The organism is Bacteroides sp. 51 (assembly GCF_010500965.1).
Lineage (GTDB): Bacteria > Bacteroidota > Bacteroidia > Bacteroidales > Bacteroidaceae > Bacteroides.
The window spans coordinates 173,015-230,685 of sequence record NZ_QVMI01000006.1 but is presented as its reverse complement, the minus strand read 5'-3'; the positions used below and the strand labels follow the sequence as shown (position 1 = coordinate 230,685).

The window sequence follows — 57,671 nt, the reverse complement described above, 5'->3', positions numbered from 1 at the left end:
ACGGGCCGTACATGGGCTACAAACTGCATTTCTGTTAGATTGGTACTTTGTCGACCAAACCCTTATTACTTCATCATGTTATTTTCCACGTATAGATACTCCCGGGTCCATTCTTACCCAAACAGTAACAAGCGATCCCGTCGGCCCCTGGAAAGAGATTATGCAAGGATTAACCATTGCCATTACTACCGCAAAAAAGTATGTATATATACAGACTCCATACTTCCTGCCCTCTGAAACGATATTGGCCGCCCTGCAATCAGCAGCATTAGCTGGAATAGATGTGCGATTAATGATTCCGTCACGTTGCGACAACAGAATTACACAATGGGGATCGCGTTCTTACCTGAAAGATGTGCTCAATGCCGGCGTCAAAGTCTACTTCTACAAAAAGGGATTTCTACATTCCAAAATTATGGTATCGGATGATATGCTGTCGACCGTGGGCTCTACAAATATTGACTTCCGTAGTTTTGAACACAATTTTGAGGTGAATGCTTTTATCTATGATATAGAAACAGCACTTAACCTCAAAGAAGTTTTCTTGCAGGATCAACGCGATAGTGCGCAAATATCAATGAAGAAGTGGCAGGCCCGCCCGCTATATCAAAAAGCGATTGAATCTGTTGTGCGGTTACTGGCACCTTTATTATAGCGCAGCTAAACCTGGCTGCCTCGCCTCGGGGCCGAAGAAGGAGAAGTTCACGCTACCATACACTCGTTTTTCAAGGAAATGAGGGTGTGAATCAAAGTTATTCCCTTTTCCATGTTCAAGAACAAGAATACCATCTTCTTTCAGCATATTCCGTTTAAAGATCAGGTCGGGGATAGTTTCCAAGCCTGTCAACTCATAAGGAGGATCGGCAAAAATAAAGTCAAACTGTTCTCGCCCTCCACTCCTGATATATTTAAAAACATCTCCGCAGATAGGGAAACATTTATCAGTTTCAAGTTCTTTCAGTACCTTGACGATGAAAGCGTAATGCGCCCGTTCCTTCTCCACGCTAATTACTTTACTGCATCCACGGGAAACGAGTTCCACGCTAATACTTCCCGTACCGGCAAACAAATCCAAAGCTATGGGTTCTTCCTCGAAATCAAGATAATTGTTACAAAGAACATTAAAAAGGTTTTCCTTGGCAAAATCAGTTGTCGGACGAGCCTTAAAGCTACGTGGCACTTCGAATCGCCTTCTTTTATATATACCGCTAATGATACGCATAATGTTATTAAGAAATAAGTTCGGGAATCAAACTAAGTGTGGAGATATGCTGAACAAAACGACGCATCTCTTCTATGAGTTTCCCGGCATTCTCACCATCACCCATGATATACAATTCATCAACCAACTGATTCATCGCAAATTGTTTCCAGGCATAGAGCAGATAGTATGCACGGTCAGAGTCGTTCTTACAATCGTAAGCATTCAACAACATCAAATGCCCACGTTCATAAACATACACTTCCATATATTCTTTACGCAAGTACACATACATTTTCTTATCACTACCTAACCGGCTTTTCACTGCAAAATGTTCGGCCAGGGAAGTTATTGAAGAGTAATATTGTATCTGAGTATATCGTTCCTGCAAGAAGTCATAAAGGCTCCTGTCCAAGGCGTAGAGTATTACAGTTCCATTTTTGGATAAAATATCATGTAGAATAACTTCGTTTTCCTTAAGAGAAAAGTTATAATAGAAGTAAGTGTTAACCTGATCCTCAGCAAATAGTTCCAGAGGAATAAGCGTAAATCGTTTACTCACTAACGATACATTTACCTGCTTATAGGTATAGCTTAAAAAATCCAATTCTTTAAATGCCTGCTTTATATTAGCAGTAATAGATAGCCCTGCTTCTATATCTCTTTGCCTGGTAAGAACAAAACAATCACGAATCGGATTATAAATAGAAAAAGAAAATCCATCCGTACTAAGACGGATGGATAATATGTATTGTTCCGATTTGTTAAAGTCAATTTTATCTGTAATTGCTTTTTCGGGCATATATGCTTTTATTCCCAGTTACCGGCGTTATTATTAGGAATTTCGATAGATCCCATCATCAAACCAGGATATTTACCCAATTTTGTTTGTACGTCGATAATGTTAACAATTTCTTGTTTATCAAGACCATTCAGATAAACTGTATAAGGAGTTTTTGCTTCCAACAGATAGATAGGTGCACCAGACTTAGTTGTGTCACTCTTAGTTGCCATTTCGAATTGTTTTCCGTTTCCAAATGGAACATATCTCAGAGAGTCTGCATTAAAGCCTTTGGGGAAGATAGTATCAATTACAGCAACCCACATGGTATCACGCTTGAAGTTTTCAAGACCATTCTTCTTAACTTCATCCCATTTACCTGTTTTCTTTGCTTTATTTATGATAGCCATCGCCTTTCTTTCAGTCAACCCATCTTCCAATTGCTTGTCCGACAATACACCTTCTTTTGCTACGAAAGGAATCTTAGCATTTTTCACAAAGTCAATCAAGGTATCGAAACTAGCAGTATATTTTTGCTGGTGCAGCATACGATATTCCTGTTGTGCTTTACGAATATCGATCAGACGGGCAACAACAGCTCTGTCTCTGATTTTCTTCTCATTGTCAAAGTTAATAGGACCCATGATACTTGCATAGCAAATGTACACCAATGCACAAGCGCAAAGACCCAATACGATATTAATTACTGTTTTCATGATAATATAGTTTTTTTATGTTGTAAATTCGTAGCGGCAAAAATAAAATAAATAAATCTAATAAGCGAGCGTAAAGAGAACTTTTTTCTCCTACAACAATGATAAATAACTATTTAGCGCAGCAAATTAAGGAAATTTTCCCTTATGTTCCTACTTTTGAGCAGGAAAAAGCAATAAATTCTTTATCTGCATTCCTCCTGGATCGCTCAAATGATGCGGCTTTTATACTTCGCGGGTATGCAGGAACAGGTAAAACATCACTAATTGGTGCCCTGGTTAAAACAATGGATAAACTTGGGCAGAAGGTCATTCTTTTAGCTCCTACGGGACGGGCTGCAAAAGTATTTTCAACTTATGCAGATCATTCGGCATTTACGATTCATAAAAAGATATACAGACAGCGTTCTTTCTCGAACGAAACCGATAACTTTACCATAAATGACAATCTCAACACACATACGTTATTTATTGTAGACGAGGCATCAATGATTGCCAATGATGGTATTTCGGGTACCATGTTCGGAACAGGGCGTTTGCTGGACGACCTGATCCAGTTCGTTTATTCCGGAACCGGTTGCCGGTTGCTCCTTATGGGAGACACAGCCCAGCTTCCTCCCGTCGGAGAACCCGAAGGCCCAGCACTTTCTGCCGAGGCGATCAAAAGCTACGGGTTAAATGTAGAAGATATGACACTTACACAAGTTGTCCGCCAGGAAGAGAGTTCCGGAATTCTATGGAATGCCACCCAGTTAAGGCAATTAATTACATTGGATGATCCTTGCGCATCCTTACCTAAAGTGAAAGTAACAGGATTTACTGACATACAAGCCGTACCTGGTGCGGAACTGATCGACACGATAAATGATTGCTATAGTCGCGATGGAATGGAGGAGTCTATCATTATCTGCCGATCCAACAAACGGGCCAATATGTATAACAATGGCATACGAAACACTATACTGGACAGGGAGGAAGAACTTAATTCGGGTGACATACTGATGGTGGCCAAAAACAACTATTTTTGGACAGAAAGAATTAAGGAAATTGACTTCATTGCCAATGGTGATATTGCGATTGTCCGCCGGGTGAGACGTACAAAAGAATTATACGGATTCCGTTTTGCAGAGGTTCTACTCACTTTACCGGATTATGATGATTTCGAGTTGGAAGTAACTCTACTTCTGGACACATTGCATAGCGACTCTCCCGCCCTGCCCAAACAAGATAATGACCGTTTGTTTTACAGTGTACTGGAAGATTATGCAGACATATCCAATAAGCGCGACCGGATGAAGAAGATGAAGGCTGATCCTTATTATAATGCGCTACAGGTGAAGTATGCTTATGCTATCACCTGCCATAAAGCACAAGGCGGACAGTGGAAAAATGTATTCATTGATCAGGGATACATGAAGGATGAGTATCTGACTCCCGATTATTTACGCTGGCTTTATACTGCCTTCACCCGTGCTACGGGGCAACTTTATCTGGTAAATTATCCGCAAGAACAGATTCTTTGATTTGCGTTGGGCAAACTGATTTTTGCGTTGAACTTTTACCCCAAAAGTCCAACGCAAACCAACAAAAAGTCCAACGCAAAAATCAATTTGCGTTGGACTTTCTATGAAGAACCGTTGGACTTATTTATAATTTCGCCAACTCTATTACTTTATCAATCGCTGCATTCAAGCCATCGGCATTCTTGCCTCCCGCAGTAGCAAAGTGAGCCTGACCACCACCGCCACCTTGAATCAGTTTAGCAGCTTCGCGCACCAGTTGCCCTGCATTCATGCCATTAGCTACCAAGTTATCACTAACCATGACAGTCAGCAATGGCTTAGTAGCATCCACAGTACCGGCTACAAAGAAGAGGTCATCGGTTATTTCACCACGTAGTTGGAAAGCGATGTTCTTCACCGATTCGGCAGGCATAGGGCCATAATACTTAATTACTTTAATGCCATTGACTTCTTGTATATTCTTAAGCAACTTATCTTTAAGTAAAGCCTGCTTTTCTTTCATAAAGTCTTCCACCTGCTTTCTCAATCCGGCATTTTCTTCCAGATATTTACGCATAGCAACAACCAGGTCGGGTGTATTATTGAAGAGTGCACGCAAATCAGACAAGGTATCTTGTACCGCATCCATCATTTCCTCTACCTTTACACCTGTAATCGCCTCAATACGGCGAACACCTGCTGCTATGGAACTTTCGGAAATAATCTTCATCATACCGATATTACCGGTAGCTTCAACATGGGTACCTCCACAGAACTCGATTGAATCGCCAAACTGTATTACACGTACTTCATCGCCATATTTCTCGCCAAACAAAGCGATAGCGCCTAATTCCTTTGCCTGAGCGATTGGAATATTCCGGTATTCAGTCTGAGTTATGTTTGCACGTATCTTCTCATTTACCAGATGCTCTACCTTACGAATCTCTTCATCCGTCATCTTCTGAAAGTGTGAAAAGTCGAAACGCAATCCTTCTGATGTTACCAACGAGCCTTTCTGTTCTACATGCATACCCAACACTTCACGTAAAGCCTCATCCAACAAGTGAGTTGCCGAGTGATTGGCAGCAGTGGCAGCACGTTTTGCGAAATCTACCTGAGCTAGCATCATAAATTCCGGATGCAAAGGCAACTTGGTTGTTATATGTACAATCAGGTTGTTTTCTTTCTTAGTATCAAGTACGCTGATTTGTTCATCTTCAGTAATCAACCATCCGGTATCACCCACCTGACCACCACTTTCGGCATAAAACGGTGTTTGGTCCAACACGATCTGATAGAATGCTTTATTCTTTTGTTTAACTTCACGATAACGGAGAATAGATACATCAGCAGATGTATCATCGTAACCAACAAACTCTGAGTTACCTTCTTTCAGTACTACCCAGTCGCCGGTTTCAACAGCAGCAGCATTGCGGGCACGTTCTTTTTGCTTCTGCATCTCTACGTCAAATTCCTTCTGGTCAACAGTCATATTGTTCTCACGCAGAATAAGTTCCGTCAAATCGAGCGGGAAACCAAATGTATCATAAAGTGTAAATGCATCTTTACCGCTGACAACAGTCCTACCGGCTTCTTTAGCATCAGCCATAGTTTTGTCTAACAGACGGATACCCGTTTCAAGAGTATGAAGAAAAGCATCTTCCTCTTCCTTTATTACCTTTTCGATCAACGTTTTCTGTGCAACCAATTCAGGATATGCATCTCCCATACTTTCGATCAGTACAGGAATAAGTTTGTACATAAACGCCTGTTTCTGTTCCAGGAAGGTATATCCGTAACGTACAGCACGGCGAAGGATACGACGAATCACATAACCGGCTTTTGCATTAGAAGGCAATTGTCCATCGGTTATAGAGAAGGCAATGGTGCGGATATGGTCGGAAATAACACGCATAGCAATGTCTTTTTGCTCATCCTTTCCATATTCGGCACCTGTCAACTTACCGATTTCCTTGATGATAGGCTGGAAAACATCTGTGTCATAGTTGGAAATTTTACCCTGCATAGCCATACAAAGACGTTCGAATCCCATACCTGTATCAATAACTTTGGCAGGCAGACCTTCGAGTGATCCGTCAGCTTTGCGATTGTACTGCATGAATACAAGGTTCCAGATCTCAATAACCTGCGGGTGGCTTTCATTAACTAATGTCAAACCATCAACAGCAGCACGTTCAGCATCACTACGCAAGTCAATATGTATTTCGGAACATGGACCGCAAGGACCGGTATCTCCCATTTCCCAGAAGTTATCTTTTCTGTTTCCATTAACAATACAGCCAGCCGGTAAGAATTGAGCCCAAAGGCCGGCGGCTTCATTGTCACGTTCCAATCCTTCGGCGGGACTTCCTTCAAATACAGTGGCATACAAACGGTTTGGGTCCAGTTTCAATACATCAACCAGATATTCCCACGCCCATTCAATAGCCTCTTTCTTGAAGTAATCGCCAAACGACCAGTTACCCAACATTTCAAACATCGTGTGGTGGTAGGTATCGTGCCCTACTTCTTCCAGGTCATTATGTTTCCCGCTTACGCGCAAACATTTCTGAGAATCCGCAACTCTTTTATATTTGGCAGGCTGATTGCCCAGAATTATATCTTTAAACTGATTCATCCCCGCATTGGTAAACATCAGGGTTGGATCATCCTTTATCACCATTGGAGCCGAAGGTACTATTTTGTGTTCCTTTGACTCAAAGAAACCCTTAAACGATTCTCTAATCTCTTTTGCAGTCATATTGTGTCATTAATTATAAGTTTCAAGTACATGCTTCAGATGTTAAAGTCTCAAATTAAAGTATTCAGATTACAGGTTCGTACAACGTTTTCTCCATTATCCAACTAAGTGAGCAGAAGGCCGCTTTTCACTTAAAAACTTATAACTTAAAACTTAAACAGCTTAAAACTTTTCAAAAGTTGCGCAAAGATAGCTTGTTTTTATTACTTTTGCCCTATGATTATGCCAATTTTCTTCACTTATGCGTAAAGTCTATTATATCTATAATCCTCAGACACAGACCTACGACAGGATATATCCCACGATCCGGCAACGTGTGATGAGCTATCTCCGTCGCCTCTTTATTGGTATGGGGTTAGGCGCAGGGTGTTTCATCATTCTATTGATCATATTCGGCTCTCCCTCCGAGAAAGAACTCCGCAAGGAAAACAGCCAGTTGCTGGCACAATATAATGTATTGTCGCGCCGTCTGGACGAATCTTTAGGAGTCCTTCAGGATATTCAACAACGTGATGATAACCTATACAGGGTAATCTTCCAGGCTGAACCTATTTCAACTGCTATACGTAAAGCCGGATATGGAGGAACAAATCGTTACGCCCAATTGATGAACCTGGCTAATGCCGACCTGGTAATCAGCAATACACAGAAACTAGACTTACTTGATAAGCAATTATATATTCAATCCCGATCATTCGATGATGTAATTGAACTGTGCAAAAGCCGGGAAGAAATGTTAAGATGTATCCCAGCCATTCAGCCGGTATCAAATAAGAATCTACGCCAAACAGCTTCCGGATATGGAGTACGTATTGACCCGATCTATAAAACACAGAAATTCCATGCCGGAATGGACTTCTCTGCTCCTACCGGAACGGATGTTTATACCACCGGAGATGGCGTGGTTGTTAAAGCCGGATGGGAAACCGGATACGGAAACACAATCCGTATAGATCACGGATTTGGCTATGTCACCGTTTACGCTCACCTACATAAAATACATACTCAACCAGGTAAGAAAGTTATGCGTGGCGAAGTGATAGGGGCAGTAGGTAATACCGGAAAAAGTACAGGACCTCACCTACATTATGAGGTTCATGTAAAAGGCCAGCACGTTAATCCGATCAACTATTACTTTATGGATTTGAGTGCTGAAGATTATGATGAAATGATTCACATTGCCGCTAACCACGGTAAAGTATTTGACTAATGGAGGAGGAATATTATGGCTTATAATCCGAACAAGAATTTCAAATTATACTACTCCATCGGTGAAGTAGCCCAGATGTTTGATGTTAAAGAGTCTCTCTTGAGATTCTGGGAGAAGGAGTTTCCACAAATTGCACCAAAGAAAGCAGGTCGCGGCATCCGTCAATACCGGAAAGAAGATGTGGAAGCCATTAAACTCATTTACCATCTGGTCAAAGAAAAAGGAATGACCTTATCGGGAGCACGTCAACGGCTTATGGATAACAAAGAAGGTACCACCCGCAATTTTGAAGTAGTCACCCGGCTAAAAGAAATCAGAGAGGAACTCCTTGCCATCAGGAAAGAGTTGGATCGCGCTCCTACCAGCAAAGAGCTCACGCAAGACTTTTTTGACTAAGCAGCATCTTGCCGCCTGTTACTCTTCGACGCGGTTTACAGTTTTTACATTAGGAATCTTCAGCAACTTAGTGATCACTCGTTTCACATCATCTACATCATGAACATATAACTGTATCTTTCCTTCGAAGATCCCATCATTGGTTTCAACATTCAGTTTACGGATATTTACGTTCAATTGACGGGAAATCACTTGTGTTACGTCGTTCATTATTCCCACACTATCAATTCCACGGATATATAAGTTTACCAGGAAGGATAATGAAGATTTATGAGTATCCCATTTGGTAGCGATAATCCGGTTTCCATAGCTGGTTTTCAGTTTTACAGCTACCGGACATTGACGTTTATGAATAATAACTTTCTCATCTTCATCCATATACCCCAACACATCATCACCAGGAATCGGCGAACAGCAAGTGGCTATAATATAGTTTTTTTGTATAGCATCCTCTGTAATCTTAAGTACTTTCTTAGGATTTATCTTTTCTTTAGCTGCTGTTTCCTGGGGTTCATCTGTTTTAGCACTTTTGGTATTGCCAAATGAGAAGGTAAGGAACTTCTTCCAGTTTGAATTCTGCTTTCCTTTTATTGCATTCTTATCCTCATCACCCAATGTAATTGCACCCTTACCTACTTCTGCCAGAAGCTCCTCTTTGGTACGAATATTATGTAAACTCAGAAGTCTATCATAATTAACTGATTCCGGACGTATATCTTCTTTAAGAAGAAATTCATTCAAGGTAGTTTCGCCTTTCTTCTGGGCTGATTTTTGCTCTTTCTTCAGAATCGCAGATATCTTTGCCCGTGCTTTAGCGGTGGTAGCAAACACTAACCACTGCGGTTGAACACGTTGGGATTTTGATGTTAAAATTTCCACCTGATCACCACTTTGCAACTTATGGCTTAATGGGACTAATTTATGATTTACCTTAGCGCCAATACAATGACTTCCAATATCCGTATGCAATGAAAAAGCGAAATCCAATGCCGTAGCATGTTGTGGCATTGTTTTAATCTCTCCTTTCGGAGTAAACACAAATATCTCAGATGCAAACAGGTTTAGTTTGATTGTATCCAGGAAGTCAATGGCATCAGGTTGCGGATCATCAAGAATTTCTTTAATTGTACGGAGCCATTTTTCCAACTCACCTTCATCTTCGCCACCGCCACCTTCTTTGTATTTCCAATGTGCTGCGAACCCTTGTTCGGCTACATCATTCATCCGGTTACTACGAATCTGTACCTCAATCCACTGACCGTTAGGCCCCATCAGAGTTACATGCAGAGCCTGATATCCATTTGCTTTCGGATGGCTTACCCAGTCGCGCAGGCGATCGGGATGGGGTTTATAGAGTTTGGATATGGAAACATAGATGTCAAAACAATCATTGAGTTCTTCATCCGCATTACGTGGTTCGAAGATTATACGTACAGCCAACAAGTCATATATTTCATCAAAAGGAACATGCTTGGTCTGCATCTTATTCCAAATAGAATATATGGATTTAATACGTGCCAGAAGACGATATTTCAACCCCATTTTATCTAACTGAACACGAATAGGAGCGGTAAATTGTTGAAAGACTTCATCACGTTCTGCCGCTGTTGCCTGCAACTTTTTCTCTATCTGCTCATATTCCTCCGGATGTTCGTATTTAAAGCTGAGGTTCTCAAGTTCCGTCTTTATTTTATGCAAGCCGAGGCGATTCGCCAAAGGAGCATAAATATAAAGGGTTTCGCCTGCAATTTTTAATTGCTTTGCCGGGAGAAGAGAACCTAATGTTCTCATATTATGTAAACGATCGGCAATCTTAATCAAGATTACACGGATATCACTCGACATGGTAAGCAGAAGCTTCTTGAAGTTCTCTGCTTGTGCAGAAGCCTTATCGCCAAAGATACCACCCGATATTTTAGTCAGTCCATCAACGATTTGTGCAATCTTAGGGCCAAACAGGTTTTCAATATCTTCCACAGTGTAGTCCGTATCCTCTACTACATCATGCAGTAAAGCCGAACAAATAGAAGTAGAGCCTAACCCTATCTCATTGCACACAATCTTGGCTACTGCCAACGGATGCATAATATACGGCTCACCAGACCGGCGTTTGATTCCTTTATGTGCCTGATTGGCAAAGTTGAACGCCTTTGTAATGATCTCGACCCGTTTTCTATGTTTTGTTGCCAGATAGTCGTTCAAAAGTTCCTGAAAGGTTTGGTCAATCAGTTCCTCATCCGACATATCTTTATGATTCGTTTCTTTCATAATTATTTCTTAGGAGTCAGAAACTAGAAGTTAGTAGTAAGGTTTTATCTTTACCCATGCGGCATTGTATCTTACCTTACTACTAACTTCTAGCTTCTGACTCCTATTTATAAATTTTCAGACTCTTACCTGCAGTAATATTATTATTTCTCAGGTTATTCCACTTTTTAATATCGTTCACTTTCACCCGATACTTCCCTGCAATCGTAGATAAAGACTCACCGCTTCTAATCTTATGATAAACAAGCTTGCCCGATCCGACACTAGCGGTTCCTTTTCTGGAAGCAGTAGATGTCTCATTCTTGATTTCCACTTGCTTACGGTTAGTGAAAAGAGTTTCAGCACGATAGGCATAAATCGAATCTTGATTTTCGATAAACGTACAGATCTGATTCAGTGGCAAACGCAGGGTATAAGGTTTAATATCTCCTGGGATTACATTCTTCTTATATTGTGGGTTCAAGCTTTTGATTTGCTCAATATCAATATTACAAAGGGCAGCTATTTGATCAAAATGCAGGTTACGGGTAATTTGAAGTGTATCCGTATCGGCTGGGATACGGGTTTCCATCGGACAGATATTATGGTCACAATAATATCTCATCACATAGTTGGCTGCGATAAACGAAGGAACATAGCCACGGGTTTCCCTGGGCAGATAGTGATAGATTGCCCAATAATCTTTTTCACCATTCGCACGGCGGATGGCTTTGTTTACATTACCCGGTCCACAGTTATATGCTGCAATAACCAGGTTCCAATCGCCATATATACTATATAGTTCTTTCAGATATCTGGCTGCCGCCCAAGTTGCTTTGATCGGATCACGTCTTTCGTCGACCAGACTATTTGATTCTAATCCGTATATTTTACCTGTTCCGATCATAAATTGCCAAAGCCCGGATGCTCCTGCACGGGATACAGCAGAAGGATTCAAAGCCGATTCAATGATAGGAAGATATTTCAGTTCAATAGGAAGGCCATAAGCATCAAGTGCTTCTTCGAAAATAGGAATGTAGAAGTTAGATGCGCTTAACATAAAGGAAACCTGGTTGCGCAAGCGTCCTGTATACAGGTCGATAAAACGACGCACAACTTCGTTGTATGGCATTTCCATTACTGCCGGAATGCGGGATAAGCGATCCATAACTACGGCGTCACTAAATGTAGGGTTTACTTCGGATGTGCTGCAATCGTCACTATTATAGCGCACAACATAATTGCGTGCTTTCCAATCACTCAACAAACTATCCATCGGATAGGTAAGGCTTGTTGGTATATCTATAACTTCATGACGTTCTTTTCCATCTTCATAATAAGTAACTTCTACTGTTTGTGCTTTTGCCTGTGTAAAAGCAATCAGAGAGAATAAAAATACAATCAGGCCGTGTTTCCTTAGGTTGTTCATATAATCTGTTGTTTTTTAAAAGGTAAAACTGCACTGTAGCCCTACAGCATTATTTTTACTGCCAAAGATATTACTACGCTGGTTGTTTAAAACAGTAGGTTCTACACGCATACTCAAATCCGGAGTAATATCAAAGTTTGATAATTCCGCATCCACATAAGCATCAATTATAGACAAGAGATAAACTCCGATAAACGCAAAAACACTAATATCACGATAACGACGATAATAGTCCTTATTTCTTTTCAGGAGAGACTCCAGGTTATTTATTCTCTCTGGATTTCTAACAATATCTAAAAAGCTATTGGTATTAGGGTCATCGTCCATGTAATCTATATAAGCTTTCGAATAATCTTTAAACATTTTATTATTCCAGGACAATGCATAGGCACAACCGGCAAACCCTCCATACACAATGGGAAGTTTCCAGTATTTACGGTTATATATTTGGCCGGCACCGGGAAAAACCACTGCAAGCCATGTAGCTTTAACAGGATTAGGCACCCAAACCTTTTTGGGAATCTCAGGAGCTGCAACTATACTATCGGCAGACAGCAGGGTTATCTGCGGGTTGGTAATGGAGTCCAACCTGGCCATATTCTCTCTATTAATCAGAGCAACACTATCTGCTACGAGCGAGTCGGGTACATGGTGGACTGGAATTTCCATCAATAAAGAATCCAGCGAGGTTGTATCTATAGAATCTGCCGGAACAGGAACCATAACTTTTGCCGGAATAGTATCTACTATGAGCGAATCGATTGGGTTCTGAGCATACATATCAATCCCTGCCACCTGTAAAAAACAGAGAAGCAGGGCAATATACAGTTTATATGTCTGTTTCAATTTTATCATTTATTCTTAAGCGAATCAAATATCTCCATGATCCGTTCCAGTTCTTCCTCGTTATTAAATGGAATGCTTATCTTTCCTTTTCCTTTATCGGAACAGGTTAACTGTACCTTTGTACTAAAGAACCCGGATAGATGTTGTTTCAACATATCGAATTCTTCGGGTAACTTAGATTTCTTCGGGGCGATTTTCTTTCCGCCGCTTTTTACCGCTTCGCCCTCTCCAAGAGACTTTACGATTTCCTCCACTTTACGTACGGAATATCCATGTTGCTGAATTTCCTCAAACACTTTCACCTGAAGTTTCGGATCGCCTAAAGAGATCAGTGCCCGGGCATGCCCCATGTCGATTTCTTTATTTTGAAGTGCCATCTGTATAGGTGCAGGAAGTTTAAGTAAGCGCAGATAGTTAGCGATTGTAGTACGCTTCTTACCTATACGTTCGCTCAGACGTTCCTGAGTCAGGTTATATTGTTCGATAAGCTGCTGATAGGCCAATGCGATTTCGACAGAGTTAAGGTCTTCGCGTTGGATATTCTCAATCAGCGCCATTTCCATTACATTCTCATCGTCAGCAGTACGGATGTAAGCTGGTATATGCGTTTTACCCGCTCTGATCGACGCACGGTAACGGCGTTCACCAGCTATAATCTGATATTCATCGTCCGAAAGCTTGCGTAGGGTGATCGGTTGGATAATGCCGATCTCAGTTATAGAGTCCGAAAGCTCCTGTAAAGCTGTTTCGTCAAACTCACGACGTGGCTGGTTGGGGTTAACGGATATTTTCGATAGTTCGATTTCATTAATAGAAGAAGAACCTTCTGTCTTTACATCGTCCATCGAAAGTAGAGCGTCAAGTCCTCTACCCAATGCATTTCTACGTTGTGCCATATATCTTTTAGTTATTGTCTTTGAATTAATTCTTTAGCAAGCGCCAGGTAATTTTTAGAACCGGCAGAATCTGCATCATACAGAATCGTAGGAATACCATAACTTGGTGCTTCACTGAGCTTTACATTACGTTGAATTACGGTCTGGAATACGAGTTCCTGGAAATGCTTCTTTACCTCATCATAAATCTGGTTGGCCTGGCGAAGACGGGAATCGTACATCGTCAGCAAGAACCCTTCAATTTCCAGTTTCGGATTCAACTTGGATTTAATGATCTTAATGGTATTCAATAGTTTACTAATTCCTTCAAGGGCAAAATATTCTGCCTGTACGGGAATGATCACCGAATCGGCTGCTGTCAGGGCATTTACTGTAATTAAGCCTAATGAAGGCGAGCAGTCGATCAGGATATAATCGTATTCGTTTTTCAACGGTTCAAGCACTTTCTTCAAAATAGTCTCACGGTTTGGCAGGTTGAGCATTTCAATTTCGGCTCCTACCAGGTTGATGTGAGATGAGATGATCTTCAGAGATTCGATCTCTGTGTCATGGATGGCGTTCTTTACGTCTGCTCCGTCTATGATACATTCATAGATTGTGCAGTCGGCTTGTTTAATGTCTACTCCCAGTCCGGAAGAGGCATTAGCTTGAGGGTCTGCATCTACTACCAGCACTTTCTTCTCCATTGTGGCAAGTGATGCAGCCAGATTGATTGTAGTCGTCGTTTTTCCTACGCCACCTTTCTGATTGGCTAAAGCAATAATCTTTCCCATATTATTATGTGTCTATTAATTTTGCGACGAAATAAGTGATAAATCCTCAGAGCACCTACAAAAATGGGAATTCTTAACGAAATCTGTTGATAAGTCTCTCATTTTGTTAATAACTACCAATCATCTTCTCTGTTAGTCATTTTAGTTCGCCCTCGCTGCAAAGCGTGCAAATATACTGAATTCCAATGAATATTTCTTTCTTTTTTCAGGTCACTTGCGGAAGATTAAGATTTATAAACGTCCTGTTCATGGTTTAATGCGTCTGTATTGAATGATAAGCCCACCCATTTTGAACTATAATCAGACACAGATTTGCTCTAAACGGGTTATTTTTGCAGCGAGGGGGTGAGGCACCCCGGCCGGATGGCGCAAGCGCCCATATATCTAAAAAGCAAATTATGATAAACCGAAAAGTTAATGGAAGTATCGCTATTGCAATTATCTTCTTTTCCATTCTCCTGCAAGCGTGTACGGGAAAGAGCATAACCGAATCTAATACGAATGTATTTGTAGTGAACAATCCGAATCACGAGGTAAGTCCGCTGACAGGAATGACACGCCGGCATTGGATGGATGCGGCTACATATCTGCTGGACGGTGCATTTAGTTATATTGACTCTCTGGATTCTCCGATGAAGTTTCCGAAGCAGTTGGATAAGGTGTATCCTAAGAATGACGGGCAAATACCTACCGAGAAGCTGGAAGGGCTTTGCCGTACCTTATTTGTGGCTGCACCGCTTTTAAGAGAGAACCCCGATCTGGAATTGAATGGAATTAAAGTTGCCGATTATTATCGTCATCAGATATTGAATTTGATCAATCCTGAGAGTCCGGGTTTTATTAAACATCGTCCGGAGAATGGCGGACCCAGCCAGAACCTGGTTGAGTTTGGCGCATTGGCTATTTCATTATCTATTATACCCGAAGTGATCTGGGAGCCTTTTACACAAGAACAGAAAGATGCGTTGGCTGCAACGATGATTAGTTACGGCGATGGGCCAACAGTTGATTCAAACTGGAAGTTCTTTAATATTTTCGTCCTGAGTTTCTTTAAGGATCAGGGGTATACGATAAATGAAGAATTGCTTATTAAATATGTAACAGAAGCATTGGCTTTCTATCGCGGACAAGGATGGTATAACGATAGCCCGGCTTATGATTATTACAGTATGTGGGCATTCCAGATGTATGGCCCGGTGTGGGCGCAACTCTATGGAAATAAGTATTACCCGGAATATGCCAGGCAGTTTATGAGTAACTTACGCGATCTGGCAGATAATTATCCGTATATGTTTAACAAGGAAGGACAGATGAACATGTGGGGACGGAGCATTTGCTACCGTTTCGGATCGGTAGTACCCTTCGCGATGTTGGGCTTTCTTGAAGATTCAAGCATAAATTATGGTTGGATGCGCCGGATAGCATCAAGTACGATGCTACAGTTCCTTAAGAATCCGGATTTCTTAGAAGATAATGTGCCTTCGTTAGGCTTTTATGGTCCATTTGCTCCTGCTGTACAGATTTATAGTTGCCGGGGAAGTGTCTATTGGGCGGGTAAGGTATTTATGGCACTACTTTTACCGGAGGATAATGTATTCTGGACGGCAAAAGAGAATAATGGCGCCTGGGAGGAAGAGTTAAAACCGGGAAACGTTTATAATAAGTTTCAGGAGGGTTCCAACCTGCTGATTACGGATTATCCGAATTGTGGCGGAGCAGAAATGCGTTCGTGGTGCCATGAAACGGTTGCAGGAGATTGGCAGTTGTTCCGCAGTACGGAGAATTATAATAAGTTGGCTTATCATACGGAGTTTCCCTGGATGGCGGATGGACAAAATGGCGAGATTTCCATGAATTATGGGGTATTGAATGGGAAGAAGGAATGGGAGGTGCTTCGACTTTATACATTCAGGAGTTTTGAGGATGGAGTATATCGCCGGGATGCTGTACTGGAAACGAATACGGAAATTACCTTTAAGTTGGCTGATATCCCTTTGCCTAGCGGTGTTCTGCGGGTAGACAAAATGATTACTCCGGTAGAGACTGATGTACGCTTAGGCCATTATTCGCTTCCACAGGTTAATGATATGATTACTGAAACTAATATAAAAGTGAATGGAACAGAGGCCAGGATTATAAATAATGGTGCATATCAATTGGCGATGATTCCATTACAGGGCTGGGGAGGCATGGAAACTGTACGTCCAGCAGGGTTGCACCCGGTTAGTGATATTTGTGCCGTAACTATGGCGACGGATAGGATTCCTGTGGGTGAAAGGGTGTATGTCACTTTACAACTTTGGAAGAAAGGGAATGAAGTGTTTACGGCAGAAGAGCTGAATCCGGTAAAATCGGTGGAGGTAATTGAGAATGGAGATGTCGTAGAAGTGGTGTTACAGGACGGGGAAAAGAAAAGGGTAGTGTTTTAAAGAAGAAACACCACATGATGTAGGGGCAGGCCTTGTGTCTGCCCTTGACGCTGAATAGTGAAACATTAATGATACACCTGCGGCGTGAGGACAGACACAAGGTCTGCCCCTACAACATGTGGATCTAAAGTTTATTTCAAACTAATCACAAACCCGCCACCTTTAGCCATATCTACTTGAAGTTTTGTGGCACTTGTCACTGTTATATCCTCACAGATGTATTGTGTAGGTTCCTCACTGGATTGAGGAGCATCCTTTATTATTGTAGCCTGATACTCCACTCCCGGCGATAGAAAGTCAAAATCTACTTCGATTGTTCTTGCATCCCAGTTGGTCATTCCGCCTACATACCATTTATCTCCTTTCCGTTTTGCCATTAGGGCATATTCACCGACTTTGGCATCAAGGGCTTTGGTATCATCGAAGGTAACGGGTACTTCCGACAGGAATTTCATAATATCGGGATACTTGCGGTACTCCATCGGAGAGTCGCAAAGCATGGCGAAGTATTGGTCATAGATGACATACATGGCCAGTTCATGGCAACGGGTTCCCTGGGTTGAGGGCAATCCCGGATCGACGGGTTTAAACGCTTCCTGGGTAGCATTGCGCATGGAACCTGGTGTGTAGTCGAGTGCCCCACCCAACATCCGGGTAAATGGGAAGATTAAATGATGTTTAGGATTAGCCGTAAAGTCCCACTTCGAGCACTCGGCGCCACGCACAGCTTCATAGTTAAGTATATTGGGATAAGCACGCTGCATACCTGTGGGTTTGCTACAGCCATGGAAGTTGATCATTAATTCGTATTTTGCTGCCTTTTCGGCAATCATTTCGTACCAATCCATGGTGAGTTGATCGTCGCGGTCAAAGAAGTCGACTTTTAGTCCCACGGCTCCCCATTCATGTATCATATTCATGTATTTATCCACTGTTTCTTCGGTCAGCGCCATAGCGACACACCAAAGGAATACATCTACGTTTTTGGACTTCCCGTAACGGATAATTTCTTGTACATCGACTTTAGGGTTTATTTTAGACAGATCGAAGATGTCCGACCATCCGGCATCAATCATCAGGTATTCCATTTGGGTTTCGGCGGCAAAATCGATATAGAATTTGTATAGGGCGGTATTGCGATTGCCCATACCGGAAGGGATATTTGCCCCGGGCAGCATGGCATCGTGCCACCACTCCCAAACGGCTTTGCCGGGTTTGATCCATGAGGTATTTTGAATGCGTTGCGGTTCGGAGAGTTTGTAGATGATCTCGTTGGTCAGGAGGGTTTTATCATCATCGGTAAGGATGAATACGCGCCAGGGGTAGTTCCGTTTGCCTTCGGTTTTGGCGATATAGTCCCGGGTGCGTTGAACAACGGAAACAAATCCCCAGCTACCCAGGGCTGTACTGTCGGGGTATTGTGCGTAGGCGCTATGGAATCCGGCATCGCCTTTAACCAGATACATGCCGGGATAACTGAGTACATCGGCCTCGGCCACAACCAGCTTTGTGTTATCGGGATAGGAGAAAAGTACAGGGGTAATGGCTTTTTTGTCTTTGTCAATAGCGGATACGGTTTCGTATTCGGCATAGGCCAACTCCCATGATGTCCAGTTGTTGGTTTCGGGGTATTGTGCGGCGGGATTGCCGGTTAGGTTTACTTGCATCAGTTCATTTTCAACGATGACTTCGCCTTCCAGATCGGTTACAAAGCGATAGGCTAAGCCTTCGTTGTATGCTCTAAGGATTAAAGAGTAGCCGTCCTCAAAGGTGAGGATAGTTTCGTTGTAGTGATCTTGCAGGGTAGCGAACTTACCATACAATGGGGTGATGGTTTCATTGACGGTGTTCTTTTGTATCTTCTTTATTTTAGGGGATACGCCTAGGGTTTGTCCGGTAAGGTTCATACAAATAAAAGAGGGCTGCACTATTTCTTTTCCTTTGTAGGAAACACTGTACAGCAAGGAGTCTTGCAGTTGTACCGTCATTTGTAGTTGAGAGTCGGGAGAGGTGATTTGTACTTCGCGTTCCGCAGGATTACAAGATGTTAGAAAAACAAGGCATAGGCTAAAGGCGCCTATCAGGAGTTTTGAGAAGTAAGACATTGGAGTTAACATGATATTTTATTTGGAGTTAGTTAGTGCTACAAAAGTAGGCTAACATCCGGTTATAAAAGATAGATAAAACAACCGAAAGCATGTAAAATATCACTGGCAGGCGGCAAGGTGCCGCTGCCAGGTTTCTATGCAGATCAATAGAGAATGTTACCTATTCTTCATGCTCATGTCCCTCACCATCATGGCTTAATACAATATTGCGGGCTACGTACGATTCATTTCCTGCCAGGTCCGTGCAGTACACCATCAGGTGGTAATTTCCGGGAGTTGCTCCTTCGGGGATTTCGATTTCGTGCTGATGGATCTTAGCGTTCTTCTGATCGGCTACGCTCCAGGATTTCTGGAATTGGAAGGGTGTAGTACCGTCTTCTGCCCGGGTATGTTCATGACCATCAAAGTTGTTGTGTATCTCTACTTTATAGGATGATAGCATTTCATCATCTGATAGTTCCATGTCCAGGCAAATGGTGCTTCCGATGAGCAGCTTTGCACTTTCGGCGGGTTTATTGAGTTGGATTACGGGTGGAGTTGTATCGCCATCATCATCGCTACAAGCTGTAAAAACGGATAGGATGGTTATTAAACTTAGGACAAATAAGAACTGAATATTGCTTTTTGTTTTCATTTTAATGGAGTATTAAAGGGTATTTTTATTAATAATTGTATGTTCCGGCCGGGTTCCGGGATTTCGACTTTCCGGTAGAAACTTAGGTGATTATAGTATTTGGTATCGAATAAATTGCGCAAAGAGAGGGTGATATCTACGTTCAACCCACCTAGGGGCAGGTTGAGGCTGCCGCCTAAGTTAACAAGGTTAGCACCGTCAGTAACACTTTCATTCTTAGCCACTCTTGTTTGTTTGGCGATGCTTTGCAATTCGGCAAATACCTGCGACTTCTTTCCTTTCCACGTTAATGTATTGCGCATGGATGCCGGAGGCGAAAAGGCTAACGGCGTACTTTCGTCCTGGTTGTGGGTATAGACATATTCGCCCATAAACGCATAGTTGAAATGGTTAAGGAAATCGACATCAAATGAGAGTTCGGCTCCCGCGAAGATGGCCTCGGCTCCGGTGTACCGGTAGATTTGTCCGGCATGTGGAAGTACGGACCACTCTCCGGTTGGTTTTAGGTAGATGTAGTTATTGAACCAACTAAAGAAGGTGGTGGCGGATAGGGAGAAGCCTTTTGTATCATATATATAGGATGCATCCAACTGCCAACCGCGCTCGGAGGAGAGCGATGGGTCGCCCTGTTCGTGCCGGAAGGTTCCATGATGTACACCGTTGGCAGCCAGTTCGTTGGCTCCGGGCAGGCGGAAACTGTGCCCGATGTTGGCTTTCACCCAATGAGCACCTGCGGGATTCCACGATATGCCCAGCGAACCGGAAAAGTCGCCAAAGTCACGATCTACGGGATAGCTTCGCCATTTATACTGCTGGATCAGTTCATCATCGTATCCCATACCTTGCAGATAGGTTTCGAGGTAAGGGTCGGTATACGCCGAGATGTCGACCGAGCCCAGATCGTAACGCAGTCCGCCACTAACGGATAGTTGCGGGGACGGACGCCAGGTGGACAGGGCAAAGAAGCCGGTGGTGAACCTGTCGTAACGGGGCAGCAGGAAAGAATAGCCCGCTATACGGTTTTGTTGGAACTGCATGTCCCATCCGGCGGTATGCTCCCAGGTGGTGGAGGGAATGAACCTCAGTTTCATGGAAGAGCTGAAGGTGTTTAATGCGAAATCAAGTTCCTCATCGGGGTTGTGCTCCGGCGGGGATTGCGTGCCGTAATGGGTATGGAATTTGCTCCATTCTTCGCGGTGGTTATTCTGGTAGCCCAGGTCCCAGGAGCCAATGAGGTTGTGCCAGGAGTATTGTTGCCTGGTGGTTACCTTCAAATGGTTCACTTTGCTGTAAGGGAATTCTACGTTCCGGTGGTCGCCATCGTCCTGCACGCGCGAGATATCGGGAATGCCGTGTGCTCCCGGGAAGAATCCGGTCTTCTGGTATGCGTTACTGATGGCATAGTTGGAGTAGTATTTCCCCTTCCGGTACTCGGTGTAGAGGCTGACGTTCCTCTCCCACCCGGCGGTGTTCTTTAGTCGCCGGCCGTATACGGGTATGCGTTGGGTAAGATAAACGATGGTATCCGCCGGGATGCGGTAATCTCCGAAGTGTTGCTCGGAGTAGCGCACCTTTGTGTACCAGTTGTCTTTCTTTATGCCTAGCATAAGCGAGGCGCCCAGGCTATTGTTTACGGTTTTGCCCAACAGGGAGACTTCGCCAAAGAACTGGTTCCCGGCGGGTGCGGGTGGAGAGGTGATTTCGATCACTCCGCCCATCGCATCGCTCCCGTAAAGGAGGGATGAGGGACCTTTGCGAACGGTGACACGTTCGATGTTAAAGGCGTCTATTTCGAGTCCATGGTCGCTTCCCCATTGCTGTCCCTCTTGTTTGATTCCGTTTTCGGTGACAGCAATACGGTTGAAGCCCATGCCCCGGATCATCGGTTTGGAGAATCCGGAACCGATATCCATAGAACGCACTCCGGGAATATACTCTAGGGCTTGTATGAGATTGCCAGTGAAATGTTCGGTGAGGAAGTCTTTCTCGGCGACTTCGACCGACAGGACGGAGTTACGGTTACTCGCTTTTTTATACGAATCGGCGGTAACCGTCACACTTTCCAGCGTAACCGTCCGGATGGAATCGGCTTGCTGGCCTGCAACGGGCAATACAAATACAAACAAGAGCATAACCGGAAGTATTCGGGTATGCATGTTGATAGTTGTTTAAAGATAAATAAGATGGTGGTACTTATGCCACCCGCATGGAACCAACGGTCAGCGCCAGCTAAACCCGGGAGTGGCACCTTGCCACCGGGGGTGCCCGTAGGTGATGGGAAGAGGTTGCCATAGCATACCCCTTTTCCTGGTACAGGATATAATCAGGATGATAATAAATGGTTGGTGAAGTATCGAGAGATAGCTTCTCGGTTTCTATAAATGTGGAAAAGGTGAAGTGGCAAAGGAAACAAGTGTTACAGTCATGACCGGGAGCATGGTGATGGTTTTCGGAATGTGAACAAGTCTCGCCCAACCCCTCACTTTCATAGATGTGAATGGTTTTGGCTACGTACGGAATGGCAAACACCACCGACAGTAACCAGGCAAGCGTAATTCTATGTATCCGGTTTCTTTTCACACTAACTTTGCACTAAAGTCCGGCACAAAGGTAAGCGTTTAGTCTGTAAAAAAAGATGAGATTGTCTTAAAAGTTCTTTCAGACCATCTCATCTTTTGGCAGCAATTCGTTTTATTTAGCCAGGTAACCACCGTCGACCGTGAAGTAACTGCCATTACAGAACGATGCTTTATCGCTACTGAGCCACAACACAAGGTCTACAATTTCTTCTACTTTCCCCAAGCGTCCCATCGGATGCTTTTTTACCAGGAAATCGTAACACTCCCTGTCGGCCATAAGTCCATGCGTCAGGTTGGTTTCCACGAATCCCGGACAAACAGCATTGGCGCGGATACCCAGGCGACCGTATTCAATCGCCACGTTCTTCGTCAGCCCGATAACGCCATGTTTAGCAGCAACATAGGCGCAAGAGCCACCGAAACCGACTTGCCCCAAGATGGAAGCCGTGTTTACAATAGCGCCGCCACCGGTTTTAAGCATCTCCGGAATCTGATAACGCATGCCGTAAAATACACTCGACAGATTGATATCAATCACCTTGTCCCATGCGTCAATAGGGTATTCGCCGACGGGAGCATTAGCGCCTCCGATACCGGCGTTGTTAAAAGCAATGTCCAGTTTTCCATACTTCCTTACGGCTTCTTTTACCAGATTCTCGTTGTCTTCCGGCTTGCCGACATCGGCTCTTACGAAAATGGCATCGCCACCAGCTTTTTAATCAGCTCTACGGTTTCCTCACCGCTCTTCTCTGAAATATCCGACACTACTACTTTTGCGCCTTCTTTGGCATACAATTCTGACATCGCCCGTCCAAATCCCGAACCGCCACCGGTAACGATGGCCACTTTTTCATTTAATAATTTCATGGTCATAAAGTTTAAGTTATTATGTTGGTTAATAAAGTCATCAATCTATGGGGTGTACTATAAGTTTAACACTTCAAAGAAGTATTTTGTTCCTAAAAGACAGCCTGTTAACACCACAAGGTATGTAAAACAAACATCCCAGGCACAACAATCCGAAAAAGCAAAAAGAAAGCAAAAAGAAGGAATCTGAGTTAAAAGAGATAGAATACAGCAAATACACTAACACACAACTTTTCTAAAACGATGCAAATAGCATGTTAAACCCTTCGAAAAACAGCCAATCAGTCCGGTTGCCGGTTGTATTTTGGGTAAATGAAACTTTCTCGTGAGGCAAATGCAGGTAGCATTTGGAGAAAATGCTACCGGCATCTGATCAATGACACATCAGCATACAAGAAAAAGGTGTATTTGGGCATCAATTTAAACCAATTCTCCCCGCGAAATCCGCTTTATTGTTGTTCTAATTAACCAGACTGCAAGAAAAAACATAAAAAGTCAGACTGACTCAATATTACAATATCACTCAAAAGGGAGACACAAAGAAAGAAGATCAGCAAAAACAAGAGCAATCTAACCACCAAAGCACAAAATCCCGATCAATCCAACCAACACAGATGTCCATCGTTTCCGTTTAAACCCATCACCCCTATACCCGCTGGTAAATATCATAAAAGAGAAGATTGGGATTAACATTTTGTCAAAACGTCAATCCCAATCTCTGTACTAATAAGACGAGCCGATAGCCGGACTCGAACCGGCGACCTACACGTTACGAATGTGTTGCTCTACCAACTGAGCTATATCGGCAATAAAGTGATGCAAATTTATAGTTTTATTTGTTTTCCAACAAAAAGATGAAGCAAAAAATATAGAGATACAGAAAACCCCGGACGCTGCCGGGGTTACGCCTATCAACAGTAAAAACTTCTACAAAATTACTGTTAACTATCTCGGTATGCTTTTCAACAACCAAAGTACCTTTTATGTTCCCCTTCACCGGCAAATTAAATCAAATCCTTCTTTTCACACTCCGGTTAAACCATAATTTAGTAGATTTGTTCTATTAATGGAAATAAATACCAGACAACCGCAGATAAATGTTCTATATTGAATTACTTGTAGTACTTGCCGCCATCTTCGTAGGAGCACGGATGAGGGGCGTAGGATTGGGCCTGATGGGAGGTCTTGGCCTCCTAGTCCTGACCTTTGTATTTGACGAGCGCCCCACCTCTCCGCCCATTGAGGTAATGCTCATTATCTTATCCGTAGTCTCTGCCGCCGCCTGTTTGCAAGCCTCCGGCGGACTGGATTACCTGGTATCACTTGCCGAAAGAATACTGCGCAAGAACCCCAAAAGATTAAACTACCTGGCGCCTCTTGTGTGCTACGTCTTTACGTTGGTGGCAGGAACCGGACATGTGGCTTATTCCGTTTTACCCATTATATCCGAACTGGCACAGAAGACCGGCATTCGTCCCGAACGACCGCTAAGTGTTTCCGTCATTGCCTCACAGCAAGCCATTACAGCCAGTCCGATCTCGGCAGCAACCGTAGCACTGTTGGCGATGTTAGCCCCTCAGAATATTGATCTGCTCGATATCCTGGCAATTTGTATACCCGCCACTTTGGTTGGAGTACTTGTTGCCGCCTTTGTTTCAAACTTCGTAGGGAAAGAATTATCCGTAGACCCGGCTTATCTTGAAAAGCTAAAAGACCCGGAGTTTGTTGCGGAACTAAATAGATCGGTCAGTAAAACAGAAGATATTCCAGCCTCTGCCAAGCGTTCGGTCTGGTTCTTCTTAGGGGCTGTGGTACTTATTATTCTTTTCGGATCAATAAAGAGCCTTCGTCCTTCATGGAATGGTGAGGCGCTTGATATGACTATCATTATTGAGATACTTATGCTCTCGGCTGCCGCACTGATTCTGATCGTAGGGAAAGTACGCGATACTTCTTTGGTTGCTAAAGGGAGCATCTTTCGGGCAGGTATGGAAGCAGTTATTGCTATTTTCGGAATAGCCTGGATGGGAGACACGTTTATACAAGGCAACTATGCCTTTATGGAAAGCAATATCCAGGCAATGGTTACTAACCACGCATGGACATTTGCCTTTGCTTTATTCGTTCTGTCGATTTTGTTATTCAGTCAGGCCGCAACGGTCAGGGCGCTTATGCCTTTGGGAATTAGCCTCGGCATTCCAGCCGCATCACTGATTGCGATGTTCCCAGCGGTGAATGGATATTTCTTTCTACCGAATTATCCGACGGTTATTGCTGCCATCGGGTTTGATAAAACTGGTTCAACACATATTGGAAAATATCTGTTGAACCATAGTTTTATGCTGCCAGGGCTTATTGCATGTATAGTTGCCGTGGCCGTTGGATTCTTACTTTCGTCGGTTATTTTATAACTTCACCATCTTATACTTTGTGGTAAACGAAACCTCTTCCGAATTATCCGATTCAAACTTAAAGCGGAGCTCTTTCTTCTCGCCCGGATCAAGTTCAAAGTGACGATCTGTGCCTGCTTTCCGGCCATTCACATACATACCCACCTTTCCGGTGTCGGTAATGGTTCCTGCGTTTATGACTTCTAGTACAGCTGTTTTAGTCTTAGAGATCGGATCTTCATTAACACTTACAACCTTCAGATTAAAGTCAGAGCTAAAGTTCATTGTATAATTCAGCGTACCCACCAGCCCTTTGGTATTATCCGGATAGTTCAAACTATCTTTAATACGATCTTTGGCTACATAAGAAGGACTTGTACCACCCACCATGATCTTAAACTCTCCGGCTTCCACTACCCTATCCATGCGGTCGTTCAATAAAGACAACTGATAAGGAGTAAGCGTAAAGTTCACCGTCTTTGTTTCGCCCGGTTGCAAATGGATGCGTTCAAAGTCTTTCAACTCAACAACGCGGGTTTTCACACTGCCATACATATCGGTAACATACAATTGAGCCACCTCATCACCAGCGCGTGAACCTACATTCTTTACCGCTGCCGATACATTTACACAACCGTTCTGTTGCTGACTGATCTTCAAATCAGAGTATTCAAACGATGTATAACTTAACCCATAACCGAAATAGTACAACGGATAATACTCCATATCCGAGTACTCATATCGTCTTCCGGAAGTTTTAAAGTTATAATACAAAGGCACCTGCCCTACATGCTGTGGGAAAGTCATCGGCAATCTGCCGGCAGGATTATAATCGCCAAATAAGACATCGGCTGTTGCATAACCACCTTCCTGACCCGGCAACCAGTTCACCATAATGGCCTGGCAATGCTCCGCAGCATAACTAAGATTGAATGGACGACCCACCTGCAAGATCAGAACAACGGGCTTTCCAGTTGCACAAACAGCCTCCAACAGTCGTTGCTGATCTCCCGGAAGGACAAGGGTGGCCAGGTCATGGTTTTCGCCCGATGTTTTCGTTACATTGGTAATGGATTCGCTGCTTGTGCAGTCGCCCAACACCAATACAGCTACATCTGCCTGTTTAGCAGCCTTTACGGCTTTCTCTATCTGGGTATTTTCGTTGCTAAAGAACTCGCATCCTTTTTCGTAAACCACTTTAGTGGTTGAGCCTATGGCAGCGTTTATACCCGTAAGCACGGATTTCAACTGGCCATCCAGTGGCTTTCCGGTATAGTCGCCCGGTTGAAGGTCGTCTGCTCCGGGACCGATCACTGCGATAGATTTCAGGCTCTTGGATAAAGGAAGGATATTGTTTTTGTTCTCCAACAGAACGATAGACTCTTGTGCTGCACGACGGGCAACTTCTTTATGCGGATCGCTGTTCCAGCCGGGATATTGCTTCTTCCAATCCAATGAGCGCGAAGGATTCTCTTCAAATAATCCCTTCCGGAACATAACACGAAGAAGCGTGCGACAGGTAAAGTCAAGATCTTCCATACTAATCTGTCCGTTAACGGCGGCTTCAATAACTGCTTTATCATTATATGTATCTCCACAGTTCGTGGCTATTCCTGCCGCAAGTGCCTGACGGGCGGCTTCGATTTTATTGAGAGCTGTATAATGTTTCTTGGCAGTCAGGTTTCCAATTGCACCGCAATCGCTGACGATATAACCATCAAATCCCCACTCATCGCGTAGAATATCTTTTAGTAACTCGGTACTTTTGGCTACGGGTACACCCTGATAGTCAGAGTAAGCCATCATAATAGATTCATATTTATGCTTACGGAAGATGTCGCGGAAAGGTACCAAATGCACTTCACGCCATTCCCGTTCAGAGAGTCCGATATCATGCGAGTCACGACCTCCCAATGGAGCGCCGTGTCCGCCAAAATGTTTCGGAGTAGTCATTAACCCCTGGTCCTGATAGCCTTTCACCCATGCACCACCGATTTCACTTACCAAAACGGGATCTTCGCCATACGTTTCCTCGCAACGTCCCCAGCGTGGGTCTTGCGCTACATCAAGCACAGGTGACCAAGCCTGGATAGCGTGTGCGCTCTTCGTTTCATCGCCAATCACGCCTGCCACTTCCTCAACCAGTTTGCGGTTCCATGTAGCTCCCAGACCAATGGACTGAGGGAAGATCGTTGCCCCGCTACCGTAAGAGAAACCATGAATGGCTTCTACCTTTTTAATATCGGGTATGCCCAGGTGAGGAATACCGGGAATTCCCCAGCCTTCGCGTAACAGTTCCATCTTTTCGGCCGTTGTCATCACCGCCAGCAGCAGGTCGATACGTTCTTCTACCGGGCGACTGGCATTCATCCAGGGCTTGTCTTTCGCAGTGCCCGAGGCGGAACTTGTATTGATAGATTGATCGTAGCCTACGCTGACTTCATTTATTATAATAGGTGTATTGCCGGCTTTATCTGCAAACTGAATCCGGAGGTGTGCTCCGTATTTAGGTTTAAACGACAGAACAAGGGTCTTATCGCCACTTACCGTGTAGTTTACCGGATCACCCAGGTTCATGGGGTCATACGTTATATAAAGGCGGATTACCTTCTGAATATTCTCCGAAGCGAGTCCTTTCCCCTGGATTTGTACTTCATTCACATCACCCGGGGCTGCCAGAACATACATCAGGTGCTGCTGATTTTCCATGTCTTTAGTGGTGAGTTGCCAGCCCGTCTTCACATTATTATCGAATGTTGAAGAGGCTTTATCGCCATTAACCGAGGCGGTGACTGAAGTAAAGTCCTGGGCACAGATACCAATGGGTATCATCAGCCACGCCAGAAAGATCAAACTGATTTTTAACTTTTTCATGTTTATTGATTTAATAATTAATTATGGAGTTATCATAGTTTCTTGCTCAAATATCAATTTGAATGCAAATAAATAGCGCCACAATTAATTTAATGTTGAATTATCACTTAATTTCAAATAAATGACGCAAATCTTTCCATAATTAAGCGATTATTTACTCATTTATTAATGCTGTTCACTTTATTTTGTGATTTATTCAAAGCTTAAATTAATATTCAATGAAAACAAACCTTTTTATTATTCTGTCTTTTGTTTTTTCCCTGTCTTTTTATCAGCCTTGTCGGGGGCAGGAGAAATATGCTTTCCGGAATACGAGTCTATCCGTTGATGAACGGGTAACGGATTTGGTATCGCGCCTCACCCTGGAAGAAAAAGTATTGCAGATGTTGAACGATGCTCCGGCCATCGACCGCCTGGGCATTCCCTCCTATAACTGGTGGAATGAGTGTCTGCATGGCATCGGTCGTACAGAGTATAAGGTAACTGTCTTTCCGCAAGCTATCGGAATGGCTGCTGCCTGGGACGATGTTACGTTCAAACAGGTAGCCGCTGCCATCTCGGACGAAGGGCGGGCGATCTACAACGATGCTTCTTCCAAAGGAAACAGAGCTATTTACCACGGCCTGACCTTCTGGACGCCCAATATCAACATCTTCCGTGATCCTCGCTGGGGCCGCGGGCAGGAAACGTATGGTGAAGACCCTTACCTGACGGGAACACTGGGCAAAGCTTTTGTGGAAGGATTGCAGGGCGATGACCCGATGTACCTGAAAGCGTCTGCCTGTGCCAAACACTTTGCCGTTCATAGTGGTCCGGAGAATACGCGCCATACATTCAATACGAAGGTAAGTGACTACGATCTTTGGGATACCTACCTCCCGGCTTTCCGCGACCTGATTGTAGATGCCAACGTATCGGGAGTGATGTGTGCTTACAATGCATTCGGGGGTGAGCCTTGCTGTGGAAACACCTTGTTAATGCAGGATATCCTACGTAATAAATGGAATTTCACCGGATACGTGACCTCGGATTGTGGTGCCATAGACGATTTCTACAGGCAGCACAAGACTCATCTTGATGCAGCACATGCCTCGGCCGATGCCGTATATCATGGTACAGATATTGATTGCGGACAAAATGCGTATAAAGGATTGGTAGAAGCCGTAAAGAAAGGGTTAATCACTGAAGATCAGATTGATGTTTCGCTTAGCCGTTTGTTCAAGATACGTTTCCGCCTGGGTTTATTTGATCCGGCAGAGCAGGTGAAGTACTCACAGATTCCGCTTTCCGTACTTGAGTGTGATGCCCACAAGGAGCTTTCACTGAAAATGGCCCGCCAGTCTATCGTGCTTCTTAAGAATAGCAACCAGTTGTTACCGTTAAAGAAGAATCTGAAGAAGATTGCGGTAATCGGCCCGAACGCGGATAATAAGGAAGCGGTATTGGGTAATTACAATGGTTTCCCCAGTGAAATCGTTACTCCGCTGCAAGCTATCAAGCAAAAGGTTGGCAAGAAAACGGAGGTAATCTATACCAGAGGAATTGACCCAGTAGGGAATGTCAATAACGACTCTATTGCCCTGCTTGTTAATAGCCTGAAAAACGTGGATGTGGTGGTTATGGTAGGCGGTATCTCTCCTCAACTGGAGGGCGAAGAAATGCCTGTCCGTATAGAGGGTTTCAACAGTGGCGACCGTACGTCTATTGCTTTGCCACGCATACAAACGGAATTAATGAAGGCATTACACAAAGAAAACATCCCGGTGGTGTTTGTAATGATGACGGGTAGCGCCCTGGGCATTGCGTGGGAAGCGGAGAATCTTCCGGCTATTCTTAATGCCTGGTATGGCGGACAGGATGCCGGAACAGCTATTGCCGATGTGTTGTTTGGCGATTATAATCCTTCGGGACGCCTTCCGGTTACTTTCTATAAGAGCGACAAGGATTTGCCTTCATTTAATGATTTCGATATGGACAACCGTACGTATCGTTATTTCAAGGGTGAAGTGACTTATCCGTTCGGATACGGACTGAGTTATGCTGATTTCGGTTATTCATCCATTACCATGAAGGATAAGCTTGCCATGGGAGAGAAACTGAGAATTGAAGTCGATGTAACCAATCAAAGCAAAAAAGCGGGCGAGGAAGTGGTGCAGGTGTATGTTTCGTATCAGGATGCCGCCTACAAGGCACCGTTGTATAGCCTGAAATCCTTTAAACGTGTTCAACTGAAAGCAGGCGAAACAAGTAAAGTGACTTTTGAGCTTACTCCGGAACAACTTAGCCAGACGGATATCTATGGGAATAGTATTCAGTATCCGGGCAAAGTGAAGATATATGTGGGTGGCAGTTCCCCGGCGAAAACAACAGCCGTTGCAGCACCGATTGTGAGTAAAGAAATCAATATTCAATAAGCAGTAACGTACCACAATACCGTAGGGGCGGTTCGCGAACCGCCCACATACAAAGAACTATTTTTTAAACCATTACCGGGCGGTTCGCGAACCGCCCCTACATTAGAATCATGAAAAAACTCTATTCCTTATTTATCTTACTACTTTTTACCCTTGCGCCCTCACAGGCACAAGAACTATTCAGAGATCCGAAAGCCTCGCAACATGACCGCATCATGGACTTGCTGTCGCGCCTTACCATCGAAGAAAAGATCAGTTTATTGCGTGCCACCTCTCCGGGCATTCCGCGTTTGGAGATTGATAAATACTATCATGGCAACGAAGCGCTCCACGGCGTGGTGCGTCCCGGACGCTTCACGGTCTTCCCGCAAGCCATTGGTTTAGGCAGTATGTGGAACCCGGAACTTCACCGCCAAGTGGCTTCGGCTATTTCCGATGAAGCCCGCGCGCGGTGGAACGAGCTTGAACAAGGCAAACTGCAAACTTTCCGCTTTACGGATTTGCTTACCTTCTGGTCGCCTACCGTAAATATGTCGCGCGATCCGCGTTGGGGACGCACACCCGAGACTTACGGTGAAGACCCTTACTTGAGCGGCGTACTGGGTACATCTTTCGTCAAAGGTTTGCAGGGCGATGACGACCGCTACCTGAAGATCGTGGCTACACCCAAGCATTTTGCCGCCAATAACGAAGAGCACAACCGCTTCGTCTGCAATCCGCAGATCTCCGAAAGACAGTTGCGCGAATACTACTTCCCCGCTTTCGAGATGTGTGTAAAGGAGGGAAAAGCTGCTTCTATCATGTCGGCTTATAACGCCATAAACAATGTGCCTTGTACGGCAAACCCCTGGTTGCTGACCAAAGTGCTTCGTCAGGATTGGGGATTCAACGGATATGTGGTTTCCGATTGTGGTGGTCCCAGTCTGCTGGTGTCGGCCATGAAATACGTGAAAACCAAAGAAGCCGCCGCTACTCTATCCATCAAAGCCGGACTCGACCTGGAATGTGGTGACGATGTATATATGGAACCGCTGTTGAACGCTTATAACCAGTATATGGTATCCAAAGCAGATATCGACTCGGCTGCTTACCGTGTGATCCGTGCCCGCATGCATCTGGGATTGTTCGATGACCCATCGTTGAATCCTTACAGTAAGATTCCAGCCAGTGTTATCGGTTCGGAGAAGCATAAAGAACTGGCTCTGGAATCGGCCCGGCAGAGCATCGTGCTCTTGAAGAACAGCAAAAACACGCTGCCCATCAATACAAAGAAAGTAAGATCAATTGCCGTTGTGGGCATCAATGCGGCCAACTCGGAGTTCGGAGATTATAGCGGCGCACCCGTCAACGAGCCGATATCTGTATTGCAGGGTATCCGCAACCGGGTGGGTAATGAAGTAAAGATTGTACACGCACCGTGGAAATCGGCCAAAGACGGCATGGAGCTGATACAGGGCGATAACTTCCCCGAAGGATTAAAAGCGGAGTATTTCGATAATATGGAACTGAAAGGCACGCCTAAAGTGCGCCGTGAAGAGTGGATCAACTTTGAGCCTGCCAATCAGGCGCCCGACCCATTCCTGCCGGGTTCGCCTTTATCCATCCGCTGGACGGGCAAACTACGCCCCACGGTTACAGGAGATTATACGTTTAATTTCAGTTACGATGACGGTTGCCGTTTCAGCCTGGATGGTAAGTTATTGATTGATAAGTGGCGTAGCGGAGGTATCTCTATGGACACTGTGTCTGTTTACCTGGAAGCCGGAAAAGATTACGATCTGAAAGCGGAATATTATGACGACAGGGACTATGCTCTTGCCCGTTTGCAGTGGCGTGTGCCCAGCGTAGCCAAGAAAGAGCGCATCGACCTGTATGGTGAGGCCGGAAACGCTGCCCGTGAGTGCGATATGGTGGTAGCCGTATTGGGCATCAACAAAACCATCGAACGCGAAGGTAAGGACCGTAACGATATCTTCCTGCCCGAGGATCAACAGGAGTTTATTGAAGAGATTTACAAGGTGAACCCCAATACGGTGGTTGTACTCGTTGCCGGAAGTTCGCTGGCCATCAACTGGATGGACGAGCACCTGCCTGCCATCGTCAACGCCTGGTATCCGGGTGAGCAGGGCGGTACAGCCGTAGCCGAAGTGCTCTTTGGCGATTATAACCCGGCAGGGCGGTTACCGCTGACGTACTACAATTCGCTGGATGAGCTTCCTCCATTCGATGATTATGATATTACGAAAGGCCGTACGTATCAGTACTTTACCGGAAAACCGTTGTATCCGTTTGGCTATGGATTGAGTTTTACTTCATTCAAGTATAGCAAGCCGGAGGTTAAAGACCTGGGAGAAGAGGTGGAGGTTTCGTTCTACGTCAGGAATGCCGGAAAGTATGATGGTGATGAAGTGGCACAGGTATATGTGAAACTGCCCGATGTAGGCGTGGTTACTCCGATAAAGGAACTGAAAGGGTTCGAGAGAAGTACCATCCGCAAGGGAGAGAATAAGCTTATCCGTATCAAGATCAGGAAGGAGCTATTGAGATACTGGGATGTTGAAACCAGCCAATTCATTACGCCCGAAGGGAACTATACGTTTATGATCGGAGCCTCATCGGATGATATCCGGTTGACGGTTACGAAGAAAATATAATACATATTATCAACCCCCGCAAAGACCATTTTGCGTTTGCTGCAAACATCAACTTGCGTTTGCGGCAAACGTAAGTCGGTCTTTGCAGCAAACGCAAGTTGATGTTTGCAGCAAACGCAAAACGCCCCTCTCAGGAAGCCTGTAGGGGCGTTTTTTTGTATAAGAAAAATATTATGAGCACTTAAAGCCAATAAAACAGACAGGAAATAATTTTTACATGTCGTTTATAGAGACGCACGCCGTGCGTCTTTGATAATGGTGTCACGATGCCGCACAGAGTCTTGATATTTATTCAGCTCCGTTATTCTCCGCTCTGTTTTCCTCCGCCGACAATTGAACAACTGCCTGTGTATAAACACCTTTTCCGGTATTATTCAGCAGCGTATTGTTGCGGATAGTCACCCCTTGGCAACTATCCATTCGCTTTTCAATCGCTATTCCGTGGCGGTCATTCCCTTCCGCGCGATTGCCGACAAGGATAATATCGGCACTTTCCGCACAGCGGATGCCCGAGCGTTTATTGCGCGCCATTTCGCAAGCCTCCACCGTCAGACCTTGACAGAATGTAGCATCAATGCCGTTGCCCCACGGCGAGGTATCAAAACGGCTCTTCCAAAGCGTACAGTCCGCCACGTACGAAAGGAGCAAATTGTGGTGGAATCCTTCTCCCGGCACTACGCTACCGCCATTGTCGCTAAAATCGCATTGGCTGATCCGGATATCCGATGCGCCGACAACCATCACCCCATTCTTGGTGAAGTTCTGCACCGTAAGCTGTTCGAACCTGATGTTTCTTATCGCATTGTCTTCCGACCAGAAGACAATACCCTCCCGGCTTGGAGCGCTCATATAAGAACGGGTACGGCGATCGTGATTCGGATCTCCATTTTCGACAGTATTCACTGCACCTTCGATCAGCAAATCACGGATTACGACATCTTCCAGACTATCCGTTCCGTTGATGATGGTTGTTGCATGCAGTCCGCCGGCAAGATGCAAAATCGTCTCTCGCCCCTCGCCCGCCAAAGTCATGCCACTGTATAGCTTCAACGGTTCTTGCAGCGTATGTACTCCCGCTCTCAGGACAATCCATTTTCCAGTACCTTTATGGGCATCTACTGCCTTCTGAATGGATTCGCCGGGCCGGACAAGAACAGCATCTTCGGGAGCTTCGGCGTATTTTCCGTTCAATGCGCCGGCTTCGGTTGGCATTAAAAACCTCTCCGGATCAAGTTCTTTCATTGCATCCGTATCAGCGTTCGATGCGCCGGACCTTACGCCAGTCAGAAATCCGACAGACGACTTCGAACGCGTATGCTTCATGATCGCCTCTTCGGTATAAGGTAACGTGATGCCCCGGGTTTGCTTGTAATGGGAATAAATGGACTCATAGATGTCCCGGAATCTGTCATTATCGCGGGTGGTATACACTCCGAACAGGTCGATGTGGCCTCCCAACATGAAACGGGCGGTATATTCAAAGCCTCTGGCCAGACGGTCGTCGGCCACCCGATAAAAATCCAATCCCTGGGTAAAGGCGATCTGCGCAGCTTTGGCAAACTCACCGATGCCCAGTTGTACGTGCCCCCAGTCGCGGGTGGTTTCCTGGCACTGTCCACCGGGGTAAAGGTACTTCGTTATCCCGGAGTTTCTTTCTCCCCAATAGAACCGTTCTACCGCACGGTTGAAGATTTCATGGTTATCTACAAAAACACCGATACACATCATGGTGTTGATCATTGAAGCGTCCCAATTGCCATTGGCTTCGGTAAAGAAATCTTCTATCGTGGGATAAAAGACGGTCAGCACCATCCGGGTGAACTGCTCCATGTCGTTGGGCGCCCAATCGGATTCGGTGTATTTCAGTATCTCTGCCGCATTGAGATAATGGTAGCCGAACAACCCGACGTTTAGTTTGGCGTTGTTTGCATCAAAACTACGTAGCTTGTAGCTCCAGGCATTCAGTATTTCTATGGCCTTGCCGGCATAGGCTTTATCTCGGGTGATATACCACATCAGGGCATGGTTGTAGGCAGCTTCGGCACTTTGCGAGAACTCCCGTCCACCGATGCTGTTTGCACCATAAGGGCCAACAGAGATGCGGTCGAAAGCCTGCGGAACAAAGTCTAACGAGGTTTCTTGCTGTAGGTTTTCATAGGCGGACTTCCAGGGTTGGGCATCTGCTTGTATCATTTGGCACATATAATCGAGGTCCTGCTGGTTCTGTGCCATACCGGGATGAATAAAGGAAGCAGTAGGTTTCTGTGAGCATGCGCAAAGCAGGCAACACACAATAATTGAAGCAATGATAGTTTTCTTTTTCATGATTGATTTATGATTGGTTTACTGTAGGGGCGGTTCGCGAACCGCCCGAAAATGGTTTTCTATGCATTCCTGTGTATTGGGCGGTTCGCGAACCGCCCAATACAAATTTAACGGATCGACCAATCGCCTTTGATACTTAGATTCTTATCCTTTACCCGGATAATCACCGGGTAACAAGGTTGAACGGGACGTCTCTCCGTTCCGGTTTTGGTTACAATATCGGGATTCGTTGGCGGAACACCAGGCGCATTTCCTGTAAATACCTCGAATGAAGAAACACCATCTACTTGCAGTGTAATCCTCTCGGTCGATGTGGTTATAATTACCTGCCGACTCGCCGTGCTCCGCCGTACGTTCTTAATTTGCTGGTAAGCAATAGATTCGTTCAAAGTCGCATCGGTAAAAGCACCGCTGATGTTCGGTTTCTCCGTAAGCAAAAGGAGATAATCGTAAGTATGCACAGAGTCGGAAACACAATAAAACTCATCCGTCAGTTTGCTGTCTTTAAAATGCAGCTTTCTTGTCATCTCCACTCCCGGATATGCCTTATCCGAAAACGCTTCAATGGACTGAGAATCGAAGTTCGTGATTTGTCCCATAGCCGGCCGCTGGTCTTTAAAATCAACCGTAACAGTGTTGTGCGAAAGCGTACGTTTATACCAGTTCAGGTAATCGGGTATTCCATAAGCACAGGTTCCAAAATCGGTCAAGGTTTCCTTTTCACCGTTATGAATGGAGATGGAAAGCTTATCCGGATGCCCGTGCCCACCACCAGACGGGCCGTATTTCAGCATAACGGTTTTGTTCCCGCTTCGCAACACCCCATAGCCGGTATGACCGAAAAGATAACTCTCCGTTTCTTTCAACGTTTTATTATGATCAACAGTGGTGTTGGTCAATAATGCTTCGGGCGAAAGGCGATCTTCAATCTGATAACACGCCTGTAAGGTTTGCAACATCACCGGATTCCGGTAATAAGCATAGGCCATTTCATATAGTTTGATTTGCGTAGGCAATGAAACACCATACCAGCCATCATTATGGGAAGGGAAAGTCAGGTCGTTGTATGTGCTTTTTACAGGAGCAAGAAACATCATTTCCAGCTGCTTGTCGAAGAGGTTATGGTTCATAGAGCGAACGGCATATGCGGTGAGGATCATGGCCCGCAAAGGATAGAAGTGATAGTTGGCCGAGCCTTCGTTCCACCAGCCATCGCGGTTGACGTGGGTTTTCATCATATGCCGATAGCCTACTCTAGGGTGGTTGATGGCTATATTTACGATGCTGTCGTTGTTCAACGCAACCCCTATGGCGGCCAGTCCGCTGTTGTTCCATACCTGCCAGTTACCACCACCGCCTCTTTTCAGCAAGAGGTTGGCACCTTCCCAAAGAAGGCCGGTTTCTACTTTCTCTACTTCTTTCTTTTTAAGCATTGGCTTCACGATAGAGTACATCCGGCAGACATCGCTAAACCAAACAGCCTCATCAAGACTTTGGGCAAACATCTTAGCGCTGTAGTTGGCTGGTTCAGGCGTATTTCTCCCTTTATCATGCACCTTGTAGTTTGGATATTTACCAGCATAATCGAGCAACATGTCTTTCATGTATTTAGCGTACTTCTGCTCGCCCGTAGCTAGGTAGATGTAGAGGCAATCGTTCATGAATTGCAGGTTTTTATTGTGTGCAACGGTGATCCACGACCAATTGATACGCTCCGTGCTCCAGGTTTTGTCACAGTGAGAACAGTATTGTGCATCGGGCTTGTTCCAGTCGAATTCAAAGAATACGTTGTGAACCGGACAGAAATAATCATGCAGATGTCCGGCTTCTTCTTTAGGAACGGATAAAGGGTGCTTTAAGCGTTCATCGACTTGTGCCTTTAATTGGAAGACAATTTCTTGCCCCCAAGGGGTTTGAGCGGATGATTTGATGTTTGCCTGTTCTTCTTCTGAGAAGAAGTAGGTGCCCTGCTTCTGTGCGTATGCACAAGGGAAGGCAAGGAAAAGGCATAGAATTAAAAGGAGATGTTTTTTTGTTTTCATGGTTTTATTTAAGGGGTTATGAGGTTTTTTGTAGGGTTTTGATGTAAATAGTCCTGCCGCGGGCGGTTCGCAAACCGCCCCTACAAAATCCCCCAATTGCCTGAATAATAAGCCTTATTCAGTTTCTCAAGAGATTTCTTGTCTTTGTTTCTCTGGAAAAGGTATTCCAGGTCTTTATACAAATACAGTTGCAACCAATACCCTTTATGGTACCTTTCGCGGATAGATGAAGCCTGTTTCAACTTGGCATACCAACTTGTATTTAGCTTATACCGTTCGGCAATTTTACAGGCTTGCATAGCATTATCCCACATATCATTTGTCTGCTTCTCCATCAGATCCGTAAAGTCCTTGTATTTGAAGTTGGAGATGTCGATGATTTCACAACGATCATCCAAGCCAAGCTTCTTCAAATCAATGACAGTTTCAAATACCTGGTCGCCATCCAGATCATATTCTATATAATCAAAGAAACCGTTCTCGTCTTTATCAGTGTATTTAACCGTACCGAATCTAGTTGGATTATAGTCAAGACCAAACCAAAGCCTGTCCCAGCCCTGGTAGAAATCTGTGTTCTGATCTATTCGCCAGCATCCCCATTCGGCACCATACAAATGCAATCTTCCATCAAACTTACCGACATAAAGTTTACCGCCGCCGGAGTTATCCAAATCCCACTCGCCACGGTCGCCTGCCGCATCGGACTGTTTGTGGTTATCGACTCCACCGCCTTTCCAGCCCACTTGGAATGGATCGAGCGGATCATAAAGCTCCACGCGCTCCCAACGATTGCAATCGTCGTCTTCGTCATAAACAAAATAAACCTGATTCCATTCGCCTCTATTGAAGATCAAATCCCATGCGCTGTCATGATCGGGATATATCAACTCCGTCATTTGACGGAAGCGGGGGTCGACAAAGAAAGAATCTGTTTCGGGCAACCGGGGGTTATTGAACTTATGCACCTGATCTTTATAATTAAAACCCTTACCACGGAAGGATATCGTAAAGTCAAAGTCGAACTCCTCGCCCGGACGGTTATCATTATCCATATCGACCGCTATCGAAACCCAGTCGACATTACCGGTAAGCTGTTGGTTTACATAACTATTAGAAGGAGCATTCGGATCTACTTTCTTAGGAGAATCGACCAGGCGGATGGCCATTTCGGATAGCCCGTCACCATCTTCATCATAAAAGAGGAATGGGTTCTCCCAATTGTATCTCACATCTTCCATGTTATAGGTTGCAGCATGTATCTTCAGAAAAGCCGACTGGCCGCTGTAATCCATGTAGAAATCGCAGATACCCGATTTATCCCAGCTTTTGATTTGCATACTGTTCCAGTCGATATAATTAAAGATATCGTCTTTATCCGTATCAAGAACAATCATATAATGCCCGTTGGGCCACACTTCATCTGCCTTTTTCACGGGGTATTCGGCTACAATCTGCATATCGGCTTTACCATCGCCATCGGTGTCGATCCAGTCGATAATAAGGTCACCATGTCCGCCGTATATACCGTCACGGTTTCTGTCGATCAGCAGGCAATCGTTTTTGGTATCACCTTCCAGGTCGTCCCAAGTCATATTGCCATCATCGTCGAGCCAGAGAACAGGAATACTGTCGCGGGTAATGGAATAAATGGCATCGGGGCTGCCATCGCCATTTAGATCAACTAATTTGGGTTTAAAGTCTACCGGCGGAGGTGGTAATCTGAAGGATACGATCCTCAGCTTATTGTTCCAATAGTCTTTGTCTTTCTGTGCCTTGATATGAGGAAAAGCAAACAGTAATAATAATAACAGTATAAGGGTATTTTTCATTTTGGTCTATTTAGTTGTTCTTTGAGGTTGCTGCACACTCAGCGGCATCTCCTTACGAAGCATCTTCCCAGCCTGACCTACCAACCACAAATAATGGTCTGTTCCCAATTCTGTGTCTATGGGCAGGAAGTAACTTTGGCCTATAGGAACCCTTTTAGCACATTTAAAGATCGCCGTACCTTCGTCTATTTCATCAAACATCGCTACATAGATCATCCCTGCTCCGGCTTGGATAGCTCCCGACAATTGCTTCCACAGAAAGTTACCTTTATTACGGCCTATCTGTGTAGTATGCATGCCTTTCAGGTTCTTCCATGTAAAACCGGGGAAAGCCAAAGGTGCATAATCTACCTTTTCTTTTTTAGCCCATTTCAGATCTTCCTTGATTTGTTCGTGGTAACGGTCGTAGTTTGTTTCATTGTAACGTCCTACAAACCAAGGCATGATGATGTCGCATCGCCGGATCAACTCATGTAGTTTAGCGTCAGGAGTTGTGTCACCACTTAGTGTTCGCCAATGTGTAGGCACACCCAGCATAACACTAAAACCTTTCGACTTTAAGCCTGAGATAATAGTCTCAACCTCATTCAGACCATAATTTCTTTTATCATTAAAGCCAACTCCCCATATCGTAACAAGTGGCTTTCCATTATGATAAAGATAGGAAGGGTTGGCTTTATGATCTTTCAATGCATGTTTCGCTGCGATTTCGTCTATATCGTTAAGTATCATTTGTTCATCGCCGGGGCGCATGCCGCTTAAATCGTACATTACACAAATGGCTCTTGAATATTCATTGGCCGATTTCATGGCCGAAGCCAGTACGGTATTGAAGTGATGCTTCCCACTATTGCCTCTGATTTCACTGACAAAGCGTTGCATAAATACCCCGTCAATGCCATATTCTTTCATCCAACGGAAATGAGTACGTACGGTTGATTCATCATGGGAACTAAACACATAGGCAGGTGAGCCATCGGCCAGTACAAATGCTGTTTTATATGTTTTTTCATATTCCGTCACATCAGGCCACATATCTACCGAGCATGAACCGGGACGAAAACCTTGCCGCCCTTTGTAATGATACCATCCGCGGTTGGCACCGTCATCAGGGGCGTTGAACCACCCCTGATAACCTGCCATTACCAAACCTTTGTAAGAGTTATACTCTTTCTTACCGGTTTGAGCAGAAACACCTATTGAAAACAGTATTAAAGTTAGAATTAAAGATATTACTCGCATAGTTATTTTTCTTCTGTTTATAAAGGACGATATGCCACATCCTTACCAAAATCATAATTTGGTGTATCGCCCATCGTTATTTTAAGTACGCCACCCGCCATGATGTCTTCGTGATTAATATAAGTATACGGATGAGGCTTTCCATTTAACTCTACCTGTTGAATATATATATTCTTTGCAGAATTATTTACCGCTTCTACCGTAAAGGTCTTTCCGTTATCAAGGTTAATAGTCGACCGATCAAACACCGGACTACCAATCACATACTGACCCGTAGCCGTGAAAACCGGATAGAACCCAATGGATGAGAAAAGATACCAGGCCGACATTTGACCGCAGTCCTCATTGCCAATCAGCCCATCGGGTTGGTCATGATAGAAATCTTCCATAATATAACGAACCAAACGCGCCGTTTCCCACTGCTGCCCAAGATACGTATACAGATAAGCAATATGATGACTTGGTTCATTGCCATGGGCATACTGCCCGATGATACCGGTTAAATCAATCAATACATCTTCATCGTCTGTTTCAAGCGTAAAGAAGGTATTTAAGCGATCAAGGAAAGCTTCCTCGCCACCGAGAAGTTCGACCAATCCTTTAACATCCTGTGGTGCAAGCCAAAGGTACTGCCAGGCATTGCCTTCAGCATAATCGGCAGCCCACGGGCGGATAGACTTTATCGGATCAAATACCGGATTCCAGCTACCATCGGCCATTACTCCACGGAAGAAACCAACTTCCTGGTCATAGTATAGCTTATAGTTCTGCGCTCTTTTCCAGAAATACTCATAGTCTTCCGTTTTGCCCATCGCTTTAGCCATTAAAGCAATGCTTGCATCGCCAATAGCAATTTCCATAGCCATCGCTACCGGACGGTTGGTCATGACATCCGAAGGGATGGGTTTCAGTTCCCTCACGCAATCCAATCCGCGGATATCACTCATGGCAGTTGTTTTCAGGGCATGAAATGCTTTCTCCGCATCAAAGCCGGTATATCCTTTCAGGTAAGCCTCGGCAATGACCTGGAAACTACTCATGCCTACCATCGTGCCGGTGTCATATCCATTCAGATGCCAGATGGGAAGATATCCTGTTTGGTCAAATATAGCCAGCATGCTATTGACAAAGTCATTCACTTTGTCGGGATTTGTAATCGTAAAAAACGGATGTGCAGCCCGGTAGGTATCCCACAATGAGAATATGGTATAATTATTGAAAGCTGCGTTCTGATGTACTTGCCAATCGGCCCCCCGGTAATCACGGTTATGGTCATTAAACAGGGAAGGATGGATCATCAGGTGATACATAGAGGTATAAAAGATGCGTTTATCTTTTTCACTCTTCGTCTCGATAGTAACCTTAGATAGTTCCTTGTTCCACTTCTCTTTAGCTTCGTGGACCTTCTTATCAAAATCCCAATTCGGGATTTCAGCCTGTATATTGGCCAATGCATTCTCCGGACTAACAGGAGAAATACCGACCTTCAACGAAATCTGGCCCGGTGATGTAGCAAAACTGATCAGTCCTTTAACGGCTTCACCTTGTCCTTTTGAAGCTGACAATGACTGGGTCTTTTCATAGACCATAAAGTCCTCTATCGGAACAGATGATTGAATCGCAAAATAGACCTGTTGCCTCTTGGCCCAACCGGACGAGAAGCGGTATCCTTTAATGGTATGGCTATCTGATAGTTCGATGTATGTATCAGTCGACCGGTCATTAATACCATCCTGCAAATCAATGATGATCCGCGCCTCCCGGCCTTCGGGGAAGGTATATTTATGATACCCTACACGCTGGGTAGCCGTAAGCTCTACGTCAATATTATAATCGTCCAGCTTTACGGCGTAATATCCGGGACGAACGGTTTCGTTGCGATGGGAGTAAAGGGAAGAATAGCCACTATACCGCTCTGTTTCCTTACCTTTTTCCAGTTTCACATCGCCCATATAAGGCATAATAAGGATATCTCCCAAGTCTCCGATACCCGTACCGCTGAGGTGCAGTTGAGGAAAACCTATGATAACGCTGTCACCATAGTTATAGCCGGAACACCAATCCCAGCCTTTATGGAAATTGGAAGGACCTACCTGTACAGCGCCAAAAGGAACACTGGCACCCACAAAGACATGACCATGACCACCCGACCCGATATAAGGATCGACATACCGGGTGAAATCCTGTGCCGGTTCCGTACACCCAATGGTACACAAGACAAACGAAAATAAAGCAATTATCTTTCTCATAGATTTACCAATTATCTGTCCGGAAGGGGGCTACCGGAATTCCTTGAATACTAAATATGCTTGGTTCGATATAGTTTTTATAGGCATAGCGTACGGCAACAGGTTCGGGAACCTTATCGCTCGATACAGCCAGTCGGCAAGACTTGGTTTCTATCTCTGCAAATGCAGGATAAAACACCCTGTCCTCGCCGGCTATTTCGAACCCTTCGAGTGAAGTCCACATGGGGCAAAGTCCTCGCGGAGCGTGATCGAAGTTGATATAGATCTTCCCGTCAACCTTCTCCATTGATTTGTATATAGGTGGTGCGTAAGCAAATCCTTTTAGTCCATATGTATGCCCTAACGCCCAGTAAGCCAGGCGATCTCCAACCGTCTTTTTATCGACCGGATGGATAAATACCGGGTGACCGACATCCATAGTAGTGACCATGCCGCTGTTAGGAATATCTTTCATGTTTTGGGTCTGCACTTCGCGCAAACGCGCTGCGGATGTCTTGTCGGCCCCTTCATAGTTGAAAGGTGCGATTTGTACGAAATAGAAAGGGAAGTCGCCAACGTTCCAACGGTTACGCAGATCTTTCACAAAAGCAGGCATCAGGCTTGCATATTGATCGGCGTTATCGCGATTGCTTTCGCCTTGATACCACAAGAAGCCTTTAATTGCAAAGTTTGTCAAAGGATTTATCTTTGCATTGTATAATACGCAAGGCGTAGCCGTAGGATTTTTAACCTCTGCATCATTATCGAGGATGGAAAGATCAATGTTAGTGAAAGGAGATATCGCCTCCCGGCTCATCCATGCTTCTACTTTAGAACCACCCCAACTGGAAATGATCAACCCCACGGGAACTTCCAGGACTTCTTGCAGATAGCTGGCAAAGTAATGGGCTACAGCACTGGTTTCGGCCACATGTTCGGGTGAGTTTTCATACCACTCTCCTATGCAATCTGTTTGAGGGGTTTTACTGAATTGACGCACCCATCTTCCATCTTTGGAGTCCATAATAAACATCCGGATAGGGGTTTTTGCCTTGGCTTTGGCTATGACATCGTTTCCACCCTGCATGGGTTGCCGGTCAAAACCACGCATGGGCATCTCCATATTCGATTGGCCGGAACAAAACCAAACTTCGCCGATTAATATATTTTTTAAGGTTAGCGCTTCGCCATCACTGATGGTTATTTCGTAAGGTCCACCGGCGGCGGGAGTAGAAACGGTCAACAACCACCGTCCCGTATTATCGGTCCGCGATTTATAGGTTTTCCCATCCCAGGAGGTCTTAACGGTAATAGCTCTGTCTTTTTCGGCTTCTCCCCAGAGCTTAACATCTGTTTGTTGTTGCAATACCATGTTATCTCCGAGAACGGAAGCTGGTTTAACTTTGGCACCTAGTGGTGAAAGGAACAGAAAAAGGAAGAATAATGCACTGATCAGGTTTCTCATTTTTTATCTGTTATTTGTTTAGTAAGCACACACTGTTTGAATGTTTGGTTTTGATGAGGGGGTGAGCACTTATAACACACCTTTAAAGCTTTGTTTAGTTTAAAGCATCAATAGAAGGCGGAACATCTTTGAGCGCTGCTCCCCATTGATAATTAGGCTTGTCGCCCATGACCAATACCAACGTAGCACCATTTATAATATCGCTATGAGCGAACCAGGGTTTATTCCATTCTTGCCCGTTCAGGGTAGCCGACTGAATGTACTTATTGTCCTCACCATAGTTCTCGGCTATAATCCGGAAAGTATTACCATTACCCAGTTTCATGGTAGATTCTTTGAATTGCGGACTTCCGATGTTATAGGCCGGGAACCCCGGAGTAACCGGATAGAATCCCATAGAAGAGAATACAACAAAAGCAGTCATACCACCACCATCTTCATCGCCGGGAAGACCCATTAAATCATTGCGGAACCACTGTTTAAGCAACATGGTGATTCTTTGTTGTGTTTTCCAGGGCTGACCGGCATAATTATAAAGGTATGGAATATGCAAGCTGGGTTCGTTGGCCATAGAGAACTGCCCTACATTACCTGTATGATCGGGAATCTGTGCATAGAAAGAATACTTTCCTTTTCCCAATGGTGTACGGAACATATCGTTGAGGTTGGAGATGAATTTCTCTGGTCCATTCATCATGTTGATTAGGTCGGCAATATTATGTTGAACATCCCAACGGTAGATCCAGGCGTTATTTTCTCCGTAATATTCACGGGTTCCTTGTCCACCGGAATAACGATAATCAAACGGTTCGATGAACTTGCCGTTCTTGTCTTTGGGGTGGAAGAACTGGGTTTCAGCATTATATACGTTGCGGTAGTTATAGGATGCATTAAGGAAGTAGTTGTAATCATCCGTTTTGCCCAGTGCCTTGGCGATCTCGGCCAGACACCAGTTATCGTAGCTATTACCGAGTGTCAAAGAAATAGCCTGACGTTTCTCAAAAGAGTGCACAGCGCTACAATATTCTTTTTCGTCCGGGTACAAAGCCGGATAGTATCCTTTTTCCCAATAGAAATCATCCAGTTCACTGTTGGGCACTTTCACCCAAGGCAACAGCGATTTATCGCGGATGGCACCACGACAAGCATTGTAAGCCGCTTCAAGATCAAAACCTTTAAGTCCTTTGCAATAAGCATCCCACACCATAGCTACGGCATGGTTCCCGTTCATACGATGACTATCACCGGTTACTTCGGGGAATGTCGGCATCCAGCCTTCTTTCGTTTCCTGAGCCATGCGGGTATAAGAAGTAATCATGGCTTCTTCCATTTCAGGTTCAATCAGGATGCGTAAAGGGTGCGTAGCACGGTATGTATCCCAAATCCAGTCGTCGTTATAGAAAGGAATACCGCCATCGTTGTGAATCTGTCCATCGCCTGCACTGTAGTAGTGACCGTCTTCGGAAAGATTAATCATACGTTCATAAGTACGGTAAAGAGAAGTGTAGAATACTGCTTTTGCATCTTCGTCATCTCCTTCTACTTTAATTTTACCTAGCGTTTCATTCCAGATATCACGTCCAACCTGAGCAACCTGATCTACATTATAAGTATTGATTTCGCGTTGCAGATTCTTCTTTGCCTGCTCGCTGCTGATGAAAGATACGCCATAGCGAAGATTAATATTACTTTCCTTAAACTTAAAGGCGATAGCCGAACCTTCTTTGACTGTGCTTGTACTGACGGGTGTTTGCTCTGTCTCCAGGTAAAGATAAACCTTGGTCGGTCCTTCATTAATTACCTGGTAACCGGAGAGCATGCCATCGCCTTGCAGTGATATTTCACCGTTCCGGGTATTGATAACAATGAAGTTATCTCCCTTTTTTTCAAATGCCAGGCGATATATACCCGATTGATGAGAAGGAGCATAATCAACAGCAATCCGGTCATCGGAAAGATAAACCGAATAGTGGTAAGGTTTGATCTTTTCCAAGTCGTATGCGTATTTTCTGATAGGAGTCAACTCCGCCTCTGTACCGGTGAGCGGACTAATATTGAATGCCGAACTTCCTCTGTGGCTGGTCACGATAACCGGCAGCCCGCTGATTTGGTCGGTAGTATAGTCGGCACGCTCCGGATAAACCCGGAGCATGCTGTTTGGTAAATGCACCGTTGGATACGTTGGCACCAACAAGTGACTGATATTACCTATGTAAGGATTGACATAGTCTACCGGAGATTTTACCTCTTTCTGGTTCTCATTACAGGAGTATAGTGCAAGAAATGCACATAACAGGAACAGGGACTTTAGCTTTGTTTTCATATTTTTCAGTCTTATGGTATTAGTTTATTATTCTGCTGCTACGATATTGAAATAGTTAATATCTATATTGCCCGACACAATTTTAAGTGTCACATCATATTCGCCTTTCGCATCGAAAGTAACCGTTCCTGCATCTACCGTTTTCCATTCATTGTTTGTAGAAGGCAATTGTATTTCAGCACAGTCCTTTCCACCTACATTAAAGCAGACCTTTGCGGCAGCGGCCGACGCATAACGCAGTTTAAATGTAGATGCTTTTGCACGGAAAGGTAGTTCTTTCCATTGAAGCCATTCGCCATCCGAAGTATGGGTTACACACCATCCTCCGTAGGTATCTGTACACTTCTTCACATCCAAATCTCCTTTACGGAAAAGATTACCGCTATTTCCTGCGGTGTTGTCTTTGTAATAATCGCAACCTTCAGCCTCGACTTTAAGATTTGCAGGGTATGCGTTTTTAGTATATCTCCTGACCATATTGATTCGCTGGTTAGGATAGTCATAAAACTTGGTATCCGTACTCCTCCACAATGCGGCATTTTCGCGTACATCGGTAAATCCTTCAATCAATATGATCTGCGATTTCTGTTTTATTAATGAGCTTAATGCTTTATCCAACAGTTTTCCATGATCGGCATCGAGAAACATTTTATTTCCTTGCTTGTCGTTCGTTGAGAATCCGGGAACAGCCACACCAACCGTCAAATCATTATGTGTACGTGCCGAATAAGGCTGATTCATAGTGAACCAATCGTTGATGCCATCCACAACCGGATAATATACGGTACGATCTCTATCATAAAACGATCTGTCCACAACCAGGAATGGATCAGCGCCGAATTCTTTCTTGAAATCCGCACGGATACGCTTAAGTATCACGGATAACTTTCCACTGTAATTGTCCTGACCGGCAGGGTTCAGGAAGTTATTTACGCTCCAGAAGAAGATGACGGGGCGGCCATCGTATTTTAACAGGTATTTATCGGGCACCTTCTGAAAAGCGATTTTCAGGTTATAGTCCCAAATATATTTGTATACGCCTCCCTCACCATCCAGATTATCTAACGGATAATCATACTTACCACTCTCAATCAGGGAAGCATATTTATCATATAAATCAAGGTTTCTTGCAGCTGCCCATGAAGCCGGGCAGTCGTCGAATATAGCTACCTTAAACTTATCGGCAACTCCACGGCGTTCCATCGCTTCTATCAGAGACGGTAGCCGGGTAGGATCACCATGATCGGTATATTTTTTAGGATCGGGAAGTATTCCTCTGCAATTGGCCATAGCATAATCCATGCCGCTATATGCAAATTCCTCGACCAGGTTATCCCACCATTCGTCTTCCGTATTAGGTGGTGTAAATAAGGATAGATTATAAAAGGTAGTATTCTCAGTATCCTTTATATCTGCCGTCCGTACACTCTTATCAAACCCGAATAATGAACCTACGAGACATTCGTGTGGTGGTTCTACAGGTATTTCAGGATCAGGTTTGGGGTCCGGATCAGGACCCGGATCGGGGATATTATTGTCATCGCCCGAACAGGCTATGAATAAAAAGCTCATCAAGAGCAAGCTGTACTTTGTTAGTTTTTTCATTGATATTTAATTTATGGTGTCTATATACTACTTTGCACTATTTAGATAAATAGTGTAAAGTGGTATATAATTAGCCCATTTATTGGATAGAAGTTTTTATCATATTCACCAATAGCTTACCTGCAATCGGGTCTGTTATCGCCTTTTCAGTACACATCGTAGAAACCATTGCTTCGCCTTTACCATCTTTAATTTGCAATAAAGTGAATCCTCGCATGGCACCTATCCGGTTAACACGCTCCTGTACAGACTTCTCATCCAGATAGGCATGTATTTTCATTTGCCCGGCCAGTTCTATCACGTTTTCATTGCGATTAACGATAAGCGTTGCATTGCAAGCTGTTGGTATTTCGCGTTTATTATTATTAAAGTACCGTAATTCCAACATATCAATATCCTCAAATACCGGTGCATCATTACGTTCCATGAATACAATATCGCCTTCGGTCGGGATGATCCAACCCGCAATGTACTTGGGGTAAATCTTCTTCACACTACCTTTACTGTTCAGAAAGAGCAGTTTGCCCCCTTTGGCCTGATAAGAACGAATCAAATCTTTTTCCTCGTCCGTGCAATCTTCTAAACCGGATATAACACATAAATCGGCTTTTAGCTTCGTATCCAGCATTTCTTTTATGGTCGAAACGGTCTGGTAGTTTATGCGAAGGAAGTCGAATGTTTTTCCGGCACCGTCTTTGTCCAGCAATACTATTTTCTTGCTGTTCTGTACTTTATCTATGTTCCATGTTTTCTGAACGAGTAACAGATTATACTCATTCTCAGATACAGGCAAACCATTTTCTGATAGTTTCAACACCAATTTAGCTTTCACCTTATCAGATGGCAAAGAAGCAGGAATCTGAATTTGTGGTTCTATATACTGCCGCATATAATGCTTCACAGCCGGGAACTCTTCGCTACCCGAAGCCAATTTTCTGCCCGTTTCATCCTGTAACTCCCAACGAAGCAGTGTGGGTTGCAAGTCTGTACCATCCTCTTTATCGTTCACTACATAGAAACGGGTGGAGAGTTTTTCGCCGGCATAAAGGTTGCGTCCCCAAAGTTCTGCACTAACCAATACAGGCTGCATTGCCCGTTTCAAGGCGTAATAAGTAGGGTATGGTTCAATATTTTTATAATCATATACCTGACGGAACCAGGTGAGCAATGCAAAGTGCAAAGTACCCGAACCCTGATCATTCGAACGACGGAAAGCCTCGGCCAATTCGCCTGTAATGAAAGCCTGCGTATTAAGAAATGATTTCGGATCGGCAAAATCATAACATTCATAACCAATCAACGATTGCGGATTCTGATGAATCAACTGATAAGAACGGGTCGGATGACCGGTTTCATTGTTCGGATAACCGGTAGACATTTCCTGACTGATCAACGGACGGCCAGGCATCTTGTGTTTCTGAAACTCACCATTAAAGAAACGGAATAGTGAGTAGTCATACCAGTTGTAATAGCCGTGCACATCATCTATGTCGCCATCGTCTACAGTTGCCATAAATTCCTCACCAAATTTTTCTTTCTTTCCTTTGGAGAAATAGTTGGAGTCGAAACTGATAGGACGTGTCGGATCTATCTTACGCATTTCCCGAACTACATCGGAAATGATGTGGAACTTTCTTTTGGCGCGCTCAAGATCGTGGTCATTATCATAGAATTTCATCTCATTGTTTATTGTCCAAAAAAGGATGGATGGGTGGTTGCGGTACTTTTTCAGTAAACTCAGATATTCCACTTTCCACATTTCAATCAACTCCATAGCGGGCATTGTTCCATGAATCATAAGCCATGACCATGTACCTTCGAAACTGACACCGATACCGTTTGCATCCGCAGCGTTCATCCATAGTTTATTATACGGAGTGGTGTGAGTGCGGGTAACATCAATATGACCTGCCTTCATCCACTGATAAAATGTATTGGCCAGATTCAAATCGTTAGGTGCTAATGCAAACGGAGTATGATTACCACCACGCAGGCTATAACGATGTCCATTTAACCAGAACAATCCATCTTTTACTTCAAAAGTACGGAAACCGGAAGTGACGATTTCCTGATCCAGCTCTGCACCCTTGTCGGCAACCAGACGGAATTTGAAATCATACAAATTGGGATGTTGTGGAGTCCAGAGACGAGGTTTCAGATCACCCACATTATAAGTGTAGAGTTGCTCTTCGCCCGGTTTCAAGGTTAGTTTAGATAAAGACAGGGCGGAATAAAGTACGCTTCCTGTTTCTTTATCTATAATATCGGTATACAGGTTAAAACCTTGTTTCTTGTCGGCATGATTCTTAACAGTTACATCAAATGTGGCTCCCGTTAATGCAGGCTTGATAAATACGTCTTCTACTTTCACATGGTCGGTTATAGTTAGTTTCACCGGCTGCCAAATACCCGCCGGATTATCACCGTAGAAACCGTGGGCCATTTCTTTTAATATATTATTTGTCAGGTTAGTCTTTGTATCATGCACTTTATCTTCTTCACGAACCGAAGAATAGTAGAAATCAATCGCTTCATTGAGATCATCTGCCGATGACTTTGAATCATCCAGTGTCCGTGCAACTTTTACTGTCACCAGGTTTTTACCGGGTTTGAACAGTTTGCTTCCATCTGCCTGAAATTCACCGAACATACCTATATATGCAGCAGCTAATTCACCGTTAATGTACACTTCGGACGCTTTAGATACAGCATCGAAAGTCAATGTCATATTTTTGCCCTCAACGCCTTGAGGCAGTTCCACCCACTGGCGGTACCATGCATATTTTACTCTTTGATAATCAAAAGTATATCCTTCGCAACGATCCGTTTCCTGCTGATAATAGGTATCCGAAACACCTTTTGGCTGAGGACCATTGGGCGATGACATGGTTTCGCCGTGCAACCAGATGCGGATAGGCGTCCAGAAGTTAGGAACACTCATCACATGCCAATCCTGATCGTTTGTTTCTGCGGAAATAGCTTTGTTTTTATCATTTAACTGGTAATCGGGCATGAAAAGCCAGTTCCCATCCAGGGAGATATCGGTGCGGCTCTTTGCCAACTGATTTACTGCAATGCTTTTATATTGTGCCCTTTCGAGTTGACGCTTCTTCTCCTTTTCCTGAGGTGTGGTCACCTTTATGTATTCTTCCTTTTTTACATTATTCAATGCATCTTCGTTCATCGGGGTGATGACCAGATCATCGAATTCTGTTTCAATCCATCCTCCACCAAGTGTAACTTCACCTCCTGGAGCCAGAAAGCCATTTCTATCCACTACATCAATGCGTGGCAGCTTCTCGTCATTAAGGAATACACGAATGCGGCTACCGCAAACTTCTACTTTTATTTTATACCATTCGCCCGGTACGGGGTGAAAACCAAGCGGACGAACACCCATAAATTCATCTGTACCCAAGTATCCCATCCGGGTCAGATAGATATCATCCTGCAAACCACCTTTAATACCTAGTATATAACGATCAAAACGGTTGTGGGCACGAAAACCGGCCCAGATCTGTACTTGTTCGGCATCTTTCGGTGCCCTTGCTTTAAAAGAAACGGAATAGTTTTTCCATTCTGCATTACCGAAACAAGCATAAGCTGACTTAGAATGGAGAACACCATCCGCTATATGACAATCTCCTCTACCTATTACCTTTAATACTTCATCCTGCTTAGAAAAATCACTTATCCACGTTATTTGTTGCGCATATCCGGACAAGGATATCAGTGTATATATACCTATTAGAAGTGTTATATATATATGTTTCATGATATTATATCTAAAATTTAATCTTTTTACCTTAAAGCGGATAGGTCTCGTAGAGGTGGTTCGCGAACCACCCCTGCAGAACTCTATCCTTAAACTAATTACCTGTTAACTGATCAATTTACCTTCACATCAATTGTTTTGATGTCTGTAAAATTATACTTCTGATAGGTATCTTTACAACGGGCACCAATTCTTACCCAATATTTCATGGAATACTTGATAGCAAGTTTAGACGTCAATTCTATTTCCTGTCCCTCCATTGCAGCAGTAAGCGTTAGGTTACCAGGCGTATAGTTAGGATCTCCCTCTGTACCGCAATATTGCGTACGGGATATCCACATACATGCGTCCTGAAGATCAGGCTTGTTTTGTCCGGCTTTCTCGTTACGTTTGAATTTGAATGAAGCTTTCAAAAAGCCATCTGCGGTCATATAAGGTTCTTTCACCCATTCCAGAGAGAGATAAGGAGTTACGGTAAAATCTACAGTTGTAGTCTTTCCGTTTTTCAACTCTACACTTTTTGTTTCTACATCCGGGTAGAATGCACCTTGCCATGGAGTGACATCATAGGTTCCTGCAAACAGTTTTTGATTTACGTACGATCCGTCCTGAAGCATATTCAAACCTTGTGGGAGAACCACTATAGATTCATCTCCATTGGTAAAGCTTGTTTCTACAACTCTCATCTCCATACTTCCCTTACTCTGTGCAGTTTGGAAAGGTTGTCCGTTATGATCGGTAATCTGTCCGGCGATCCCTGCTGCCGGAGCATCGTAATTATCTTTCTCGCACGATGTTAACCCGACAACAAAGGCTAATGAAGCCAATATAGCAGTAATCTTTTTCATATTTATATTCCTTTTCATCATTAATATTGATCATTTTGTTCCAGTAATGGATTAGTTTTGAGCTGACCATCAGGAATTTTATCGTAATAATTCTTCGTTGCAAATGATATAGCACCCGTAGCATTTCTGGCAACCACACGTGTATCATAAATATACTTACCTATCGGATTACCTGTCTTGTCATCCGTATCGGCACCTTTGGCAAACAAGAAGGGAGCAAGCATTCTACGACGATAATTATTAATTTGCTCGTGGTAAGTAAACCAACGGCGCAAGTCCCAATATACTGAATGTTCGAAAGCCAGCTCTTTATAGCGTTCTACGCGAATAACATGCAAACCTTTGTTAGGAGCAAATACAAACGAGCACTTTCCGGTACCTCTTCCATTAACGATCGGAGTATCAGCCAATTCGGCAGTGCTGGTCAGCAGATTAGCACCTGCTCTTGTGCGAACCTTGTTAATGCAAGTCATAGCATCCTGCAACATATCCTTTCCGGCGTAAGAGGCTACTCCGTTTTGACCTAACTCAATCGCAGCTTCTGCACGGTTCAGCAATACTTCTGCATAACGAATATCAATCCAGGTTTGAGTAGAACGGTGCATCTGAGTTTCAGCTACGCTCCAGTTCAGGTTAATCCATTTCAAACCGTGGAATCCGGTCAATGTATTATTACCTGTGCCCGTATTAGGTCCATCCTGTCCATTGATATATACTTTTTTACCAGTAGAAAGCGTTTCAGGAGTTTGTTTGCGTGGGTCTTCTGTAGAAGTTTTTACATTATTCTTAAACCATGGATTATTTGTCCAGTTGGTAGTAGTTTGTCCATCATCGGCAACAAACTTAGCTATCGGAGTAGACGGATCAATATTTTCCTTGATCAATCCGGCGCGAATATCCAGTGTAACACCTTTGTAAGTTTCGCCAGGCATCATGACGGAACCTTTCAAACGAGGTTCTGCATTGGCAAACAGTTCTTTCTCATCGTTATATACAATGTAGTTACCATTGGCATCGGTTGTTTTCAAACGTCCGGTAGCGGGATCAAGGGGTAGTCCGTCGAACAATTCTACCCAGTCCAGTGTCACATTATAACGGTCGCCATAGTCTGCGGTCATACGTGGAGTACAGTAAATGTGGTCAAAGCTATGCACATTGTTATTGATTTCGTACTGACGGGTAAAGATGGATTCTTTACTTACATCAGCTTTCATAAAGATATTGCGAAAGTTTACAGCTTTGTCTCCATCAGCCTCATACAATGCGTATCCACCGGCATCTACAGCTACAGCTGCATCAAAAGCTTGTTGAAAATAGTTATTGGCTTTACTTGCAGGGATACCACACAGCTGAACACCATCTTTACTATAATCGAACAGTTTACCGTAACGAGCTACGGAGCCGGCATAAAGAGCTACGCGTGATTTGAATGCTGCTGCGCCATATTTGTTGGCACGTCCCTGAACGATTTTAGCATCCATATTCTCCATAGCGTAATCCAAGTCTGCCAGAATAAAATCAACACACTCTTCATGGCTGTTACGTGCTGCCCATAAGTCAGCATCATTACCTGTACTCTCTTGCGGAATTTCGATAATAGGCACACCACCATAACGTTTTACCATCGCAAAATAGGTGTAAGCACGAATAAAACGAGCTTCGGCAAGCCATTTTTCGGCACCTGTCAGTTGTCCAACGTAGTTAGGTAAATCCTGAATGAGCACATTGGCCTGACGAATGATTTGGTAGCCTTCTTTCCAGTATCCTTTTTGTACAGTGTACATATCGGTTTTGTTACGGTTCACCGTTTCTCCGGTGCCCAACATATCCCATACGATATTATTCCAGTGGAAGAAGCCCTCGTGACCATTCTGATCGGTTGTATTAAAGTCTTCCATTGGCAAGCGGCCATACAAACCCGCCATATAAGCGGTTATACCTCCTTCGTTATAGATATCCGAGCCTGAAAGAATATTCTTAGGAGGAATATCCAGATCCTGGCATCCTACAAACATACCGCCCAGTGCGATACTCATTATTATTGTTTTCCAATTTTTCATAATACGTTCTCTTTTTTACTTAAAATGTAATACTTGCACCAAAGTTATACGATCTGTTCAACGGATACATATATCCATACTGATCGGCAGGTTTCTCAGGGTCTACCCCTTTTACACCTGTGAAAGTAAGCAGGTTATAAGCATTCATATATACTCTAAGATTTTGTACGCCGGCAAATCTCAACCAGTTTTTGGGTAAAGTGTATCCTATTTCGGCCGATTTCAAACGTAGGTAATCGCCTTTCTGGATCATAAATGTTGAGTTAGCATCCGGCGCTTTAGCACCATATGCATAATAGCCCGAAATCCATTTTGTAGAAGGATCGTATGGATCTTGCTTCGGATCAACCGGACGCCATCTATCCATTAACAAATCCAATGCATTGCCTTCCCATAATAACGGTTGTGATAATTGTTCGCCATAAGCAACATATGACATCGCCGATCCCTGGAATACCATATTGAAGTCAATTCCCTTCCAGGCGCCACCCATAGTGATACCGTAGTTCATCAACGGATAGTTACGTTTGTTTTGGAAATCATCAATATTCGTATTTTTAGCTCCTACGGTTGTTGCAATAGGGTGCTTATCCAAGTCATCAATCGTTCCGTCACCATTCCAGTCTTCGTAGATATAATCGCCAGGTAGTGAACCGTTTTCACCGTTTCCTTTTCCTTTGCTTTGCGAATTGGCTATTTGATCGTAGTTTGTATAGCGGCCACCATCGCCCCATCCAAACCAGATGTCATTGTAGCGGTTGTAGTTGTTTCTATCTTGCCAGCTAGCATAAGAGTTACTTGCCGGACTCTTTTCCAGATAGCGGTTCATGGTACGAGTGAAAGAAACGTTACCGTTTACGTAGTATGTAAAGCTACCAATTCTGTTGTTATGACGCAATTCGATTTCAATACCTCTTGTACGGTCACTTTCCAAGTTCTCCTGAGGCATAGCGGAACCAAAGTTTCCGGGAATGGTAGAGAGGCGATTGGCCAGCAAGCCATCGCGGTTACGCTGGAATATTTCGAAAGTAAAGCCTAACAGGCCGTGCCACATATCGGCATCCACACCAATATTGAGTGTTTTCACGGTGTACCAGGTGATATTGGGGTTAGGAGCCGCACGGAATCCCAGTGAGTTGGCTACTTTACCGTCAAAAACATATCCCTTCGGGAAGTTACCCTGAGTAGCTCCGGAAGTATTCGGGTAGTTATAGCCTGTAACAAATTGGTATTCGGAAGCGCTATCATCTCCCATCTTACCGTAAGAACCACGTATTTTCAGGTTGTCTACAAAAGTAAGGTTGTCTTTAATAAAGGCTTCTTCCGACATTCTCCAGCCTACAGATGCACTTGGGAAGAATCCCCAACGACCATCTGACGGGAATTTGGAGGAACCATCGTAACGGAAAGCTACTTCGGCCATATATTTGCCTTTGTAGTCGTAGTTGAATTTACCTACATAAGATTGACTGGCTGTTTCTGTCAAACCGTCGGCATTGTTTGTACCCACTTGTTGATCGGAATCACCGGCAAACAGATAAGGCAGAGGGATAGAGAAGTTACGGATAGCCTGAATGTTATCGCCTTTGCTATGTCCTTCTTCGAACAGCAGCAAACCCGACACATGATGTGCACCAAACGTATTATCGTAGCTCAGCGCTGCCTGCCACAATGTGCTCCAGTTATTGCCATAATAGCGTTGCAGTTTGGAAGGATATTGACGGGTGTAAGGTGCATAAGTATCATTAACGGAACTGTAGGTATATTCATCATATGACAGGCCCCACTCGGTATTATCGGCAATGGTGTTGTCATAACTAAACAAACCTTTCAGCTTTAATCCCTTTACGTAAGGTATGGAGTATTCAGCTTCGAAAGTAGATTGGAACAGCTTGTTACCATTCTTCTTGTAACCTGACATATTCGAATCCATCATACCAACGGGATTCTCAATATTTCCACTTGGCTTAGCCAGATATTGCGGGTTGCCATTGGCATAGACTTCATCACTTGGAATGGAACGCCACAAGCTCTTGAAGATTCCCCAAGTGTCGTAATACGGACGCTCACGCTCATCAATCGTACCTGCCAGTTTTATAGAGAACTTCAGGTCTTTTGTAACTTGTGCATTGATGTTAGAGCGAATGTTGTAACGGTTGTAGTCCAAAGCATCCGATTTGAGGAAACCTTTTTGGTCCATGTAACCGAAGTTCACGAAATAGTCT

Annotated in this window: 34 protein-coding genes, 1 tRNA gene and 1 pseudogene (2 of these 36 running past the window's edge); 8 read left to right on the top strand and 28 right to left on the bottom strand. The window is 44.2% G+C overall.

Annotated elements, in window-relative coordinates:
• Window positions 1–655: the end of a cardiolipin synthase gene (cls, locus tag D0T87_RS07260; RefSeq protein ID WP_163174274.1), read on the top strand. 785 nt of this gene lie to the left of the window's left edge; 655 of the gene's 1,440 nt are visible here — the last part of the coding sequence; its start codon lies beyond the left edge, outside the window; it ends in the stop codon at window positions 653–655.
• Here the strand turns inward: cls and D0T87_RS07255 are convergent.
• Genes D0T87_RS07255 through D0T87_RS07245 form a run of 3 tightly spaced genes read right to left on the bottom strand, consistent with a single transcriptional unit; the run spans window position 650 to window position 2,698 of the window.
• On the bottom strand, window positions 650–1,222 hold the full coding sequence (locus D0T87_RS07255; RefSeq protein WP_163174272.1) for an RsmD family RNA methyltransferase: 573 nt from the start codon (window positions 1,220–1,222) through the stop codon (window positions 650–652). The two genes, cls and D0T87_RS07255, sit on opposite strands and share 6 nt — an antisense overlap.
• A 7-nt stretch (window positions 1,223–1,229) precedes the next feature.
• The gene (locus tag D0T87_RS07250; RefSeq protein ID WP_163174270.1) at window positions 1,230–2,003 is read right to left on the bottom strand and encodes a DUF3822 family protein; all 774 of its coding nucleotides are present in this window, start codon (window positions 2,001–2,003) and stop codon (window positions 1,230–1,232) included.
• 8 nt (window positions 2,004–2,011) lie between these two features.
• Entirely contained in the window at window positions 2,012–2,698 is a 687-nt protein-coding gene (locus tag D0T87_RS07245) for a hypothetical protein (protein ID WP_163174268.1), read from the bottom strand.
• Between the two features lie 98 nt (window positions 2,699–2,796).
• On the opposite strand from D0T87_RS07245, the gene D0T87_RS07240 reads away from it, so the two are divergent.
• Complete coding sequence (locus tag D0T87_RS07240; RefSeq protein ID WP_163174266.1) at window positions 2,797–4,218, top strand: ATP-dependent RecD-like DNA helicase; 1,422 nt, start codon at window positions 2,797–2,799, stop codon at window positions 4,216–4,218.
• A gap of 124 nt (window positions 4,219–4,342) precedes the next feature.
• Here the strand turns inward: D0T87_RS07240 and alaS are convergent, their stop codons facing one another.
• Window positions 4,343–6,958, bottom strand: a complete 2,616-nt coding sequence (alaS, locus tag D0T87_RS07235; protein WP_163174264.1) for an alanine--tRNA ligase — start codon at window positions 6,956–6,958, stop codon at window positions 4,343–4,345.
• Between the two features lie 241 nt (window positions 6,959–7,199).
• Between alaS and D0T87_RS07230 the strand changes: the two genes are divergently transcribed.
• Window positions 7,200–8,168, top strand: a complete 969-nt coding sequence (locus tag D0T87_RS07230) for a M23 family metallopeptidase (RefSeq protein ID WP_163174263.1) — start codon at window positions 7,200–7,202, stop codon at window positions 8,166–8,168.
• Window positions 8,169–8,183: 15 nt separating this feature from the next.
• Window positions 8,184–8,564 carry a MerR family transcriptional regulator gene (locus tag D0T87_RS07225; protein WP_163174262.1) on the top strand — a complete coding sequence of 127 codons (381 nt, stop codon included), beginning with the start codon at window positions 8,184–8,186 and terminating at the stop codon, window positions 8,562–8,564.
• Window positions 8,565–8,582: 18 nt separating this feature from the next.
• On the opposite strand, the gene D0T87_RS07220 is transcribed toward D0T87_RS07225, so the two are convergent.
• The 5 genes from D0T87_RS07220 to D0T87_RS07200 all read right to left on the bottom strand — a co-directional run bounded on the left by D0T87_RS07220 (window position 8,583) and on the right by D0T87_RS07200 (window position 14,755).
• Window positions 8,583–10,832, bottom strand: a complete 2,250-nt coding sequence (locus tag D0T87_RS07220) for a bifunctional (p)ppGpp synthetase/guanosine-3',5'-bis(diphosphate) 3'-pyrophosphohydrolase (RefSeq protein ID WP_163174261.1) — start codon at window positions 10,830–10,832, stop codon at window positions 8,583–8,585.
• A gap of 103 nt (window positions 10,833–10,935) precedes the next feature.
• A complete protein-coding gene (locus D0T87_RS07215) occupies window positions 10,936–12,240 on the bottom strand; it encodes a lytic transglycosylase domain-containing protein (protein WP_163174260.1) in 1,305 nt (434 codons plus the stop codon).
• 15 nt (window positions 12,241–12,255) lie between these two features.
• Complete coding sequence (locus D0T87_RS07210; RefSeq protein WP_163174259.1) at window positions 12,256–13,095, bottom strand: DUF5683 domain-containing protein; 840 nt, start codon at window positions 13,093–13,095, stop codon at window positions 12,256–12,258.
• The gene (locus D0T87_RS07205) at window positions 13,092–13,982 is read right to left on the bottom strand and encodes a ParB/RepB/Spo0J family partition protein (protein ID WP_163174257.1); all 891 of its coding nucleotides are present in this window, start codon (window positions 13,980–13,982) and stop codon (window positions 13,092–13,094) included. Before D0T87_RS07205 ends, D0T87_RS07210 begins: the two co-directional genes overlap by 4 nt.
• An 11-nt stretch (window positions 13,983–13,993) precedes the next feature.
• Window positions 13,994–14,755, bottom strand: coding sequence for a ParA family protein (locus tag D0T87_RS07200; RefSeq protein ID WP_163174255.1), 762 nt, complete (start codon window positions 14,753–14,755; stop codon window positions 13,994–13,996).
• A 398-nt stretch (window positions 14,756–15,153) separates the two neighbouring features.
• Here D0T87_RS07200 and D0T87_RS07195 point away from each other — a divergent pair, with 398 nt between their 5' ends.
• Complete coding sequence (locus D0T87_RS07195) at window positions 15,154–17,184, top strand: DUF2264 domain-containing protein (protein WP_163174253.1); 2,031 nt, start codon at window positions 15,154–15,156, stop codon at window positions 17,182–17,184.
• 131 nt (window positions 17,185–17,315) lie between these two features.
• Here the strand turns inward: D0T87_RS07195 and D0T87_RS07190 are convergent, their stop codons facing one another.
• The 6 genes and pseudogenes from D0T87_RS07190 to D0T87_RS07165 form a co-directional block, all read right to left on the bottom strand.
• Window positions 17,316–19,301, bottom strand: coding sequence for a glycoside hydrolase family 97 protein (locus tag D0T87_RS07190; RefSeq protein WP_163174251.1), 1,986 nt, complete (start codon window positions 19,299–19,301; stop codon window positions 17,316–17,318).
• 151 nt (window positions 19,302–19,452) lie between these two features.
• Window positions 19,453–19,926 (bottom strand): DUF4625 domain-containing protein, encoded by a 474-nt coding sequence (locus tag D0T87_RS07185; protein WP_163174249.1) that lies wholly within the window; start codon window positions 19,924–19,926, stop codon window positions 19,453–19,455.
• Window positions 19,923–22,082, bottom strand: coding sequence for a TonB-dependent receptor (locus D0T87_RS07180; protein WP_163174247.1), 2,160 nt, complete (start codon window positions 22,080–22,082; stop codon window positions 19,923–19,925). Before D0T87_RS07180 ends, D0T87_RS07185 begins: the two co-directional genes overlap by 4 nt.
• 73 nt (window positions 22,083–22,155) lie before the next feature.
• Window positions 22,156–22,506, bottom strand: coding sequence for a hypothetical protein (locus tag D0T87_RS07175; RefSeq protein ID WP_163174245.1), 351 nt, complete (start codon window positions 22,504–22,506; stop codon window positions 22,156–22,158).
• A 111-nt stretch (window positions 22,507–22,617) separates the two neighbouring features.
• Window positions 22,618–23,309 (bottom strand): annotated as a pseudogene (locus tag D0T87_RS07170) (SDR family NAD(P)-dependent oxidoreductase).
• 797 nt (window positions 23,310–24,106) lie between these two features.
• Window positions 24,107–24,179 (bottom strand) — tRNA-Thr (locus tag D0T87_RS07165).
• 290 nt (window positions 24,180–24,469) lie between these two features.
• Here D0T87_RS07165 and D0T87_RS07160 point away from each other — a divergent pair.
• Entirely contained in the window at window positions 24,470–25,783 is a 1,314-nt protein-coding gene (locus tag D0T87_RS07160) for an anaerobic C4-dicarboxylate transporter family protein (RefSeq protein ID WP_163174243.1), read from the top strand.
• Here the strand turns inward: D0T87_RS07160 and D0T87_RS07155 are convergent.
• Window positions 25,778–28,594 carry a glycoside hydrolase family 3 C-terminal domain-containing protein gene (locus tag D0T87_RS07155; RefSeq protein ID WP_239063540.1) on the bottom strand — a complete coding sequence of 939 codons (2,817 nt, stop codon included), beginning with the start codon at window positions 28,592–28,594 and terminating at the stop codon, window positions 25,778–25,780. The genes D0T87_RS07160 and D0T87_RS07155 overlap by 6 nt on opposite strands.
• A 260-nt stretch (window positions 28,595–28,854) precedes the next feature.
• Between D0T87_RS07155 and D0T87_RS07150 the strand changes: the two genes are divergently transcribed.
• Both D0T87_RS07150 and D0T87_RS07145 read left to right on the top strand, forming a co-directional pair.
• A complete protein-coding gene (locus D0T87_RS07150) occupies window positions 28,855–31,050 on the top strand; it encodes a glycoside hydrolase family 3 C-terminal domain-containing protein (protein WP_163174240.1) in 2,196 nt (731 codons plus the stop codon).
• 110 nt (window positions 31,051–31,160) lie between these two features.
• Window positions 31,161–33,704: a glycoside hydrolase family 3 C-terminal domain-containing protein gene (locus D0T87_RS07145; RefSeq protein WP_163174238.1), complete on the top strand. Its 2,544-nt coding sequence runs from the start codon at window positions 31,161–31,163 to the stop codon at window positions 33,702–33,704.
• A gap of 288 nt (window positions 33,705–33,992) precedes the next feature.
• On the opposite strand, the gene D0T87_RS07140 is transcribed toward D0T87_RS07145, so the two are convergent.
• The 12 genes from D0T87_RS07140 to D0T87_RS07085 all read right to left on the bottom strand — a co-directional run.
• Entirely contained in the window at window positions 33,993–36,029 is a 2,037-nt protein-coding gene (locus D0T87_RS07140; RefSeq protein WP_163174236.1) for an alginate lyase family protein, read from the bottom strand.
• Window positions 36,030–36,136: 107 nt separating this feature from the next.
• The gene (locus tag D0T87_RS07135) at window positions 36,137–38,071 is read right to left on the bottom strand and encodes a heparinase II/III family protein (protein WP_163174234.1); all 1,935 of its coding nucleotides are present in this window, start codon (window positions 38,069–38,071) and stop codon (window positions 36,137–36,139) included.
• Between the two features lie 80 nt (window positions 38,072–38,151).
• Complete coding sequence (locus D0T87_RS07130; protein WP_163174232.1) at window positions 38,152–39,900, bottom strand: VCBS repeat-containing protein; 1,749 nt, start codon at window positions 39,898–39,900, stop codon at window positions 38,152–38,154.
• A gap of 6 nt (window positions 39,901–39,906) precedes the next feature.
• Entirely contained in the window at window positions 39,907–41,142 is a 1,236-nt protein-coding gene (locus tag D0T87_RS07125) for a glycoside hydrolase family 71/99-like protein (RefSeq protein ID WP_163174230.1), read from the bottom strand.
• A gap of 17 nt (window positions 41,143–41,159) precedes the next feature.
• Window positions 41,160–43,391, bottom strand: coding sequence for a GH92 family glycosyl hydrolase (locus D0T87_RS07120; RefSeq protein ID WP_163174228.1), 2,232 nt, complete (start codon window positions 43,389–43,391; stop codon window positions 41,160–41,162).
• A gap of 4 nt (window positions 43,392–43,395) precedes the next feature.
• The gene (locus tag D0T87_RS07115; RefSeq protein WP_163174226.1) at window positions 43,396–44,835 is read right to left on the bottom strand and encodes a sialate O-acetylesterase; all 1,440 of its coding nucleotides are present in this window, start codon (window positions 44,833–44,835) and stop codon (window positions 43,396–43,398) included.
• Window positions 44,836–44,929: 94 nt separating this feature from the next.
• Window positions 44,930–47,158, bottom strand: coding sequence for a GH92 family glycosyl hydrolase (locus D0T87_RS07110; protein ID WP_163174224.1), 2,229 nt, complete (start codon window positions 47,156–47,158; stop codon window positions 44,930–44,932).
• Between the two features lie 27 nt (window positions 47,159–47,185).
• Window positions 47,186–48,763 carry a DUF5010 domain-containing protein gene (locus D0T87_RS07105; protein WP_163174222.1) on the bottom strand — a complete coding sequence of 526 codons (1,578 nt, stop codon included), beginning with the start codon at window positions 48,761–48,763 and terminating at the stop codon, window positions 47,186–47,188.
• Between the two features lie 79 nt (window positions 48,764–48,842).
• The gene (locus tag D0T87_RS07100) at window positions 48,843–52,538 is read right to left on the bottom strand and encodes a glycoside hydrolase family 2 protein (RefSeq protein WP_163174220.1); all 3,696 of its coding nucleotides are present in this window, start codon (window positions 52,536–52,538) and stop codon (window positions 48,843–48,845) included.
• Window positions 52,539–52,651: 113 nt separating this feature from the next.
• Window positions 52,652–53,386 carry a DUF3823 domain-containing protein gene (locus tag D0T87_RS07095; RefSeq protein ID WP_163174218.1) on the bottom strand — a complete coding sequence of 245 codons (735 nt, stop codon included), beginning with the start codon at window positions 53,384–53,386 and terminating at the stop codon, window positions 52,652–52,654.
• Between the two features lie 20 nt (window positions 53,387–53,406).
• Window positions 53,407–55,446: a RagB/SusD family nutrient uptake outer membrane protein gene (locus tag D0T87_RS07090; protein ID WP_163174216.1), complete on the bottom strand. Its 2,040-nt coding sequence runs from the start codon at window positions 55,444–55,446 to the stop codon at window positions 53,407–53,409.
• 19 nt (window positions 55,447–55,465) lie between these two features.
• Window positions 55,466–57,671, bottom strand: partial view of a TonB-dependent receptor gene (locus tag D0T87_RS07085; protein ID WP_239063534.1) — the 3' portion only. 944 nt of this gene lie beyond the right edge of the window; 2,206 of the gene's 3,150 nt are visible here — the last part of the coding sequence; the start codon falls outside the window, past its right edge; the stop codon is at window positions 55,466–55,468.

What these genes read in the sequence shown, in the direction of transcription:
- D0T87_RS07245 (WP_163174268.1), bottom strand. Translation starts at nt 2,698, where the DNA reads ATGAAAACAGTAATTAATATCGTATTGGGTCTTTGCGCTTGTGCATTG.
- D0T87_RS07210 (WP_163174259.1), bottom strand. Translation starts at nt 13,095, where the DNA reads ATGATAAAATTGAAACAGACATATAAACTGTATATTGCCCTGCTTCTC.
- D0T87_RS07200 (WP_163174255.1), bottom strand. Translation starts at nt 14,755, where the DNA reads ATGGGAAAGATTATTGCTTTAGCCAATCAGAAAGGTGGCGTAGGAAAA.
- D0T87_RS07190 (WP_163174251.1), bottom strand. Translation starts at nt 19,301, where the DNA reads ATGTTAACTCCAATGTCTTACTTCTCAAAACTCCTGATAGGCGCCTTT.
- D0T87_RS07240 (WP_163174266.1), top strand. Translation starts at nt 2,797, where the DNA reads ATGATAAATAACTATTTAGCGCAGCAAATTAAGGAAATTTTCCCTTAT.
- D0T87_RS07255 (WP_163174272.1), bottom strand. Translation starts at nt 1,222, where the DNA reads ATGCGTATCATTAGCGGTATATATAAAAGAAGGCGATTCGAAGTGCCA.
- D0T87_RS07205 (WP_163174257.1), bottom strand. Translation starts at nt 13,982, where the DNA reads ATGGCACAACGTAGAAATGCATTGGGTAGAGGACTTGACGCTCTACTT.
- D0T87_RS07090 (WP_163174216.1), bottom strand. Translation starts at nt 55,446, where the DNA reads ATGAAAAATTGGAAAACAATAATAATGAGTATCGCACTGGGCGGTATG.
- D0T87_RS07155 (WP_239063540.1), bottom strand. Translation starts at nt 28,594, where the DNA reads ATGATACCCATTGGTATCTGTGCCCAGGACTTTACTTCAGTCACCGCC.
- D0T87_RS07105 (WP_163174222.1), bottom strand. Translation starts at nt 48,763, where the DNA reads ATGAAAAAACTAACAAAGTACAGCTTGCTCTTGATGAGCTTTTTATTC.
- alaS (WP_163174264.1), bottom strand. Translation starts at nt 6,958, where the DNA reads ATGACTGCAAAAGAGATTAGAGAATCGTTTAAGGGTTTCTTTGAGTCA.
- D0T87_RS07250 (WP_163174270.1), bottom strand. Translation starts at nt 2,003, where the DNA reads ATGCCCGAAAAAGCAATTACAGATAAAATTGACTTTAACAAATCGGAA.
- D0T87_RS07135 (WP_163174234.1), bottom strand. Translation starts at nt 38,071, where the DNA reads ATGAAAACAAAAAAACATCTCCTTTTAATTCTATGCCTTTTCCTTGCC.
- D0T87_RS07145 (WP_163174238.1), top strand. Translation starts at nt 31,161, where the DNA reads ATGAAAAAACTCTATTCCTTATTTATCTTACTACTTTTTACCCTTGCG.
- D0T87_RS07225 (WP_163174262.1), top strand. Translation starts at nt 8,184, where the DNA reads ATGGCTTATAATCCGAACAAGAATTTCAAATTATACTACTCCATCGGT.
- D0T87_RS07160 (WP_163174243.1), top strand. Translation starts at nt 24,470, where the DNA reads ATGTTCTATATTGAATTACTTGTAGTACTTGCCGCCATCTTCGTAGGA.
- D0T87_RS07185 (WP_163174249.1), bottom strand. Translation starts at nt 19,926, where the DNA reads ATGAAAACAAAAAGCAATATTCAGTTCTTATTTGTCCTAAGTTTAATA.
- D0T87_RS07140 (WP_163174236.1), bottom strand. Translation starts at nt 36,029, where the DNA reads ATGAAAAAGAAAACTATCATTGCTTCAATTATTGTGTGTTGCCTGCTT.
- D0T87_RS07215 (WP_163174260.1), bottom strand. Translation starts at nt 12,240, where the DNA reads ATGAACAACCTAAGGAAACACGGCCTGATTGTATTTTTATTCTCTCTG.
- D0T87_RS07115 (WP_163174226.1), bottom strand. Translation starts at nt 44,835, where the DNA reads ATGAGAAACCTGATCAGTGCATTATTCTTCCTTTTTCTGTTCCTTTCA.
- D0T87_RS07095 (WP_163174218.1), bottom strand. Translation starts at nt 53,386, where the DNA reads ATGAAAAAGATTACTGCTATATTGGCTTCATTAGCCTTTGTTGTCGGG.
- D0T87_RS07230 (WP_163174263.1), top strand. Translation starts at nt 7,200, where the DNA reads ATGCGTAAAGTCTATTATATCTATAATCCTCAGACACAGACCTACGAC.
- D0T87_RS07195 (WP_163174253.1), top strand. Translation starts at nt 15,154, where the DNA reads ATGATAAACCGAAAAGTTAATGGAAGTATCGCTATTGCAATTATCTTC.
- D0T87_RS07180 (WP_163174247.1), bottom strand. Translation starts at nt 22,082, where the DNA reads ATGCATACCCGAATACTTCCGGTTATGCTCTTGTTTGTATTTGTATTG.
- D0T87_RS07125 (WP_163174230.1), bottom strand. Translation starts at nt 41,142, where the DNA reads ATGCGAGTAATATCTTTAATTCTAACTTTAATACTGTTTTCAATAGGT.
- D0T87_RS07130 (WP_163174232.1), bottom strand. Translation starts at nt 39,900, where the DNA reads ATGAAAAATACCCTTATACTGTTATTATTATTACTGTTTGCTTTTCCT.
- D0T87_RS07220 (WP_163174261.1), bottom strand. Translation starts at nt 10,832, where the DNA reads ATGAAAGAAACGAATCATAAAGATATGTCGGATGAGGAACTGATTGAC.
- D0T87_RS07150 (WP_163174240.1), top strand. Translation starts at nt 28,855, where the DNA reads ATGAAAACAAACCTTTTTATTATTCTGTCTTTTGTTTTTTCCCTGTCT.
- D0T87_RS07110 (WP_163174224.1), bottom strand. Translation starts at nt 47,158, where the DNA reads ATGAAAACAAAGCTAAAGTCCCTGTTCCTGTTATGTGCATTTCTTGCA.
- D0T87_RS07100 (WP_163174220.1), bottom strand. Translation starts at nt 52,538, where the DNA reads ATGAAACATATATATATAACACTTCTAATAGGTATATATACACTGATA.
- D0T87_RS07120 (WP_163174228.1), bottom strand. Translation starts at nt 43,391, where the DNA reads ATGAGAAAGATAATTGCTTTATTTTCGTTTGTCTTGTGTACCATTGGG.